The organism is Mesorhizobium muleiense (genome assembly GCF_900099905.1).
Lineage (GTDB): Bacteria > Pseudomonadota > Alphaproteobacteria > Rhizobiales > Rhizobiaceae > Mesorhizobium > Mesorhizobium muleiense.
In genome coordinates this window covers 56,972-112,913 of record NZ_FNEE01000019.1, presented here as the reverse complement: position 1 = coordinate 112,913, position 55,942 = coordinate 56,972, and the positions used below count along the sequence as shown (strand labels likewise).

Sequence of the window (55,942 nt, the reverse complement as noted above, 5' to 3'; positions counted from 1 at the left end):
CGGTGCCGTCATGGAATTTCACACCGCTATGCAGCTTGAAGGTGTAGACCTTGCCGTCGTCGGAAACGGTCCAGCTTTCGGCGAGAGCCGGCAGCACCTCGCCGTTCGGGCCAATGCGGGTCAGCCCCTCGAACACATTGGCGTAAAGCACCTCGTCGATCGCCGCCGCAGCACCTGCGGTCGGATCGAGATGCGGAGGTTCGAGCGTGATGCCGATGACCAGATCGCGCGCGGCAAATGCCGATGTTTCGGCAGACAGCACCAGGGCCGCAGCGGTGAGAATGGTTTTCCACAATTTCATCGTGCAACTCCCGATATGCTCAAAAACATGCTCGAAACCCGGTGGATAGAAGCGTGATTTCACCAAGGAGTAAATTGCGTTTCGTGCTTTCCGGCGGCGCCGGCAGGAATGTTTTTCCGCCCATCACCGGCTACCGAGCGCCCGCGCCCCTCAGCAGCACGTTGAGCCCGATCGCCATCACCTTGGCCGATTCGACCATGTCTGATATCCCCACCCATTCGTCGGGCCTGTGGGCGAGGTCGAGAATGCCCGGGCCATAGGCGATGCAGTCGTAGATGTGGCCGATGCGGGCAATGTGCTTCTGGTCGTAGGTGCCGGGCGAGATCACGTAGTCGGGCTCGCGGTCGAATACCTCCATGATGCCCCGCGCCACCGCCTTGACCACCGGCGCATCGCGCTCGGTCATCAGCGGCAGCACCTCCATGAGATCGCGGATCTCGTAGTCGAATTTCTTGCGCTCGCGCTTCAGCCGGTCGAGGATATCGGTCACCTCGCGCTTGACCGTGCCAAGATCCTCTTCGAGCAGGAAGCGGCGGTCGATGGTCAGCCGGCAGGAATCGGGGACATTGGGCGAGGGCAGGCCAGGCCGGAAATCCTCGGTCTGGCCGCCATGGATCGAGTTGATGTTCATGGTCGAGCGCTTGGCCCCGTCGGGCACGACCGGCATGCGCGTCACCTTGCGGTCGAGCGCCGGGAACAGATCGTCCTCGAAAGCCCTTAGCAGGGCGCCCATATGGCGCACCGCATTGTCGCCGAGGAACGGCATCGAGCCGTGCGCGATCTCACCCTTGGTCTCGATCTCCGCCCACCAGACGCCGCGATGGCCAAGGCAGATGCGATCCTTGTTCAACGGCTCGGGGATGATGACGTGGTCGACCTTCGGCTTGGAGAAATAGCCGAGCTTTGCCAGATGGGCGACGCCGCCGAAGCCGCCGGACTCCTCGTCGACCGTGCCCGAAATCTCGATGGCGCCCGGGAAGTCGGGGAAAACCTCCATGAAGGCCTCGGCGGCGATGATCGAGGAGGCCAGGCCGCCCTTCATGTCGCAGGCGCCGCGGCCATGGACCTTGCCATCCCTGACGATGCCGGCGAAGGGATCGAGGCTCCAGCCGTCGCCGGCTTCGACCACGTCGATATGCGAGTTGAAATGCACGCAGGCGCCGGGCGAGCGGCCATCGAAGCGGGCGACCACGTTGACGCGCGGGTAGCGGTCGGTGTCGCCGGGCGTGCCTTCGGCGCGGATGAATTCGACTTCGAAGCCGCGCTTTTTCAGCCGCGCTCCGACGTATTCGGCGCATGGCCGATAGGCCTCGCCGGGCGGGTTGATGGTCGGAAAGCGGATCAGGTCCGCGGTCAGCGCGACCAGGTCGTCGACCCGATCATCGACCGCTTTCAGCAGGAGTTCGTTCATTCGACGAATTGAGCAGCCAACGGTGCGTTTTGGCAAGCCTGTTGGCGGGTCGCGCCCTAGTTATGTGGTTACATGTCGCCACGGCAACTATCGCGGGAGATCGTTCAAATTCGCTGCTTTGGATTGGTGAATTCGTCAGAGGTGTGTGGTTACCTCATTCACTTGAGATTAAAGGATGAAAAATAGCGTGAAGGCAGGCAGGCAAGGGCAATCAAAGGGGTTTGATCGCATGAAAAAGACCGTTCTCATGGCAGCGGCACTGGCAACGATGCTGTTCGGTTCTTCGGTCGAGGGCTGGGCAGCCAAGCTGGTTGCAAGGATCGACGTGTCATCGCAGACGATGACTGTAAGATACGGCCGGGCGGTCTACCGATGGCGCGTATCCACGGCGCGCAAAGGCTATATCACGCCGCGCGGCAGCTACCGGCCGCAACGAACGGCACGGATGTGGTATTCGCGCAAATACGACATGTCGCCGATGCCTCATTCGGTGTTCTACCGCGGCGGCTATGCCATCCATGGCACAGGCGCAGTAAAATCTCTCGGGCGCCCAGCGTCGCATGGCTGCGTGCGACTGCACCCGTCCAATGCCGCCGCCTTCTATTCGATGGTGCGGCAAGCCGGCTTTCGCAACACACGGATCGTGGTGACCAACTAGAGCGCGGAAAACACGCCGATCGCCCCGACCAGAACTAGACTTAGCGCCCAGATCACATCCAGATCAAACCAGCTTTTCGAAAGAAACCTTAATCCCAGCCACCGATAGACGCCGAAGGCCAAAGCGCCGCCCGCAGTGATCATCGCGCCGGTGTGGACCGCTGCCACGCCGATCGAGAGCGCTGCAGTTCGTGCAATGAGGGCGGTCGCGGCACGGTGCCCGGCATCCGTTTCAACGACGCCGCACAGGCCGAGGTAGATCGGCACCAGCATCAGGCCGGCGCCATGCGCGACGGCGACGAGAAAGGACCAGAGCGCCAGTCGCGACGGCGGCACGCGCGCCAGAAATCTAGGATGCCGCCGGTTGAAGAGCAGCCAGACTCCGAGCGCGACGACAATTAGACCTGCGCCAACGCGGATCTCGGTTTGCCAATCAACCAGCATGGTCATCAGCGCGAAGGGCAAGAGGACCACCGTCATGGCGACAAGATGCCCGAACGCCAGCGCCAGAAGTGCGCCCGGCAGCGCATAGGGTCGCCGTTCCATCAGGGCGGCCGAAACAGCAAGCGGCCAGCCCATACCCGGGTTTACGCCATGGTAAATCCCGCTGGCGACCACAGCAAACCAGAGGCCGGCTGTGGTCGAAAGGAGTTCGGGCAACACCTAGACTGATGGGTAGCAGAAACTGTCGGTAGAGCAGTCGCCGCCTTCAAGCCGGATCTGGTGCGTTCGATAGCCTTTGGGGAACTCGACGAAGAAGTTGGTGTCGAGCGTCAGGCCACCATTGGCGCCAACATCGGCCTTCACCATCGCCCCGCCGCGCTCACCGGGATAGAACTGATCGTCCCAGGTCGAGTAGAGCGAATTGGTCCAATAGACACGCTTGCCGTCGCGGCTAATCTCGACCATCTGTGGCCCATAGCCGAAGACCTTGCCACAGGGGTGCTTGGTCTTCTTGACGATCCCACCCAGTTCGACCTTGCCCGCCAGAACCGGCTTCATCGGGTCGCTGACATCGTATTGATGCATTTCACCCGTACCCCAACAAGCCACATAGAGATACTTGTCGTCGAGGCTGAGGTCGATGTCGGTGACCAGAGGGGGCACCGCCGAGAAACCCTTCAGAAGATCCGGCAGATCGTCGGCATTGGCCGGTTGAGGCGGGATGACCGCCGTCTTCTTGGCCTGGAACTTGCCATCTGCGTCGCGCCACCAAGTCCAGATCGAGCCTTCGAGATTGGTGGTATCGACCACAACGCCGCAGAAGCCGTATTGCTGGACTGGATCATGCGCCGGGCGGATTTCGAGCGCCATTTGGTGATTGGCGCCCAGATCGATCGTCTGAATGTTCTTACGCGCACGCAGATCCCAGAAATGCATGCGGTGGCCGTACTTGTTGGACAGTAGATCCTCAGGGACGATGCCGTTTTCGAACTGCGGCGGCAGGGCCCATTCGGAACTGACCATGTAGTCGCGCGGCAGGTTCCACCAGAAATCGTAGTGCTTGTCCTGGGCGCCACGATCTATCTCATAGCGGCCAATGACATCGAAGGTCTGGCAATCCATGATGAAAATGCCCGGAGGACCGTCGGTACCGTCCTTGCCGCCGCCGCCGAGGGTCGAGACATAGATGCCCTCGGGTCCGCAGTGGATCGTATGCGGGCGGGAATAGCCCGTCTTGGCAAAGACTTCTGCGGGTTCGATGATCTTGTGAATCTTGGCGGCTGTCGGCCCGCCCTTCACATCAATTATGTAGATGCGCGACGAACGAATGCCCGGAATGATCAGATAACGACGCTCCAAAAAGGCGTGGCCAGTCAGTGGTGATAGCGCCGAAGAACACGCATTCCAGCCGAAGTGATGAAACTCATCGCCCTTGTTTGGCATGATCACAGTGTGGACGATCTTGCCGAAATCCGGCGAATTTGGATCGACATTCACCACAGCCAAACCGTCGGGTTGCGAGAAGTCCGGGCTAAGCATCAACGTGTAGGCCAGAGTTTCCGGCGGCCCTTCCATAGCCAGCTTAGGTGACGGATAGAATGTGGGGTCTGGTCGCAGATTCATCGCGGTATCCTCCCTACGCGTTTGTGAAACTTTTTTTGGTGCTCTCCGTGTCGCTCCCTTTTGAAATGCGGCCCAGGTAGGGATCACAATACACCAAGTCTCCTCGTCTGTCTGACACCGCGTCGCGCTAGCACTATTTACGTGGGCAGACTTTGGGCAGAATATACGGGGTGGGAGGGAGCATTCGGAATCCTGAATAAATGCGCCCGAACGGCTTCCGACCGTTGGTTGCAAGGGAGGATAATCATGAAACGTATTTTCTCGCTCGCGGCATGTGCCGCGGCGTTATCGCTCGGCGTATCGAACGCCTACGCACAATCGGGCGGCGTCGACAAGGCGGTCGGCGGCTACAGCTTCGAAGAAGCCGCAAAGGAGGCCCCCGGTACCAAGGACTTCCATTCGGCCGATGGTCACCTCACATTCGCTATCGTGACACACACTGCCGGCAATGGCTTCTTCGATCCGGTCTACGTCGGCGCGACCGTCGCCGGCAACCTGATCGGCGCCAAGGTCCTGCTGCTCGGCTCGGAATCGCCGACTGACGACCCTGCCCGCGAGATCGAAATCCTGAACCAGATCGTGCAGGATCCGACGATCGATGGGCTGATCATGACAACGCCCCAGGTCGGCGCCTACAACGACATCGTCAAGGCTGCCGAGGCGAAGGGGATACCGGTCGCTACGACCAATTCCTTTGACGGCACGCTCCTCAACCGCAGCGGCATCGGCCACACCGGCCAGGACGCCTCCGCTGCCGCAATCGCCGGCGAGGCGCTCGTCAAGTGCCTCGCGGACAAGGGTATCGAGAAGGGTTCGATCGTCCTGCCGTCGTCGACCGCAATGGGCAACATCGAGGTGAACAACCGCGTCACTTCGGCTTTCAACGCCATCGTCAAGGGCTTGAAGGATGCCGGCAAGCTTGATGCCTTCAAGGTCGACGCGGGTCCGGAGAACACCGGTATAGACACCAATCCGAATGACCCGGTGAACGGCATCGTGACGCTGTTTGAATCGCGCGGCGACGTCGTTGGCGCGTTCGCCGGCAACAACGTGTTTACGCCGGCGCTTGCCAAGGCCGTCGCTCAGACCGGACTGACCGGCAAGATCTGCGCCTACGGTTTCGACCTCGGCCCGGCCCAGCAGGACGCGATGAAGAGCGGCGATCTGACCGGCGCGCTCGGGCAGCAGCCCTTCTTGCAGGGCTTCTGGCCGGTCATGCAGCTCTATCTGGAGATCGACCGCGGCATCGCGGCGGCCAACCTCGACACACGCGCCCAGCTGGTGACGAAGGAGACCGTCGAGGATGTCGGCAAGCGCTTCGAGAACTGAGTCCACTCGAAACGTCTGAAATCATTGCGGGAGAGCGCAGGCTCTCCCGCAATGCGGCAGCAGGAAATCAACCAGAAGAGACCATGGCGCTTACCGCGACCACATCGCTCGGCCGTGCGCCGTCCCAGATTGTCGGCGGCTGGGAGGCGGGGCTCGTTGCGTTGCTTTTGCTGCTCTATCTCGGCGGCGCTCTCGTCAATCCCGCGTTCTTCGGCTCAACAGGAGCGTTTCACTCGCTGCTCCGCGACACCTCGCGGGTTGCCATCATCGCGGTCGGAGTGACCTTCGTCATCGTCAACAAGGATCTCGATCTTTCGGTCGGTTCAACTTACGGCCTAGTCGCCGTCGTCTTCGCCAGGCTGTTCGCGCCGAACTTCCTTGACCTCGGCGTCGTCACGTCGGTGATCCTCTGCCTGCTGCTCGGCACGCTTATCGGGCTGATCAACGGCGTGCTCGTCACCATCCTGAAGGTGCCGGCGTTCATCGCCACGCTGACCGTCCTCTTCATCGGCCGCGGCTTCGTGCTGGCGCTCACTCACGGCCAAGCGATCTACTACCCTGCCAAGGCGACCGGCTATCCGGGTTTTTTTCACCTCGGCGAGACCAACCTCCTCGGCTTCAACAACCAGATCGTGATCTTCCTCGTTGTCGCCGTGATCGGCGCCTATGTGCTTGCCAAGACGCGCTGGGGCTACGAGACCTTCGCCACCGGCGGCAACGAGCAGGCGGCGTCCTATGCCGGCATCCCGACCAACTGGGTGCGCATCCGAGCCTTCCTGATCTCCTCGCTCTGCGCGGCGCTGGCCGGCTTGATGTCAGCTGCGCAGGACAAGGGCGTGACGCCGCTCTACGGCGTCAGCGGTGAGCTGACCGTCATTGCCGCCGTGATCATCGGCGGCGCCTCGATCCTCGGCGGCCGCGGCCGGGTCGCCGGATCCTGCCTTGGCGCCCTTCTGGTGGTGCTGCTCGACAAGGTATTGCGCGAGGGCTGGCCGATCACGCGCATCATCAAGATCGGCGACGAGGAGATCACGGTCAACGCCGTTTTCTCGCTACCGGTCGGCGCGGTGCCGGTGTTCCTCGGGCTGCTACTCGTCGTCGCTGTGCTCATCGAGCCCTATCTCATCCGCCGCCAGGTGGCAGGCCGCCTCTGGGCCTGGCTCCGCGGCCGGCCGCCGCCACCGGCCTACGAGATCGGCGGCATCGCGATCGAGGGGGTGCAGACCAAGGGCGCGATGGCGACCGACATGGCGTTGTCGGCCACCGGGTTCGGCAAGTTCCTCGCCCGGCGCGACGCGCTCGCCATCATCCTGACCGCGCTCCTGTGGCTGACCGGCCTCGCGCTCCGGCCGGACTACTGGTGGAACCTGTCCAACAGCTTCGCTATCTTGCTCAACTACACCGAGCTTGCGCTGATCACCATCGGGCTCACCTACGTCATCGCCGCCGGCGATATCGACCTCTCCGTCGGGGCGGTGCTTGCCCTCGCCGGCAGCACAGCCGCCTATTTCCTCAAGGTCCTCGGCGCCGACCCCGTGACCGCCGTGGCGATGGGCCTGCTGGCGGGCATGTGCGCCGGCCTCGTCAACGCGATCGTCACCGTCGGCTTCAAGCTGCCGGCCTTCATCGCCACGCTCGGCATGTTCTACATCGCCCGCGGCCTCGCCGCCTGGTTCGTCGCCGGGCAGCAGCTCACCGGCTGGCCCGAGGGCTACAACCTGCTTGGCCGCAAGGTGAACGACATCCTGCTGCACTACCGCATCTCGCTGCCGGACGGGCTGCTGCGCTCGATCGCCGAGGTGGTGAGCGTCCAGACCATCTGGATGCTGTTGGTCGCCCTCATTGCCGGCGTCGTGCTCGCCTACATGCCGTTCGGGCAGAAGGTCTATGCGACCGGCGGCAACATTCGCGCCGCCGCTTATGCCGGGATCAACACCAACCGGGTGCGGTTCTTCGCGCTCATGCTGGCGGCGCTCTGCGCGACAATGGCCGGGATCATCAACGTCGCCTACTTCCGCAGCTTCAACCCGGTGGCCGGCCAGTTCCGCGAGCTCGACGCCATCGCTTCGGTGATCATCGGCGGCGGTTCGATCTTCGGCGGCTACGGCACCGTGATCGGGGCGCTCGCCGGGGCGGCGGTGATCACCCTGATCCGGGCGCTGCTGCAGCTCAACGTCCAGGGCTTTACCATGCCGCAGCACTGGATCAACGTCTTCATCGGTGGCATCCTGATCGTGGCGGTGCTGATCGACATCTGGGTGCGCCAGGCCAACATCTTCGGCCGCCTGCGGGCGCGCCTCGCGCGGCGCACAAGGACGGCGGAAACGACCCATGCGTGACGCGACCAGGCCTGCACCGATCGTAGAAATGCGGGGCATCGAAAAAGCCTTCGGTGCGGTGCAAGCGCTCCGCAATGTCGACCTCGTGCTCTATCCCGGCGAGATCCTGGGCCTCGTCGGCGACAACTCGGCCGGCAAGTCGACGCTGATGAAGATCCTGACCGGCGCCTACCAGCGCGACGCGGGCGGCGAGATCTTCGTCGCCGGGCAGCCGGTGCACTTCAAGAGCCCGCACGAAAGCCGCGACGCCGGCATCGAGATGATCTACCAGGATTTCGCTCTTTGCGGGAATATGGATGTCGGTCAGAATATCTTTCTTGGCCGTTGGCCGCGCAGGGGCCTTTTCGTCAATCGGCGGAAAATGTACGCGGAAGCCGACAGTGTGCTGAAGCGGCTCAAGGTCGACGTGAACTCCGTCTATCAAAAGGTCGAGAGCCTTTCGGGCGGCCGCCAGCAATCGGTGGCGATTGCCCGCGCTATCTCCTTTCAGCCGCGCGTGGTGATACTCGACGAGCCGACCGCCAATCTCTCGGTGATGGCGACCGAGCGGCTGCTCGAAACCATGCTGGAACTGAAAAAGCAGGGCGTTGCCCAGATCATCATCTCCCACCGCCTCGTTGACATCTTCGCTGTGGGCGACCGCGTGATGGTGCTTAAGCGCGGCGAGAACGTCGGCGATCGCTACATCAAAAACACCGACGAGCATGAGGTCCTGGAGATCATCGTCTCCGGCACGCGAGAGCATGCACTTACGGCCGATGAGGCAATGCTTTGACCGATCAGGATCACTTTTCTCCTGGCGTCGCAGAAATGCGGCTAAAACCACCCGCTCTAAGTCCATCGAGATTGTGGCCCGAGATGGCGAAGGGACCGGTGTTGGCTGCGCTTTCTCGCCGTTGCGCCGCGATCACCACCCGAAGGTCGCATTGATTGCACCCAACGGGCGCCGAACCATTCGATGAGGATGTCAATCAGCGCACGCACCTTTCTGGGCGCAATCCCGCCAGGTGGCCGCACCACATAGATCCCCGCCTCTGGCGAGGGATAATCCGCCATCACTTGTCTCAATGTACCCTCCGCGATCGGCACGTCGGTAAGGAAGTCGGGCAGCGCAGCAATGCCCAGCCCAGCCAAGAATGCGGCGGTTCAGAATAAAAGCGCTCTGTAGTGATCCTTCGCGTCCCCGTCTGTCCTGCCGGACAGAGGGGGGCGCTGTCCGGGCGCTGTCCCTCCGCGATCAAAGGTTCTGCACCGCAGCAGCGCGAGGGCTGGCGGCAGCGGCGAGCAGGGCTGAGCCCGCCAGCAGGGCGGCGGCGAGCAGGAAGGCGCTCCACCAGCCGGCAGTGTCGAACAGCATGCCGCCCGCGGAAGCGCCGCCGGCGATGGCGAACTGGATCAATGCGACCTGCAGCCCGCCTCCAGCTTCAAGATCGTAGGGAATGATCTGAGCCATCCATGTACCCCACGCCGCCGGAATCGGGGTGTTGAACAGCCCCCAAAGAACCAGAAGCGAAGCCGTGGCCCAAAGCACCGGTCCCACTGCGATCAGGAGCAGGGCGAGGAGCGCAAGCGCGCTCGGCAGCCCGATCAGCACGGCGGTGAGGTTTCGCCGGAGAACAAAGCCGGCGATGGACAGTCCCGCCAGGCCTCCTAGGCCGAGGCCCAGCAGCACCAGCGACAGGGCGTTCACGTCGAGGCCGGTGACGCTTTCAAGGAATGGGCGCAGATAGATCGACAGCGAATTCATTCCCATGAAAGCGAGTCCAGTTGCGGCCATGCCGATGGTGAATGTCCGATTGCGCAGCAGACGGAACATGCTGGATACCGAAACGGCCTCCATTGGCGGCATCTTCGGCAGAATGGCCAGTTGCCAGACGAGCGCCGCGACGCCGACCGGGACTGTGACGAAGAAGGTGCCCCGCCACCCGATCAATTCGCCGAGGAAGCTGCCGAGCGGTGCGGCGATGACGATCGCCAATGCAGTTCCGCCCTGCAGCAGGGCGATCGCCTTGGGCAGGTCGGAGCCTGAGGCCAGGCGCGCCAAAATGGCCGTGGAGAGCGACCAGAAGCCGCCGATCGCGATCCCGACCAGGGCCCGTCCGGCCAGAAACACCAGGAAGTTGGGAGCGAGGGCAACAGCCAAACTCGATGCGACCAGCACTGCCGTGTAGAGCAGGACGACCGTTCTCCGGTCGAACCTGGCCAGCAGCGCGTTGCCGAACAGGCTGGTGATCACGGCAAAGAACCCCGACACGGCGATCGCCTGTCCGGCCTGGCCTTCCGAGATGGCCAGATCCTGCGCAATCGGAGTCAACAGGCTCACCGGCATGAACTCCAGGCCGACGAGAAGAAAGGTCAAAAGCGAGAGGCAGGTGACGGCGGCCCATGGCGTTACCGGCCCTTCAGCCGCCAGCGTGTCATCCAGTGTCAGTTCGATAGCCATTTCGTGCGCTCCTGTCCGTCGAAAGACTAGGTAGCCGGGCTGGCCTTGTCAGACTAGCAGCTATAATCTGCATGTCGTAGTGAACGGAGCTCACCAATGCCGCGTGACGAGTTCAGTGAGATGCGAGCCTTCCTTGAGGTCGCCCGGGAGCGAAGTTTTACGCGAGCGGCGACCAAATTGGGTGTTACCCGATCGGCCCTCAGCCATACGATCAGGGCAATGGAGGAACGGCTTGGCGTCCGTCTGCTCTCTCGCACGACCCGCGATGTGGCGCCCACGGCGACCGGAGAACGCCTCGTCGAAAGCATCGAGCCGCATTTCGAAAGCATTGCCGCCGGGATCAGCGCGATCAGCGCCCTGCGCGGCCAGCCCTCGGGCCAGATCCGTATCGTGTGCCCCGATGATGCCGTCAATCTGGTCTTTCGCCCCAGGCTGCCAGCGTTCCTGCGAGACTACCCGGACATCAATGTGGAGCTCATTGTCGACAACGGCTTCACCAACATCGTCGAGCGTCAGTTCGATGCCGGTGTTCGACTTGGCGAGGCAATCGCCCGTGACATGGTGGCCGTTCGCATTGGTCCCGATGTCGGTTATGCCGTCGTCGGCTCACCCGATTATTTCGCTCGTCGGGGTGCGCCGAAAAGCCCTCAGGACTTGACCGACCACAACTGCATCAACCTGCGGCTTCCCAGCTCAGGCGCGCTATATGCCTGGGAATTCAGGAAGAACGGACGCGAGTTCAGCGTCCGTGTGGACGGCCAGCTGACCCTGAACAATATCGCGCCGGCGCTTGACGCGGCCCTCGACGGCATCGGTTTGGCCTATGCACCGAAGGATCTTGTTCAACCCCATGTTGAGGGTGGTCGGCTCGAGGAAGTCCTTGCCGACTGGTGCCCGACCTTTCAAGGCTATCATCTTTACTATCCCAGCCGACGCAATCAATCGCCGGCGTTTGCAGCCTTTGTCGCGGCTTTCCGGTATCAATCTCGATAGACCCTTTCGACCCGCCCCAAGATCGCAGATCACGACGTGGGCTCGATCGGCACCGGAGCCAGGGTGCGCCGCCTGATCCTGGGGGAACATGCCCATCGGACCCGTTAGCGTCGAGGAGCGCGAGGCGAAGGACTCACGCGGCCCGTTCGGCCGTGCCCTCGAAGCTGTCGAGGTTCGTCGAAGTGAAGCCGGGGCAGGCAGCGTCGGCGCCGGCATCCTCAAATTCGATGGCGAAGGCGAGCGTCGTCGCATCGAGGGCAGTCTCCGAGGGGCTGTAAACAGGGCCGAACAACGCGCGCTGTGGACTGGACGGGTCGACGCTGACGATGCGTGCCGCCGGCGCTTCACCAAGCAGCCGCAACATCGCCTGCGTGACGGCGACGACGCCGAACACGTTGGTCTCGAACACCGCGCTTCCCTCGAGGGGCGCCGCATGCGAGATGCCCTGCTTTCCCGCATCGGAAGTGCCTGCATTGTTCACCAGGACGTCGAGGCGACCGAACTCGTTACGGATGCGCTTTGCCGCGGCGGCGATCGAGGCCTGGTTCGTGACATCGAGTTGGACGGCGCGGGCATCCGCGCCGATGCTCTTTGCAGCCGTCTCCGCATGCTCGAGCTTGCGCGACCCTACGAGCACGGTGAGGCCGTGCGTCGCCAGGTCCCTGGCGATCTGGAGGCCGATGCCCTTGTTGGCTGCAGTGACCAGGGCAATAGGTTTGACCCGCATGGTGATCTCCTCTTTTTGCATTGACGTGTAGGCAACGGCGCCATGCTGTGCTAATTTTCCCAATCGGAACTGCATTCCGTTTTATACGGAACATCGTTCCGTTTATCAAGTGGAAAAATCATGGACGACAAATCGGAGGAGCGGGGTGGTGGCTTGGAGCCCGTAAACTCGACGGATCGGCGCGTGCGTGCGGACGCGCAACGCAACTCCAAGGCGCTGCTCGAAGCAGCAATGGCAGTGTTTGCGGCTTCGGGGGTCGATGCTCCGGTGCGAGAGATCGCCGATAAGGCCGGCGTTGGCGTGGGTACGCTTTATCGGCATTTTCCGCAGCGTTCGGACCTGATCGTGGCGGTCTTCCGTAACGAAGTGGATGCCTGCGCAAATGCTGCATCTGCCATTGCCGCCGAATATGAACCCGGCGAAGCGCTCGCCCGATGGATGCAGCGTTACGTGGACTTTATCGCTGCCAAGCGTGGACTCGCCGCGGCCTTCTCCTCCGGCGATCCGGCATATGAGTCTTTGCCGCTGTATTTTCTTGAGAAACTTCGGCCCGCGCTGCAGACCTTGCTGGATGCCGCGACCGAAGCTGGCGACGTTCGCTCGGACGTTGATGCGAAAGAACTATTGTTCGCGATTGCCAGGCTCTGCTCACCAGACCGCTATGGCGGAGGCCCCGACCAGGCACGACGGATGGTTGGCTTGCTGGTGGATGGACTTCGCTATGGCGCCGCTTCGGTTGGCTGATTGGTCTTGCCAGGACAGGCCACCGAGCGATCGGTGACTAAACAAACCCGCGTCGGCAACCGGGCGGGGTCGGTGGCGCAATTAGAACATTGCCAACAATAGCATAATTGCTGTCACTCACTTCTACTCAGGCGGCTTCGCCGCGGTTCCTCGCCCGCTTGTGCTTCCCGCGCGGGCCGCTGATTTCCCATCTTTTGTGGAACCACATCCACTGGCCGGGATCCTCGCGCACCCAGCGCTCGACCACGTCGTTGAGCAGCTGGGTGGTGCCATGGACGTCGACACTGCCGGCGGCGGTGCGCGGCAAGGTCAGTTTGTCCTCGATCTCGAGCCGGAAGCGGTTGCCCGGCAGGCGCACGCAGCGCGCCGGATAGACATCGCAGTCATAGTGCCGCGCCAGGGTGCCCAGGACCCGGTTGCTCTCGCATGGGCGGCCGAAAAAAGTCGTTTCGAGCCCGCTCGAGAATTTCTGGTCGACGAGCACGCCGATATTGCCGCCTTTCTCCAGGATGGCCGCCAGCGCGAACGAAGCGCCGGTCGCGGAGGGCAGGAGCGAGCCCATGGTCGAGCGGCGTGTCGAGAGGATGTAGTCGGCAAGGTAGGGGTTGTTGGGCGGACGAAACAGCGCCGTGATGTTCATGCCGAACGTGGCTGCCGCCACCGGAAGCAGCTCGAAATTGCCGAGATGCCCGGTGAAGATGATATGCGGTTTTTGCTCGCCGGCGATTTGCACGAAGTGCTCGACCCCCTTGACCTCGATGCGGCCCGGTTTTGTCGCGGCGGGATCGTAGTCGAACAGGGCATCGAGAAAGACGTATTCCGCGGCAAGGCGAGCCATGTTGCCCCACATGTCGGAGGCGATGGCCTGGATCTCCTTGTCGCTCTTTTCCGGATAAGCCTTGCGCAGATTGGCGATGGCGACGTTATGGCGCCCCACCCAAGGGCCAATGCGGCGGGCGGCGCGGTCGGCGAAATTGAGCGCGCTGTCGACCGGCAGCCGGCGCAGCAGCCAGATCATCGTCATGGCGACGCGCGCCAGCAGCCAGTAGTTGAACTGGCGCAGCCGCCTGCCGTGGCGGAACGCCAGGTCCCGGCGGAGTTTTTTGAAGGCGGTGCCGACCATTCCTAGACGCGCAGGATGATCTTGCCGAACACGTCGCGGCCTTCCATGCGCTTCAGCGCGGCGTCGATGCCGTCGAAGCCGACTTCGGTGTCGATAACCGGAGAAACCAGCCCCGCCGCCATTTTCTGCATGGCGTCGGCCATGTTTTGCATGCGGCAGCCGAACGAGCCGAGCAGCTTCAGCTGCTGCTGGAACAATTGCATCAGGTTGATCTGCGTCGAAACGCCCGAGGTCGAGCCGCAGGTCACCAGGCGGCCGCCGCGTTTCAGGCACAGCATCGAGGCGGCAAAGGTGTCGGCGCCGACATGCTCGAAGACGACATCGACGCCCTTCTTCTTCGTCAGCTTGCGCACGACGCCTTCGAAACGGTCGTCGCGGTAGTTGATGACGTGATCGGCGCCAAGCGCCTTCGCCTTGTCGATCTTGTCGTTCGAGCCAACCGTGGTGATCACGGTGCAGCCCATTTTCTTCGCCAGCTGGATCGCGGCGGAGCCGATTCCCGAGCCGCCGGCATGGATCAGGATGGTTTCGCCGGCCTGCAGCCTGGCATTGTCGAACAGCATGTGCTCGACCGTGCCGAAGGTGACGGGCGCGACGGCGGCGCCGACGTCGGTCACGCCGGGCGGGGCAGGGACCAGCAGGCGCGCCGGCAGGTTTATCTTCTCTTGCGCAAAGCCGTCGAGATGGAAGCCGTGAACGCCCGAGACATGCTCGCAGAGGTTGTCGCGGCCTTCGCGGCAGGCGCGGCAAAGCCCGCAGGTGCGCGCGCCGTAGATCGATACAAGCTGCCCCGGCACAAGGCTGGAGACGCCGGGGCCGACCGCCTCGACCTCGCCCGAGGCTTCGGCGCCGACGACCAGCGGCAGCTTGCGCTTGGCGAAGGCCATGCCGCGCCAGCCCCAGACGTCGATATGATTGAGCGCCACGGCCTTGATGCGCAGCGTCACTTCGCCCAGCGCAGGCTGCGGCGGAAGCGGCAGGTCCACCGTTTCAAGGCGGCGGTCCTCGATAAGTTGCAATGCGCGCATGGAGCCTGTCGGTTCTGTTGGCGAAGAACGGTCGCTTAGACTGGTTCCCGCGCCATGACAAGGCAGGTGTTCTGGCCGCCGAAGCCGAAGGAGTTCGACAGCACCGTGCCGACCTCGGCGTTGCGCTTCTGGTTCGGCACCACGTCGAGCACGATCGCTGGATCGGGATTGTCGTAATTGATGGTCGGCGGGATGACGCTTTCGCGCATGGTCATCAGCGAAAACGCCGCCTCGACCGCGCCGGCGGCCGACAGCGTGTGGCCGATCATCGATTTGTTCGACGAGATCGGCATCGAGCCGATCCGCTCGCCGAACACGGTCGACAGCGACAAATGCTCCATCTTGTCGTTTTCCGGCGTTGAGGTGCCATGGGCGTTGACATAATCGATCTCGTCCTCGCCCAAGCCGGCATCGCCCAGCGCCGCGCGAACCGCCGCGATCGCCGGCGAGCCATCCGGCTTCGAGCGGGTGCGGTGGAAATCGTCGGCCTTCTCGCCGCAGCCGCGCAGGATGCCGAGAATCGTCGCGCCGCGGGCGAGTGCCGCCTCGAGCGATTCCAGCACAAGCGCGCCAGAACCCTCAGCGAGGACAAAACCGTCGCGATCCCTGGAAAACGGTTTTGACGCCTTTTCGGGGATGTCGTTGTGGGTGGAGAGTGCGGAAAGCAGCGAGAAACGGATCAGCGCCTCGGCGGTCGCCGAGCCGTCGGCGCCGATCGACAGGGCCCGGTCGCATTCGCCGCGGCGGATCGCCTCGACACCGAGCTGGATCGAGGTGGCGCCCGAGGCGCAGGCCGTCGACAGCGTGATCGGCAGGCCGCGCGTGCCAAAACGGTCGGCGAGCCGGTCGGCGATCGAACCGAACTGGGTGGTCTCGAAAACATCGAGCCCCTTCAAGCCGCGCGCCACGCGAAGCAGCCGTTCGGCGCCGACGTCGTGCTTGTCGGAATTGTACAGCGAAAAGCGCTCGCTCCAGTCGAGCTCGACCGGCGGCGAGGCGAGGAAAAGCGGCCCGCCGAAATCGCCCGAATCGAGGCCGGCTTCGGCCACGGCTTCCTGCGCGGCGATCTCGGCGAGGTCGTAGGTAAGAAGGGAAGCGCCCTTGGAGCTCGACGGCAGGAAATCGACCGTGCCGGAGATGCGGGTGTTCAGATGGTCGACCGGAAAGCGGGTGATCGGATGGATGCCGGACGTGCCCGCGGTGAGCGCTGCCCAATTGTCGGCCTTGCCGACGCCCAGCGACGTCACCACGCCGATGCCGGTGACGGCAACGATCGGCCTGCCCATGTGGTCGTTCAGATTGGCCATGTTTTTGTCCCGAAACCCTCTAGGCGGCGTTGACCAACGCCATGCCCTCGAATTGGTGATAGCCGATCGCCGTTGCAAGCACGGTCCTGGGAATGCCGTTGAACGGCTTCTCGGTGGCGGCGTCAAAAGCCGGGTAGGCGGCCTTGCGTTCGACAGCCAATGCAGCCAGCGCCACGGCGAAGGGAAACTGCGCTTCCTTCATGTGGCCGGTCAGCGTCGAAAAACCGCGTGCGGCAATCGCCGGATTGGCGTCGAGCGCCGATTTCTCGGCAGCAGTCGCGGCATGGGCACCCGAAGCGCCTGAAATCGTCAGCAGCTCGCCGTTCGGCAATGCCGCCTGGCTGAGCAGCGCGGCAATCTCGGCATCGAGCTCGCCCTGCCGGCGTATGGCGCGTCCGGATACGACCGGGCCGAGTTCGGCATAGATCTTTCGCCCGCGGCTGATCGCGTGCTCGCGCTGTTCCAGGACGAGAAACGCACCGCCCGATCCAGTCACCACGCCGCCGCCGTCCAGGCCCTGTCTCTGCCAGACCGGTCTCCAGGGGCCGCGATGCAAGTAGCCGGCCAGCTCATAGCCAAGCAGCATGTCGGAATGTTCGGTCTGGAATGCGCCGCCGACCAGGATATGCGTCGATTGGCCGGAGCGGATGCGCGCGGCGGCTGTCTCGACGGCGGCGACGCCGGCACCTTCCTCGCCCATGAAGGTGCGCGACGAGCCGGTCACCTTGTGGACGATCGAGATGTTGCCGGCGAGCAGGTTGGAAAGCTGCGCCAGAAACAGCGTCGGCCGCAATTCGGTGGTCAGTTTCTCGTTGAGCAGCACGTCGCGGTCGTTACGGCTTTCCGAAGCGGCGAGAATGTCGGCGTCGACCGCCTCGTCGCGCTCGCCGCCGCCGGCAGCCACCACCATGTCCATCGTCGTGCAGAGATCGTCATTGCCCTTGATGCCGGCGTCGTCCAGCGCCATGCCGGCGGCGTAGGTGCCAAGCCGCTGCCAGGTTTCCATCTGCCGCTGGTCGCCGCGCTTGGCGATCTGCAGGTTCCAGTCGATCTCCGGCAGCGGGTGGACGGTGTAGGGCGAGAAGCGCGCGGCTTCGAGCACCGGCTCCAGGCCGGGGTGGACGAGCTTGCGCCAATGCGCATCCGGACCTTCTCCCAGCGAAGAGACAAGGCCGATGCCTGATATGACGACGTCGTGGCGGCTCATGGGCGAGGGTTCATGGGGCGGCTGTTGTGGGTCAGGCTGGAAAACAAGCCATTTTCAGGCGTTCTTGGCCGCGACCAGCGCGTCGATCTTGGCGCACAGGTTCTTCATGACGAAGTAATCGTCGGTCGAGGCCTTGCCGTCATTGACCTCCTGCGTCCACTTTTCAAGCGGCACCTTGATGCCGAATTCCTTGTCGATGGCAAAGACGATGTCGAGGAAGTCGAGGCTGTCGATGCCGAGATCGTCGATGGTGTGGCTCTCGGGGGTGATCGTGTCGATATCGATCTCACTGGTGTCGGCGATGATCTTGGCGACTTTGTCGAACGTGGTGGACAAGGGCTTTTCCTTCGGTGGCGGGCGGACTCTGTCCGCATGTTGTTGCGCGCTGTCTAATCGGTTTTTCCGGGCAGGAAAAGGCCTGAACGCCGGGCGCAGATGGGTTACCCACTCCGTAAACGCAAGAAGAGCCGTTGGCGACCCTCCCGGCGATATGCCGCAACCACCCCATCTCTGGTGTACCCGTGGTACAGAAATCTATGACCATAGAACGCGTGCAGACCGGAGTGCGCCTCGAAAAACGATTGGTGACGGAGCTCAAGGCCCTGGCCGAGTATCGCGACATGAGCCTGGGTGACCTCATCGAGGGCATCGTGCGGCATGCCTTCGAAGGCCAGACGCCGTTTTCCGCGGCGACCCTGGAAACAATCGGCCAATTGAAGCGCATCTACGGGTTGGAGCTCAGTGCGGCAGACAGCCACCGTTTGGCGGAAACGAGCGGGGAGGGGGATCACGAACCATCTTGAGCGCAGCACAGCATCGTGCTGTCGGGGCCGGTCGACCGCGTTTTTCCGCTGTTCACGCCGACTGGGGGGACCCGGCTGACGCGGCGTGCTACTCTGCCAACAGAGGGGATCATGCAGATTATCGATCATAACCTTCAGCCGACAGAAGAGTGGCGTCCCGGCGTGTCGACCAGAATGCGCGTTTCTGCGGTCACCGAGGCAGCCACGCTCTGCATATTCGAACAGTGGGTCGCACCAGGAAGTGGCACACGTACTCACACCCATCCCGTCGAGGAAGTCTTGACCGTGCTGGAAGGCCAAGCCGAGCTGTGGTTGGATGATGAACGAGAAACAGTATCGACGGGACAATCAGTCATCGTGCCGGCCGGCCGCTGGCATGGCTTTCGCAATGCCGGAAGCGCGACATTGCACATGCAGGCCATACTGGCCGCGCCAACCTTCGAGGCCTCTTTCGAGGGGCAGCCGGAAGTGACGAGGAATTGGGCTACCGCAAAAGCGTAACACGCGCCATCTTGACGACGGGACCCGCGCCTGGCTCCAATCTGATCCGTGGATCGTGTATTGCGACGAGACGTCGGGATCGGAGATCAGCGGACATGGGCGAGGAGGGCTTGGCAGAGATCTCAACCCGGTATCTTCGCTTCGCCGACACGGAAGCTCGCAGTCGCTCACCGCTCTATGAGGAGTTGGCTCGTGCTGTCGCAGGGGACCGCGAGACACTCGGCTTCCTGTCGACCCTCCCGGACGTGAAGCGGCAACCGAATCTTCTGCTCGCCGTAGTGCGCCACCTGTTCGGCACACCGACAGGGTGGACCGAGTTTCGCCAGGCGCTTCTGGCGCACCCCGAGCTTGTCCGCTCGCTCATGCTCGAGCGCTCGACGCAAACCAACGAGCCGGGAAGGTGCGCCACACTGCTGCCCGTCCTGGCGCGCCTGCCGCAGCCGCTGGCCCTCCTGGAGGTCGGGACTTCCGCAGGGCTCTGCCTTATGCCCGACCTCTACAGCTACGACTACGGGCGCACGGTGCTCCGCACACCCGTCACGGCCTCGGAACCGCCTGTCTTCCGATGCTCAGCCAGCGAGACAACGCCATTGCCGACGGCCCCGCCGCATGTCGTCTGGCGAGCGGGATTGGACCTGAGCCCGATCGATGTTTCAAACCCCTCGCACGTCGCATGGCTTGAGACGCTGGTCTGGCCGGAGCAGACGGCGCGGCTTGCCAATCTGCGGGCGGCCCTAATGATCGCTGCCACAGTCAAGCCTCGGGTGGTGAAGGGCGACCTGCGCGGGAGCGACCTCGTGCGGCTCTGCAGCGAAGCGCCAAAGGACGCTACCCTCGTTGTCTTTCACACAGCCGTCCTCGACTATGTCTCCGATCCGGCAGAAAGAGAGGCCTTCGCAGAACAGGTGATGCGTCTTTCTCCGTATTGGGTATCGAACGAGTTCCCTCGCGTGTTCCCGTCCATCGCCACACGCGCCGGAAAAAGCTGGCCGCCAGGCCGCTTCCTCCTATCTGTGAACGGCTCCCCTGTCGCTTGGACCGACCCGCATGGCGCCTCGCTCGAATGGATCGCGGACGAGGCGTAGGCGGCTGGCAATGACAACGTCTTCAAACCGCTCGCCCAAGGTCAGCTATCGGCGCTAAGCCGACATCTCTGATGGGTGTCGCAAACGTCCGCATTGGGTCATCTGCGTAAATTCGGCCGAGGCCGAACGAACGAGCTTCCGCTAGGGGTCGGAACCGGTATTCCGTTTAGGGACCAAGCGTTAGATTTCACCACTGGCGAACGCTTAAACTAAACCGGCTCCAGCGCTGATCAAAAAGTGACGCGGCCGAGCACGCGCAGGCCGTCGCCTTGCGGCTCGACGATCACGGCTTCGCCTTCGCGCGGCGAGATGCCGGTGAGCGCCATGATGTTCTCCAGATGGGTGACCATGACAACATTGTCGGAGCCGGAATAGGCGCTGATCTCGTTCATGATCGCCTCGAGCTGGGCGGCTTTCTCGCTCGCGTCGGTTTTCAGCAGGTCAAGCGGAGCGAAGGGTTCGGGCTCTTCTCTGAAAGCGGTGCGGGCCGTGTCGAGGGCGCGGCAATAGCGGCTGGACAGCACGCGCTCGACCGGCGCCGCGCGGGCATCGAAAAGCGCGCCGATCTTGCGTGCCTGCTGCTTGCCGCGCACCGAGAGATTGACCTGGGTGGCGCATTTCTCGATGTCGAAATTCGCCGGATCGGTAGTGCCGGTGACCATGGCATGGCGAAGCAGCACGACATGTCCGCCGTCGCGCAACAGCGCCCAGCCGGCTTCGGTCGCGTGGGCCGCGGCGGGAATGACGAGCAGCAATAGAGCCAGCACAGATCGAAGCATCAGGCGTCCTTTTCCGGTCACCGGAGGTTCCGGTGACCACATATAGGGACGGCAAAGACGGCTGAAAAACAAGGCATCACCTATCCCGGCTGTTTGCGAGAACGGACCGCTTTGCAAGGCGGGGCGGTTGCGCTCAAATCCCGGCTCGCCTATCAGGGGAAAAATGTCCCCACTCATCGAAACCGTCCTTTTTGTCTTCGGCCTTGTCGCGCTCGGCTATCTGGCCGGGCTCACCGGCTATCTGAAGGCCGAGGCGGGTGGGGCCATCGCCGAATTCGCCGTCGGGGTGGCGATGCCGCTGCTTCTGTTCCGCACCATGGTCAACGCCGATTTCCATGGCACTGCGCCCTGGTTGTTCTGGGGAGCCTATTTTACGGCTGCCGCAGTGACGTGGGCCGCAGGCCACCTGGTCATCACCCGGGTGTTCGGGCGCGACTCGCGTGCCGGGGTCGTCGGCGGCGTGTCGTCGGCTTTTTCCAACCTCGTCCTGCTCGGCATCCCGTTCTTCCTCGGCACATTCGGGCCAAGTGGATTCGAAGTGCTGTCGCTGCTGATTTCCGTGCATCTGCCGACGATGATCATGGCATCGATCATCCTGTTTGAGATCTTTGGCCGCGGTGACGAGCATGTGCATCCGCTGCGCATCATCCGGCGCTTCTTTCGAAAGTTGCTCTCCAATCCGCTGATCATCGGCATCCTGGCCGGATGGGTGTGGCGTATCACCGGCCTGCCATTGCCGGCGCTGGTGGTCCGGCTGGTCGACGCGCTGGCCAACATCGCCGGACCGGTCGCGTTGTTTGCCATGGGGCTGGGCCTGTGCCGTTTCGGCATCTCCGGCAATGTGCGGCCGGCGCTGGCGCTGTCGGCGCTGAAGCTGATGCTGATGCCGGCCGTCGCGCTCTGCCTGGTCTGGCTGCTTGGCCTGCCGCCGCTGTCGGCGAAAGTCGCGGTCGTGGCGGCCGCGCTGCCATCCGGGGTGAATTCCTACCTGATTGCGACGCAGTTCAACACCGGCCAGGCGCTGGCATCGAACCAGATGACCATCGCCACCGCCTGCGCGGTCGTCACCACGGCGTTTTGGCTGACGGTGGTGGTCCACGTGTTTGGATAGGTATGATCGATATTGATGCCTGCGAAGGGCGGTTTCCTGGTGCTTCCGGTACTCATATACCCAAACGTTACGTTCCGTTCCGGTTCTCGGGAGCCGCCGGTCCGGTCGTTTCCTCACACCCTCAAGCAACAACGGGAGCGCAACGGCCTCGCCATGTGCTGGCCCAAACCCTATATGCCATCTTGCGATTGATTGCGGGGCTTGCCCTAGGTAAAGAGCAGTGGCTCCAGGCGTGCCGGCATCGATGCCAGTGCGCACGCCCGTCCAGGAAATCCAGATAGCGGCCCGTCAGTGCGCCGAACGGAGGCTAGACCATGCTTCAGAAAACCAGCCATTTCATGCGCCAGGCCAATCTCATCAACGGCGAGTGGGTGCAGGCCGACAGCGGCCAGACGGTCGACGTCAACAATCCGGCCACCCGCCTCAAGATCGGCACCGTGCCGAAGTCGGGCAAGGTCGAGACGCGCCGCGCCATCGAAGCTGCCGACGCCGCCTTCCAGACATGGCGCAAGACCACCGCGCTCGAGCGCTCGAAGCTGTTGCGCAAGCTGCATGACGCCATGATGGACAACCAGGATGTGCTGGCCGAGCTGCTGACCATCGAGCAGGGCAAGTCGCTGTTCGAATCGAAGGGCGAGATCGGTTCGGCAGCCTCCTACATATTGTGGTTCGCCGAAGAAGGCCGCCGCACCTATGGCGATGTCGTGCCGTCGCCCTGGGCGGACCGCCGCATCCTGGTGACCAAGGAGCCGGTCGGCGTCATCGCCGCCATCACGCCGTGGAATTTCCCGTCCTCGATGCTGGCCCGCAAGCTCGGTCCAGCACTTGCCGCCGGCTGCACGGCGGTGGTCAAACCGGCGTCGCAGACGCCTTATTCCGGCCTCGCCTGGGGGGCGCTCGCCGAGGAGGTCGGCTTCCCCAAAGGCGTCATCAACATCCTGACCGGCGCTGCCGGCGAGATCGGCGACGAGATCTGCGCCAACCCTCTGGTCAAGAAGATCACCTTCACCGGCTCGACCGAGGTCGGCAAGATACTGATCCAGAAGTCGTCCGTCACCGTCAAGAAGGTGTCGATGGAACTTGGTGGCAACGCGCCGTTCCTGGTCTTCGACGACGCCGATATCGAGCGCGCCGTCGCCGGCGCGATCACCGCCAAATACCGCAATTCCGGCCAGACCTGCGTCTGCACCAACCGCTTCCTGGTCCAGGCTGGTGTCTACGACAAGTTCGTCGAAAAGCTCGCCGCCGCCAGCGACGGGCTGAAGGTCGGTTCCGGCCTCGATGACGGCGTGCAGCAGGGGCCGCTGATCGACGAGAAGGCGGTCGAGAAGGTCGAGGAACTGATCGCCGACGCCACCGCCAAGGGCGGCAAGATCGTCGCCGGCGGCAAGCGCCATGCGCTCGGCGGTTCGTTCTTCCAGCCGACGGTGATTTCCGACGCCACGCCGAAGATGCGTTTTATGAAGGAAGAGATCTTTGGCCCGGTAGCGCCCGTGTTCAAGTTCGAAACCGAAGAGGAGGCGATCGCGCTCGCCAACGACACCGAATTCGGCCTCGCCTGCTATTTCTACTCCGGCGATCTCGGCCGCGCCTTCCGGGTCATGGAAGGGCTGAAATACGGCATGGTCGGCGTCAATGAAGGCCTCATCACCACGCCTGAGGCGCCGTTCGGCGGCGTCAAGGAATCGGGCCTCGGCAAGGAGGGCGGACATCAGGGCATCGAGGATTATCTCGACACCAAATATGTCTGCATCGGCGGCCTCGGCCTCTGATCGGGCAGGGGTCAATTGACTGCCAATGGACCCAAACCGGCCCGAGGGGCCGGGCGGGGATCGATCAACCAACTGGCGTTTCGGGCATGGCGATGAAGGACGGCGAGGTTTTCGGTACGACGCCAGCGGGCGAGGCCATCCGCCGCTTCAGCATCCGCGGCGGCGGCCTCACCGCCAACATCATCGGGCTTGGCGCCATCATCCAGGATCTGCGGCTGGCCGGCCACGATGCGCCGCTGGTGCTCGGCTATGACAGTTTTGAGCCCTATGAAACGGATACGGCCTTCTTCGGCGCCGTCGTCGGACGCTATGCCAACCGTATCCGCGATGGCCGCTTCACCATCGCCGGCCAGCGCTACCAGACCGAGCGCAACTTCCTCGACAAGCACACGCTGCATGGCGGCTCGCAAGGTTTTTCGCACCGGCCATGGGAGGTTTCGCTGCATGGCAGGGATTTTGTCACCCTGACGCTGCATGATCCCGACGGCACGATGGGCTTTCCCGGCGCGCTCGACGTGACCTGCACCTACAGGTTGAAGATCCCAGGCACGCTCAGCGTCGAGCTGACCGCCACCTGCGAGGAGCCGACGCTGTGCAATCTCACCCAGCATTCCTATTTCAACCTGGATGACGGCGGCGCCGGCGATGTCCTCGATCATCGGCTGATGCTGAACGCCGGCGCCTATCTTCCGGTCGATGGCGACCTGATCCCGACCGGCGTCGTGAAGCCGGTCGACGGCACGCCGTTCGATTTCCGTCAGGCGCGGCCGCTGCGCATGGAGGGCGAGGGCAAGCAACTCCCCTACGACCAGAATTTCTGCCTTGCCTCGACGCGCGGGCCGCTCAAGCTGGCGTCATGGGCGCAAGGCGCGAATTCCGGCGTCGAGATGGAGCTGTGGACCACGGAACCGGGCGTCCAGCTCTATACCGGCCAGTATCTGGCGCCAGCTTCGCCGGGGCTCGGAGGAGTTCATTACAAGGCCTATTCGGGCTTCTGCCTGGAGCCGCAGGTCTGGCCGGATGCGCCGAACCGGCCGTATTTCCCGCAGGCCACGCTATGGCCGGGCCAGATCTACCATCATGTGACGGAATACCGGTTCCGACTGCCTGGCGCCTGACGCACGGATACCGGTACCGGCTTTTGCTGTGCTTACCTTCGGTCCGGACAGGACCGTGCGCAATGTTCAAAGAACGTCCTTTGCGGCGCGGGACTGGATGGCCGCGCAGGCCGCGGATCTGCTGCCCGTGGAGTATTTCCACGTGGTTTTCACCCTGCCTGCCGAGATCGCGCAGATCGCATATTGGAACAAGAAGGCTGTCTATGACCTGCTGTTTCGGGCATCGGCCGAGACGCTGACCACGATCGCGGCCGATCCCAAGCGCCTCGGCGCACGCATCGGCATGACCAACGTGCTGCACACCTGGGGATCGGCGCTGACGCATCACCCGCATGTTCACATTATCGTGCCTGGCGGGGGACTGTCGCCGGATAGCACCCGCTGGATCGGCTGCCGCCCCGGGGTGCCGGGTCGCCATCCATGACAACCAGTCCCAAGAGAAGATATGACGCTTCTCTACGTCCCTTCGCGGCCGCCCGACGGCAGGCCGTGACCTGAGGCGGACGTGGCGATCGAAACAGAATGAGAGCCCACCGCATCGGTGCACACAGCACGACGGTTAGGTGATATGGTGCCCGTCTGGTCAGCCTTTCCAGGGATAAGCATGGAACGCCGTTTGGCCGCGATTCTGGCAGTGGATGTAGTCGGTTTTAGCCGCCTGATGGAGGTCGACGAAGCCGGCACGCTGGCTGCCCTCAAGATCCGCCGCAAGGAGGTGCTGAGGCCCCTGGTTGCCAAGCATCGCGGACGCATCTTCAAGGTCGCCGGCGATGGCGTGCTGGTGGAGTTCGCCAGCGCTGTTAACGCCGTGCAATGCGCGGTCGAGCTCCAGGAGGGCATGGCCGCCGCAAACAGCGATCAGCCTGAGGAGCGGCGGATCGTGCTGCGCATCGGCGTCAATCTGGGTGACGTCATTGTCGAAGGCAGTGATCTCTATGGCGACGGCGTCAACATCGCCGCGAGGCTCGAAAGCATCGCCGAACCGGGTTCCATCCTGGTCTCCGGGACCGCGCATGACCACATCAGGAACAAAGTCCAAGTAGGCTTCGACGATCTCGGTACGCAGAACCTGAAGAACATCGCCGAGCCGGTTCGGATCTATCGGGTCGCCGGAACACCGGCTGTTGCGGTCGTGACGCCCAGAGTCACAGCCGAGAAGCCTGCCATCGCCGTCTTGCCGTTTGTGAACATGAGCAGTGATCCCGAGCAGGAGTACTTCGCGGACGGCATGACCGAAGACATCATCACGGAACTCTCGCGCTTCAAGAGCCTCTTGGTTATCGCGCGCAATTCCTCATTTTACTACAAAGGGCGGTCGCCGAGGATCCAGGACGTCGGGCGCGAACTCGGCGTGCGCTGGATCGTCGAAGGCAGCGTGCGCAGGGCCGGGAACTGGGTACGCATAACGGCCCAGCTAATCGACGCAACGACTGGGGCGCACGTGTGGGCGGAACGCTATGACCGCACGCTCGACTCCATTTTCGAGGTCCAGGACGAGGTCGTGCAAGCAATCGTCGGTACAATACCGGGGCATCTTGGTCGAATCGCAGTCGAGCACGCGCGCCGGAGGCCGCCGGCGAACCTCACAGCCTTCGACCATTTGCTGCGGGGACGCTGGGCTCTGTTTCACTCCACTGATGGTCTGCAAAGTGCCTTGGTTCATCTGGAGAAAGCGATCGAGGCCGATCCGAACTATGCGGCCGCGCACGCGCAGATCGCCACCGCCTTTGCCTATGGCATCTATGCGTTGGGCCTTGAACCGGAGATTGCGATCGAACGCGCGTGCCATCATGCGGCGCGCGCAGTGGCGCTCGACGGCGGCGATACCGAAGTCAATGCGGCTGCCGCTTCCGCCTATATCACGAGCGGCATGCATGAGCTTGCCGATCTTCACTCCGCGCGTGCAACGGCGAGCAATCCGAATGATGCATCGGCTCTCTTCAGCCGCGGATTTGTTCTCGCCCATCTGGGTCGACCATCCGAGGCGATCGAAATCTTCTCCCAAATGCAGAGGATCGACCCTTTGGCGCCGGATGATGCCAGATCAGAGGTGCTGTGCGACTGCCACTTCATGTTGGGAGAATACGAGACAGTAATTGGGATCCTCAGGCACAGGCACGATGTGCCGGCCTATATGCACCTGATCGAAGCTGCAGCGTACGCACAGCTGGGTCGCATCGAGGAGTCGAAAGCGGCTGTCGCGGCTTTCCATCGAAGTCCAGCCCCCAAGCCGGACCCAAAGACCATGATTGCTTCGCAGATGCGCATGATCGCTCATCAAGAAGACCGCGAACGCTGGCTTGAGGGCTACCGCAAGGCAGGCCTGCCCGTATGACGCCGTCTCGTAGCCCTGACCCCGACGTGGCCCGACTACCTAGTCTGGAGGCGTGCGTCATCCTGAGCGTGATTGCCTTCCACTGAAGGCTCCTTCTGGCGCGCATCCGAGTGCTTGCCGAACGCGAAGGATTGTCTCCGGTCCGGACCTTTATGTGCCGATTTCCTTCCCCGATAGCTATCATTGGGCGCAACCAACTATGATGACCCATTGCCGTCTTCCCTGCGTTCGCGTTGGATGTCCGCTTCGCGCCGCATGGCAGAGTCTTGTCAGCGCCGGTCGACGGCGCGCTTCGGACCCGTGTGTTCGGCGATCGCCTCGACGATCCGGTCCCAATCGCCGGGGTTCAGCTCGTGCCCGCCGCCCTTGAGCTTCAAGAGCCGCGCGCCCGCGACCGCCTCGGCCAGTACTGCGCCGTGCTCAACCGGAAAGACTGGATCGGCGGTGCCGTGAATGACGAGCAGCGGTGCCTTGATCTCGTGCAGCCTTCCCTGCCAGGCCTTGCCAATCTTGAAGAGGACGCTGTGGTTGGTGGCGCTGAGATAACCGCCGGAGCGGTCGAAGTCCCGCTCGATGAAGGCTCTGGTCTCGGCTTTGTCGAATGGGTGTGTCGTTCCCGCGATTAGGCGCGCGTCCTCGAGACAGTAAGCAACCGCTTCCGCCCGGTCCGACCAGTACACGTCCACAGCCATATGTTCCAACCACGCCTTGTCGCTCTCGGGGAGGCTGGACCGGTCCACCCCAACCGGCGAGGTGCTGATCGCCGTCAGTGAAAGCACCCGCTCTGGATGTTTGAGCGCCGTACCCAGGCCGACCATTCCGCCTTGGGAGAAGCCCGCGACGTGCGCCGCCGTGATCCTGTAGCCGTCGAGCACGCGAAGGGCGTCTTCGACCGCATCGTCAAAGCCATAGCCCGGCCGACCGGGCGGATATTTGGTCGAGAGACCGGAGTCTCGCTGGTCGTAGCGGATGACGAAGCGGCCCCGTGCGGCGAGTCGACGGCAGAATTCCTCCGGCCACCAGAGCATCGAGGCCATCCCGCCCATGATGAGAAGTATCGGCGGCTGGGCCGGATTGCCGAAGCTCTGCGTTGCGAGCTCGACCCCATCGGCACGGATCACCAGCTCGTTCATGCCAGTCCTTCGCGGCGCAGAGCCGCTTGTACGGCAGGCCGCTCTTCGATGCGCGCGATGTAATCGTGAAGCGGCTCGGGCAGTTGAAATCCGAGCTCCGCCGCGCCGCGCGCCAGCTGGAGGAGATAGGGATCCGCGACGGTGAAAGTCTTTCCGAACAAATACCCCCGCTCCAGCCGGCCTGCGGCGAAGCGGAACCATCGCAGTATTTCCTGGGCGATCGGCTCCCTGACGTCTTCAGGAAGCATTAGGTAGGTGGGAAAGCGCTTGTGAATCTCGGTCGCGATGAAGCTCAGCATCTCAAGCAGGCGATAGCGGCCCAGATGACCCTGTGGCGCGAGCTCCGGCGCGCGATCCGCGACCCAAGCCAGGATCGCGACATTCTCGGTCAGCACCTCACCGTTCGTCGAACACGAGAGCGGGCACATAGCCCTTCGGATTGATATCGATATAGCGGCCACCCCATTCGGTCTGCTTGGTCTCGATATCGACCTTGACCACGTCGAACTGAATTCCAGCCTCCAGCATCGCGATATGGTCGGCCAGGCTGGTGAACCCGGGTGCAGAATAAAGCTTCATCGATCCGACTCCTTCTGCTGCTGCTTGGTTTCACAACCAGTTGAATCCTGGGTCATCTGCTCAACAACGTGCCGACAATTGGATACTCCCACCTCGGTTTGACCAAGAAACGAGCGGCGGCGAACGCGGTTCCACGATCCCCTCAGCTGCTCGCTGATTGCTCGCACATGCAGAGGCACAGGACGGGACGCGAGTATCTTCCTCGACTCTGGTTGTCGGGGCGCATGCGACGCTCGCGGAAAAGGACTGTCGGCGCTGACGGGATTGGCGTAAGCTACGGCCTTTGGGGTGCATCCATGCACCGTATCACCACCGTAGCTATTGTCGCGCTCGCGGCCGCCGCGCTTAGCTGTCCTGCGCGGGCGGAGGTGCTGATCGGGGTCGCAGGCCCGATGACCGGAAAGCTCGAATGGACTGGCACGCAATTGAAGCGCGGCGCAGAGGTGGCTGTGGCCGACATCAATACGGCGGGCGGCGTCCTCGGCGAGCCGGTGCGGCTCATCACGGTCGACGACTTCTGCGATCCCAAGCAAGCGGTGGCTGCTGCCCAAAAGCTGGTGGCTGACGGTGTAGTCTTCGTCGTCGGGCACTACTGCTCTGGAGCCTCGATTCCGGCATCGGAGGTGTACGAGGCGGCGGGAATTCTGCAGATTTCGCCGTCCTCGACCAATCCGATGTTGACCGAACAAGGCCGCGCCAACGTTTTCCGCGTCTGCAGTCGCGACGATGCGCAGGGCTTCGAGGCCGGCAACTACTTGGCCGATCATTGGAGCGACAAGAAGATCGCGATCCTTCACGACAACACGACCTACGGAAAAGGTCTCGCCGATGAAACCAGGAAGCAGCTGAACAAGCGCGGCACGACCGAAGCGATTTTCGAAGCCTACGCTCCCGGGAACGACGATTACTCGGCCGAGATCGCGGCGCTGCAGGCTGCGGATATCGCCGTGCTCTATCTGGGCGGGTATCATACCGAGGCTGCGCTTATGGTCCGTGCGGCGCGCGACCGGGGCTACTCGGTTCAGCTGATCTCGGGTGACGATACAGCGACCGAGGCATTTGGGCTGATTGCCGGCCCTGCCGCCGAGGGCACGCTCTTCACCTTTGTCCCCGACCCGCGTCGAAATGCCGAAGCGGCCAAAGTCGTCGAACGATTCCGAGCCGAGAACTTCGAACCCGATTCCTGGACGCTGCACAGTTACGGCGCCGCCCAGACCTGGGCGCAGGCGGTCGAGAAGGCAGGCTCACTAGAACTCCAAGCCGTGATTGCATCACTGCGCGGCAATCAATTTGACACTGTGTTGGGCCGTATGGACTTTGATAATAAGGGCGACCTCACTGTTCAGAGTTGGGTATGGTATGTCTGGAAGGGTGGCGAATACGTGCCGTTGGAGTAATGGACCACCGATCCGGCGAATCGCCTTGAGCCAATCTGTGCAGACCCTATCGGCCGCGCCAGCTGAATCAATGCGTCGCCGCGATGCTTAAGCGTCTCGGCATACGCGGCCGTCTGTTGCTCGCTTTTTTCGGTATCAGCACCTTCGCGGTGCTCGCGACAACAGCCGCTCTTTATGCCTTCCTCGAGGTGGGGGAGGTCGTCGACCGCATCACCAAGGAGCGTGTGCCGTCGGCGCTCGCGTCCCTCCAGCTGTCGCGCCAGGCCGAGCGGGTCGCCGCCACTGCGCCCGCCGCACTTGCTTCGACCAGCAAGGCTCAGCATTACGAGATCTCGACTGCGATCGCGGCAGAGATGACGCGCCTCGAGGAACTGCTTGCCGCTCTCAAAGGCGCCAAGCCTAGCACGGCGGTAGTGGCTGAGATCGAGGCTGCGGTGCTTGGTCTGCGGCGCAATCTCAACGCCCTCGACGACCTTGTCGCCGCCCGCCTCACCGTGGTGGCGCGCAAAGAGGAACTGTTACGTCGCCTGTCGGCTACGACAAATGCAAGCCAGCGCCTTGTGGCGCCCGGCATGCTCGTGATGAATTCCAAACTCCAGCAATGGCGGGCGGTCACGGCCGACACGCCGCTCGCATCCGATCGAGGCGCGGAGGCGACGGCCGACCTGGTCCAGTCGATAGCGGCCTACATCCCGCAGCAGAAGGCGCAGCAGGAGATCTCGGCGGTCAATGACGCGCTGGTCAACACGGCGGACGCGCCGACGCCAGGCGATCTGGCGTTGATCCTGTTTCCGCTGCGCCGGTCACTCGCCGTTCTGGACACGATTTCCAACCAGATCGACGATAGGCTGCGAACCCGTTTCCAGCAGCGGGTCAACGAGTTCAAGGCACTGATCGACGGCGGAAACAGCATCCCGAAGGCGCGGCAGGACGAGTTCGCCGTCCTGGCGCAGGGCGAAGAGCTTCTGGCCCAAAACAATCAGCTGTCGCGCAGTCTTACCGCTGCCGTCGATCGCCTGGTCGCTGCGGCAGACCGCGAGATCACCGCATCCGGTCTCGAAGCCGCGGTCGTCCAGCGCTACGGGACCGGAGTTGTCCTTGGCTCCGCCTTTCTCAGCCTCTTGAGTTCCATTCTGGTTGTTTGGCTCTATGTCGACCGCAGCCTCCTCGCCCGCCTGGGAGGGGTGAGCCAAAGCATGCTCGCAATCGCCGGCGGCAATCTTCGTGCGCCATTGCCTGTCGCGGGCCACGACGAAATCGGCCGCATGGCCGAGGCGCTCAGGCTCTTCCGGGACACTGCAGTCGAGATCGAGGAAAAGAACCTGCGCGAGGTCGCCGAAGCGCGCCAGCGGCTCATCGATGCCATCGAGAGCATCTCTGAGGGATTCGCTCTCTACGACGGCGAGGACCGGCTCATCCTTAGCAATAGTCGCTACCGCGAACTGCTCTACAGCGACCTTGCGATCGAACTGACGCCCGGCACGACATTCGAGCACATCATTCGCCGATCCGCTGAGCGCGGCTACATCAAGGATGCCGAGGGGCGGTTCGAGGAGTGGGTCGCCGAGCGGCTCTCCCGGCACCGCAACCCTGGCGAACCGTGGGTGCAGCGGCGAGGCGACGGGCGGTGGGTCCTGATAAGCGAGCGACGGATCACCGGCGGCGGCACGGTCGCGGTCTACTCGGACATCACCGAGCTGAAGCAACGGGAGGAGAACCTAGCCGAGAAATCCGCGGCCCTCGAGGCGCTTTCCAGCAAGCTGGCGAAGTACCTGGCGCCCCAGGTGTACAACTCGATATTCACCGGCCGCCAGGACGTCAGGATCGCCAGCCAGCGGAAGAAGCTGACGATATGCTTCACGGATATCGCCGGCTTTACCGAGACCACCGACAAGATGGAGTCGGAGGACCTCACCCAGCTCCTCAATCACTATCTGACGGAAATGTCGAAAATTGCTTCGGATCATGGCGCGACGATCGACAAGTATGTCGGCGACGCGATTCTGATGTTTTTCGGCGATCCGGAAACTCGCGGCGTCAAAGAGGACGCGCTCGCCGGCGTGCAGATGGCTCTCGCCATGCAGAAGCGGATGAGCGAACTTGCCGAAGCCTGGCGCGACATTGGAATTGAAACACCACTGCGCTGCCGCATCGGCATCCACACCGACTACTGCACTGTCGGCAACTTCGGCAGCGAGGACCGGATGGACTACACGATAATCGGCGGCGCCGTGAATCTCGCCTCACGTCTTGAGCAGGAGGCGCAGCCAGGGACCGTGCTCATTTCTTATGAGACGTTTGCGCAAGTGAAGGACACGATTGACTGCGACGAACTGGGGCGCATCCACGTCAAAGGGATCGCCTATCCGGTCGCCACGTATCGCGTCATCGATGTGAAGGCCAATCTTGTCGCTGCCCGTCGCGCCGTTCGAACCGAACTGCCGCATCTCAGACTGGAAGCTGAGCCCGAGCTGATGTCTGCTGACGAGCGTGACCAAGCCGCAACTGCGCTTCGAGACGTGCTCGATCGACTTTGTCACAAGCCCGGGTAGGAGGGATCGTCGGCATCGGCTCTGTGGACAAGTCCCCATTCTGAAACACGCAGGACGGCAAAGCCGTCGATCTCTACACGCTCATCAACGACAGAGGCGCGTCCATCAAGTTCATCGCTATGGCGGGTATAATCACGGCGATCAATGTGCCCGACCGCTGGGGCAAGCTCGACAACGTCGTGCTCGGCTTCAAGGAACTCGCCGACTACGAATCCTTGCCCCCCTATTTCGGCGCCTTGATCGGGCGCTACGCCAATCGCAGACCGGTGCGCGGAATGAACTGCGACGAGTTTGGAGACAATGTAGCGGTTTTGATGGCCGGAGGTCCGCTCATGGCAGCGCGATACAGACGTTCCTGTTTCTGATATCCATTGAGGCTGTGAAAAGTGCCCGTGCAATGATGTGGTTGGTGTGTGTTGATACTTCCTGCGCTTGATCAGCTCTGTTAGGCGTCGGAAGGATTTTATCGGAGCGCAACGGCATGCCGACGGCCTTCTTTATCACTCATCCGGAAGTTTCCGTTGATCCCGCCACGCCAGTTCCAGCTTGGCGGCTTTCGGACCGCGGCGTCACCCGGATGAGGGCTTTCGCGGGCTGTGCGGTGCTGTCCGGCCTGACGTCCATCTGGTCGAGTTCCGAGGCCAAGGCTATTGAAGCGGCTGGCCTGCTGGCGGCGGGATTTGGTTTGCCCGTCCAAGTGGATGAGCACCTTGGCGAGAACGACCGCTCCGCGACCGGTTTCCTTCCACCCGTCGATTTCGAACGAGTTGCTGACGCCTTCTTCGCCAATCCACATGAGAGCGTTTGCGGATGGGAGCGCGCGCTCGATGCCCAGGATCGCGTCGCGCGGGCCGTGTTTCGCATTCTTGCGACCCATCACGACGGCGACATTGCTTTCGTCTCGCATGGCGGCGTTGGCACGCTGCTGCTTTGCAAGCTGCTGAATGCGCCGGTTTCGCGCAGTCGGGATCAACCATTCCAAGGTCATTTCTTCGCTTTCTGCTTGCCAGGTTGCAAGATCATCCACGAATGGCAGCCTATCGCCGAGCGTTAACCTCAACTTTTCCCTGCAGAATTGGGCCTTGAGTACAAAGAGCCGGGGAACGAATGGAAGTAGAAACAATGACGGAATTGACTGCGTGAATGGTGACAATAACGATCGGATGCTGTTTGCGACTGCGCTGGCGCGGCGCGGCGGCGAACTCGGCCTGCAATATTTCCGACAACTGGAGACACTCACAATCGAGAGCAAGGGTCATCAGGACCTGGTCTCCGAGGCCGACCGGAATGTCGAGACGTTCATCCGCCGGGAGCTTGCGGCGCAATATCCTGAAGACGGTGTTATCGGAGAGGAACACGCCGCACTCGCCGGCGGATCGGGTTACACATGGGTGATAGATCCAATCGACGGCACTGCCAACTTTCTGCGCGGCATCCCGGCCTGGACCGTCGTCATCGCCTGCGTCAAGGAGGGTGTGGCGGTCGTGGGCGTTATCCATGAACCCTCTACCGGCGAGACATTTTATGGACGCCGCGGCGGTGGCGCTTTCCTCAACGGCCGGCCCATCAAGACAAGCCCGACGAAGAGCCTGACGCAAGGCTCGGTCGGAACCGGCTTCTCCAATCGTCGTGAAGCGCGCACCGTCGCCAAGCTGATCGATCTCCTGCTTCAGGAGGGCGGCGTGTTTTTCCGCAATGCATCCGGTGCGCTTATGCTTGCCTACGTCGCCTCGGGCAGGCTGCTCGCCTATGTCGAGGAGCATATGAATGCTTGGGACTGCCTCGCCGGCATGCTTCTGGTCGAAGAGGCCGGCGGGTCGGTCGTCACGCCCGACCCGAAAACGGTTCTCGAGGAAGGAACACTGGTCATCGCGGGCGGCAAGGGCGTGTTCGACAAGGTCCACGCGCTCTGCAAAGAGGCGTTCAGTCTGTGATCAGCACGGGTCCGCGTTCGGGAAAGCCGATGCTCACCGGCTGCCCCGCTCGAAACGCGGTATCGACATCCGGCGAGACCACGAAGACTTCGCCGAATTGCGTGGCAATTACGAACTCGAGGTGGCTGCCGACATAGGTCACTTTTTCAAGCGTGCCAGGCAAGGCGCCTGGCGCATTCGGCTCGCCAATCTCGAGGCGGCTCGGTCGCGCCGCCAGCTTGGCCGGCCCCGGTTTGCGGCCGCGAGCCGGCAGCTTCAGCACGGCAGGTCCCAGATGCACAGTGGCGCTGTCGCCCTCGACCGACACGACCTCGCATTGAAACATGTTGGCTTCGCCGATGAAGTCGGCCACGAAAGCATTCGCGGGCTGCTCGTAGAGGTCGCGTGGCGTGCCGTCTTGGGCAATCACCGCATTGTTCATGACGATGATGCGATCGGAGACGGCGAGCGCTTCCTCCTGGTCGTGGGTGACGTAGACGACGGTCAGGCCGAGTTTCTGCTGGATCTCGCGGATTTCCTCGCGCACGCGCCGGCGGAGCTTGGCATCCAGGTTCGACAAAGGCTCGTCGAAGAGCAGCACCTGCGGCTCCAGAACCAACGCCCGCGCCACCGCGACACGCTGTTGCTGTCCGCCCGAAAGCTGGCTCGGCAGGCGGTCGCCGAAATTGGAGAGGCCGACCAGTTCAAGCCCGGCTCTGGCCCTCTCGGCCGTCTCCTTCCTGTCGAATCCGGAAAAGCCCAGGCCGTATTCGACGTTCTGGGTCACGGTCATGTGCGGGAAAAGCGCGTAGGATTGAAACACCATGGAGACATCACGATCAGTGGCCGGCAGCCGGGTGACGTCGGCGCCCCCGATCAGGATCTGGCCGCTCGTTACCATTTCCAGTCCGGCTATCATGCGCAAGGTGGTCGTCTTGCCGCAGCCCGACGGTCCAAGCAGGGTGACCAGCTTCCCGGCCTCGATGAACAGCGAGATGTCGTTGACGGCGGGCGCCTTGCTCTTGCCGTAGATCTTGGTGACATTCCTGAATTCTACTGAGGCGGCATTGCCGCGAATTTCGGCCATTCATCCGCCTCCCGAGATCGCCGGCTGTGGACGCGCCACGACCGCCTGGCTGACATTGGTGCGCGACTGCGCCAGATCGCCGTCGAGACCGCGCCGGCCGATCATGCGGCTGCCAACCGCAAGCTGCATCAGGCCGATCACCGCCAGCATGACGCCGATCAGGACGGCGGAATAAGCGATGGCGATGCCATATTCGTTATTCTCGACGCGGCCGACGATGTAGCTGGTCGACATGTCGTACTGTGCGCTGACTAGAAAGATAATGGCGCTGATGGCGGTCATGGCGCGAACGAAGGAATAGACCAGCGCGGCAAGGATGGCCGGCCGCAGCAGCGGCAGCACCACCTTGCGGAACGTCTGCCAGGAGTTGGCTCCCAGCGTGAGGGAGGACTCGTCAAGGCTGCGGTCGATCTGCGACATCGATGCGACACCGGCGCGGACCCCGACCGGCATGTTGCGGAAGATGAAGGAGAGCACCAGGATAATGCCGGTGCCGGTGAGCTCGATCGGCGGCACATTGAACGCAATCACATAGGACACGCCGATCACAGTGCCGGGAATGGCGAAGGACAGCATCGTAGCGAATTCGAAGGTATCCTTGCCGGCAAAGTCCTGGCGGACCAGCAGATAGGCGGTCAAGAGTCCAATGGCCGCGGTCAACGGCGCGGAGATGACGGCTATTTCCATGGTCGTCCAGAACGAACTCCAGGCCGAGCCGCGCCAGTGGATGCCGAACTCGTTCCAGCCGATGGAGAACGCCGTCGCGTAGTGTTCAAAAGTCAGGGAGAAATCGACACCCCACAGCTTGACAAAGCTGCCGTAGAAGATCGTCGCGTAAATCAGCAAGGTAAAAAGCGTCCAGAGCGCGGCCACCGCGAACAGGACGTTGCGCAAAATTGCCGGCAGATGCGGGTGGACGCCGGCGTCGCCTTTGCCGGAGACGGTCGTGTAGGACTTCTTCCCAAGCCAGAATCGCTGGGCGTAGAACGCCCCGAGCGTGAAGAACAGGAGCACGAGCGCGAGGATCGCCGCCTGCGCCTGGTCGTATTGCGCGCCGACGATGGCGAAAAAGATCTCGGTGGACAGCACGTCGAAATTGCCGCCGAGCACCAGCGGATTGCCGAAATCAGCCATGCTCTCGATAAAGCCGAGCAGAAAGGCATTGGCCAGACCCGGCCGCATCAACGGCAGGGAGACGGTGATGAAGGTCTGCCAGCGATTGGCGCGCAGGGTCTGCGCGGCCTCCTCCATGGATGGGCTGACACCCTCGACCACACCGATCATCACCAGAAAAGCGATCGGCGTGAACGCCAGCACCTGGGCGATGAGCAGGCCAGGCAGGCCGTAGACCCATCGCGTCGGTTGGACGCCGATCAGCTCGGCGAAACCCAGATTGATGGCGCCCGAGAGGCCGAACAGAAGGATGATGGCGAGGCCGATGACGAAGGGTGGTGTGATGATCGGCAGCACGGTCAGCGCGCGCAACAGCGCGCCGTAGCGAAAGCCGGTGCGGGTCACCACCAAGGCAAAGACAAGGCCGAGCGCGGTGGTCGTCACGCCGACGAGCACGGCGAGAAGGAGCGAATTCCAGGCGACGCCGCAGCGCGGGCCACTGGTGAGGCAGCCGAGGCTCCAGAGCCGGTCGCTGGAGAGTTTCGCGAGAAAGACGGGAAGCGAATAGTCGCCCTCTTGCGTGAGCAGCGCGCTCCCCAGCATTTGACCGATCGGCATGAAGATGAAGATGGCGACCACGGCGACAACGAAGCCGATCGAGCCGGCGACGAATTCGTCGCCGGCCACCGCGCCGCGCGCCGCAAGCCCGAGGGTGAACAGGAACAAGAACGCGCAGCCTACCAGCAGTGCGCCCCAGCCCATGCCAAACTGGCGGTCGTCAAGCTCGCCAAAGAGCGAGTTCAGCCATTGCCACTGGAAGCCACGCAGGCCAATGCCGAAGCCTTGAAGCAGGAAATAGGCGCCGCCGGTCGCGCCGACGGCGATCAGCAAATAGCCAAAGAAAGGGTCGGACTTGCGCCGCCCCCATAGCATGAGCGGCGCGAGAAGCAGCGGGCCGAGGGGTGCGAGCCAGAGTTTGTCGCCTTGCAGCACAAGGAAAAGCGCCGGCGCGACGTCATCGTCAAGCGGATAGCCGTCCAACAGCCAGGACAGGGTGAAGAGATTGCTGTCCAACCCGTACCAAGGCAGCAGCGCATAGCCGAGCAAGCCGACTGCCGTCCACAGGACGACGGTCGGGTGAAGCGCGCTCGTGGCAGTGCGGACGCGCATGATCACTGCGGCAGGGTCGAGACCTCCGTATCCCACTTCTGCAGCAGGCGCTTGCGCTCGGCGCTCGATCCATACTTCTTGAAATCGTAGTCGATGAGCTTGATGGTCGACAGGTCAGGCGACAGTTCGGACGCCGTGGCGTTCTTGTTCGACGGCAACTGGAACGACTTCACGTCCTTGGCCTTCGACTGCATCTCTGCGGTCAGCGCCCAGTCGTAGAACTGCTTCGCTGCTTCCGGGTTGCGGGCGCCCTTGATCAGCGACATCGAGCCGATCTCATAGCCGGTGCCTTCGCAAGGCGCCACCGTGACGATCGGGAAGCCGGCTGCCGTCTGCGTCACCGCATCATGCATGAAAACGATGCCGATAGTCGTTTCGCCGAGACCCGCGGCCTTAATCGGAGCGGAGCCGGACTTGGTGTACTGGTTGATGTTGGCGTGGAGCGCCTTCAGGTACTCAAAACCCTTGTCCTCGCCCATCAGCTGAACCATCGTCGCGAGCATTGTATAGGCGGTGCCCGATGAGTTCGGGTTGGCCATCTGGACGTGGCCCTTGTATTCCGGCTTGGTCAAATCGGCCCAGCATTTCGGCTCCGGCAGGTTGCCCTTGGCCAACAGATCCTTGTTGTAGCCGAAGCCGAGCGCACCGGAGTAAACGCCGATCGTCTTGTTGTTGGCGGCTTCCGCCTGCTTGACCGCCCAGTCGTGCAGTTCGCCGCGCATCGGGGACATATATTCCTCGGTCAGTCCTTCCTCTGCGGCCTGGAGATGAGGATCGCCGGTGCCGCCCCACCAGACGTCGCCCTTTGGGTTTCCGGCCTCGGCGCGCACCTGGGCGTATGTCTCGCCTGAACTCTTGCGGGTCATATCGACAGTGATGCCGGTCTTTTCCTCGAAGCTGGTCTTGATTTGCTGGCACCAGGCCTCGTCGGCGGCGCAATAGAGGGTGAGGCTGTCGGCGTAAGCCGAACTGGCAGCAGAGACGAGCATTACTGCCGTTGCCGCCAGGCGGACACAGGTCTTTTTCATGTGCGAATTTCCTCCCATTGTTTCGCCGTCTAACAAGTATCAAGCATTGCTGCGGCGGCGACCAGATTGGGAGCTTTTGCGCCGATTTGCAAATCGAGTCGGCGGCGGCTGGAACAGGGCTGTCCATATATTCTCCCGCAACCGACCGTCCAATCCAGAGTGGTTCGAGCTTTTTCACGGGGTGGTAGCGTTCGGTTCTGGTCTGCTGCATTCTTCGGCTGAGATAACGGCATGATGGATCCCAGGGCTGCGCCGCGTCGCCTCGCTCCTTGCGCCGCCCGGGATGACGAAGTGGAGGGGTGTTTCGGCTAGTCCGCAAGGTTTGCGATGCCACCGACCGGAATTGTCGACGTCCGCTGCCGATCAATCTCGTTCGATCCGAAATGATCCTGACACGAACTGACAGCGTTGGCTGATCGCTCAGCTAGTGAGCAAGTTGCTTGTAGAAAAAGAGCCAAAGCCTCGCTCGCTTGTTTTGCGCTTGAAGACGGGCGTCTGTCGATTTGAGTTGTGTTTGACATGGGGGCGCTATGGCAATAGCGTGCTTAACTGGTATCAAAGGTATGCCAAGTGATCGGTGTCCTGATCAAGCAGCGGAAGCTTTCGGACGAGGTCGCAGAACACCTCGAGCGGATGATCCGCAAGGGAGAGCTGGCCGAAGCCGAGCGGCTGCCGTCGGAACGGGAACTCATGCGGCAGTTCGGGGTCGGGCGCCCCTCGATCCGAGAGGCGCTGCTGCATCTGAGCAAGATGGGCCTTGTCGAGGTGAGATCCGGCGAGCGTGCCCGCGTCACCCGCCCCACGCCCCAATTCGTAATCGACGCCCTCTCAGGGCCGGCGCGACACATGATTTCGGCCCCGGGCGGGGTTCAAGACTTCCAGAGCGCACGTTTGTTTTTCGAGGTCGGGCTTGCCCGCAACGCCGCTGTGAATGCCACGCCAGAGGACATTGAAAGCCTCAAGGCGGCGCTAGAGATGAACCGGCAGTCAATCGGCGACCTCACGCGCTTCGAACGCACTGACGTGGACTTCCATTACGTGCTGGCGGTGATCACCCGCAATCGGATCTTCACAGCTATCCATGCGGCGTTGGCCGAATGGCTGCTCGAACAGCGGCGAACGACTTTGGCCGAAGGTGAAGACCGCAAGGCCTACGAGGCCCATCGCCAGATTTTCGAGGCGATCGCGGCGCGCGATCCGGACGAGTCCGAAGCGGCGATGCGCAGGCATCTGGAATATGTGTCGAGGCGCTATCTGGAAATCGCGAGGCCCATGTGATGACCAGTTTCGTCGTCTGGGTCGATTTCCGCCTCAAGCCGGGCGCCCGAGACAGCTTCCGAAAGCTCGTCGACGCCAATGCGACCGCGTCGGTACGCAACGAGGTCGGCTGCCGCCGCTTTGATGTGACGGAGGCGCGCGGCGAACCGGACCGGGTCGTGCTCTACGAGATTTACGACAGCGAGGCCGCCTTCGACGAACACTGCCGGACGGCGCATTTCGATGAATTCAACACGCACAGCGCGCCGCTCGTCGACACCAAGTCGGTGACGACCTGCGACCTCGTTCTCGAGGCTACGCCTTGAAGAAAGCATAGCCGGATTGCGCTCTTTGGGCGAAGGGGAGGAAATGCATGTCAGAGCCTAGTCTCAAGGGGTTGGCTGCGCACCGACGGGTCAAGCTCGGCACCCTCGTCGCCGAATTCGCGACACCGGGAATCGGGCACATTCTGAAATCCGCCGGCTGCGATTTCGTCTTCTTCGATATGGAGCATTCGGGCTTCAGCCTGGAAACGGTGAAGAGCGCGATCCGCTATTTCGAGGCGGCCGACCTGCCGGTTATGGTGCGTGTGCCGTCGCAGGACTATCATTTCCTCGCCCGCGCCATGGACATGGGGGCTGAAGGCCTGATCGCGCCGATGGTGAGTACGGTCGAACAGGCGCAGCACATCATCAATTCGATGAAGTACCATCCTGCTGGCGCTCGCGGCGTAGCGCTACAGATCGCGCATGACCGCTACCGTCCGGGCTCGGTCGCAGATAAATTCGAAACGGCCAACCAGCGCTCGGTGTTCATCTGCCTGATCGAGACCGCCGACGGCGTCAACAACATCGATGGCATCGCGGGACTGGACGGGGTCGACTGTCTGTGGGTCGGACATTTCGATCTTTCGGTCTCACTCGGCGTTCCCGGCGACTTGGCCCATCCCACCTTCACCGCGGCGATGGACAAGATCGTTGCCGCCGCCAAGAAGCACAACAAATCGCTTGGACGCCTGGTACCAACCGTCCAGCAGGGTCACGACTTTTACGCGAAAGGCTTCGATTTCATCTGTTATTCGGGTGACGTCTGGGTCCTGCATGATGCGATGGCCGACGCGGTCTCGAAGATCCGGGCCGGGTGCGAGTGAGGCGGAGGAGACGATGGCCAACACAATGTTCAGGGTGGCGCTCTCTGGTGATTTCCGCAAGCCGGACGGCGCGCCGACCTATCCCGACTTCGACCTGGAGCCGCTGCGCAATGCGCCCGGCATCGAGATGGCGTTCCTGGAGCCGAACAATCCGCTGCGCGGCGATCAGCTTGAGGACTTCGATGCACTGATCCTGCTCAGCCATCGCTTCGATGCGACCAGTGTTCCCAAGAGCGACCGCCTGGCCGTCGTTGCCCGTTTCGGGGTCGGCTACGATACCGTCGACGTCGAGGCCTGCACCGCCGCCGGCATCGCCCTGGTCATCACGCCCGATGGGGTGCGGCGGCCGGTCGCCGTATCCGTCATCACCTTCATGTTGGCACTGACCGGCAAGCTGCTCACCAAGGACGCGCTGACCCGCAAGGGGCCTGCCGGGTTCAATCAGCGTTCGGAACATATGGGCGTTGGTCTCGTCGGGCGTACGTTGGGCTCGCTCGGCATCGGCAATATAGGCGCCGAGGTCTTTCGCTTGGCCAAGCCCTTCGACATGAAATTCGTCGCCCATGATCCATTCGCCGACAGCAAGGTCGCTGCCGAACTGGGCATCGAACTGGTCGGGCTGGAGGATGTGTTCCGCCGCGCCGATGTGCTGTCGGTGAGCTGTCCGCTAACGCCTCAGACCCACCACATCGTCAATGCCGAGCGGCTCGCCCTGATGAAGCCGACGGCTTACCTGATCAACACCGCGCGCGGTCCGATCGTCGACCAGGAGGCGCTGACGAAAGTGCTGCAGGAGCGCCGCATCGCCGGCGCGGGGCTCGACGTGCTGGAGCAGGAGCCGCCGGATGCCGACGACCCGATCCTCAAGCTCGAAAACATTATCCTGACGCCGCACGCGCTCTGCTGGACCGACCAGTGTTTTGCCGGAAACGGTGCTGCGGACGTCAAGGCGGTCATCGAGGTGCAGCACGGCCGCGAGCCGCGCGGCGTGGTCAATCGCGAGGTGCTTTCAAGCGAGGCATGGAAGAATCGGCTGGCCGGTTTCGCCGCCCGCTTCGGGACATAGGAGTAGGAGCATTCGGCGCGCCGCCGCGCCTTCGCGGCGGCTTCACGAGAGGAATGCTCGACCGCCGCGCCCGCGGACGAGTGAAGGCAAACGAAAATGGGAGGACCAAGCACTATGAACGATCATGAAAAACGTGACTTTCAGGCAGGCCTCGAAGCAGAGGTCGACGCCTTTATGCGCGGCGAAACCACCCGCCGAACTTTCATAACCCGCTTCGGCCAGATGACCGGCATGCTGGCGGCGTCCGGACCGATCCTCGCCATGATGACGGATTGGGCGCTGGCGCAGCAGAAGCTCGAACTGGCAGACGCCGCTTCACCGCTCGGCCAGGCGCAGGCGGCGGCCATGAAGGCGTCGATGGAAGGCCCGGCGGATGGTTCCGCCTTCCGCGCCGTCGAGGCGGCCAAGGCGCATTCGGGCGTCACGCTGAACATGACCTACGAGGCAGGCCTGCAGGCTCTCGACCCGCGCAATTTCAGTGGACCGATGTGGGAGCAGCTTACGGGCATGAAGTCGAACGTGGTCGAACTGTCGAACCCGGACCAGTACTCCAAGGCCGTTGCCGAGCACATTGCCGGCTCAGGCGCCTATGACGTCCTCGACATCTCGCCAGCCTGGACGCCGTCGCTGGCCAATGGCGGCGTCATCGCACCTCTCGACGATTACATCGCCAAATACATGAACCCGGCCGACCTCGAGGACTATCATCCGCTCTACAAGGCGCTGCCGACCTACAAGGGCAAGATCTGGGGCTTCTTCGACGACGGCGACATGTTCGCTCTCTACTACCGCAAGGACATCTTCGAGGATCCGAAGATGGTGGAGGCCTATCAGGCCAAGTTCAACGCCAAGCTGGCGCCGCCGAAGACCTGGGAGGAATATGCCCAGATCGCCCAGTTCATCACCGACCAGATGGCGCCGAACGTTTATGGCGCTGGCCATTTCCGCAAGGCGGGCAGTCCCGGCAACCAGTTCGACTTTCTGCAGCAGTACCGCGCCAACGGTGGAAAACTGTTCGGCGACGACATGAAGGCCGGCTTGGTTTCGGATGCCGGCGTGAAGACGCTGCAGAACATGATTGCAGCCAATGCGGCGTCGATTCCCGGCAACAATGAACTCGACGCCGTCTCGCTGTGGGCGGCGTTCCTGACCGGCAAGGTAGCGATGATCTACTCCTGGCCGCCGTCTGGCCGCATGGCCGCGAACTATTCGCAGTCGGCCACCGCAATCAACTTCATCCCGCAATCGCAGATCGCCGGCAAGGTCGGCTACGCGGTCGTGCCCGGCAATCCTGAACATGCGACCGGCTACAATAAGGCGCTGTCGGCGGATTCGGCGAACCCCGAAGCGGCCTACCTGTTCATGCAGTGGGCCTGCTCGCCGCCGGTCTCGCTTGCACGCTGCATGCTGCCCTACGCCCTGCGCGATCCCTACCGCATCTCCCACTTCAAATCCGAGCTTTACGGCGCGCTGTTCCCGAGCGCCAAGGAGTATCTGAGCAATCTTAACAACTCGGCCAATGTCGGCCTTCTCGACCCGATCATGCCCGGCGCGCAGGATTATTTCCTGAGCATCGACCGCATGTGCACAGCTGTGTGGGCCGGTGCGGATCCGAAGGCGTCGCTAGAAACAGCGGCGGCCGAGTGGAATGAGACGACCGACCGGCTCGGCGTGGATTCGCAGAAGGCATTCTACACCGAGTTCCTGAAACTGCCGGGCGCTACTGCCGACAACACGGTGGAGAAGCTCGGCATGGCGGTCACCCTCTGAGTTTGGCCTGCATAAAGGACGCCGGCCGGCATCCTTGACCAAAATCGGTGTTGCGGGCGCTTGGTCCGCAACACCTCGTCGCAACCGCCAGGCAGATTTTGGATGTAATTGATGCAGCATACCGCAACCATCAGTCGCTTGAAGGCAACTGGCGCCCCGCCACGACTGTCGGGCTTCGCACAATGGGCGGACCGCCACTTCAAATGGCTGCTGGTGGCGCCAGCGGTACTGCTGATCCTGGCGCTGTCGGTCTATCCGCTGCTGTTCTCGCTGGTCGTGTCTTTCATCAACTATGATTTCCAGGTGCCGGGCCACGCCTTTGTCGGATTGAAGAATTTCGAGCGCGTCGTGTTCGATCCCGTCGCGCGCTGGTCGCTTTTGCTGACAGCGTGGCTGTCGGGGATTAGCGTCGCTATCGAATTCGTTCTCGGCCTTCTGGTGGCGCTGACCATGGTTCGCAGCTTTCCGGGCCGCGGGGTGATCATGTCGATCCTGATCGTGCCGCTGTTCATCAGCCCGGTCATCGTCGGCCAGGCTTGGACGCTGCTGCTGCAGAGGCCTTTCGGGCCGACCAACTACATTTTGACGCAACTTCTGGGGCAGGAGGTGACGATCGGCTGGATGACCGAATCGCCATGGCTCTATGTTTCGCTGATTATCGCCGATGTTTGGCAGTGGACACCGTTCATGTTCGTCATCCTGCTCGCCGGGCTTACCGCCATTCCCCCGAACCTTTACGAGGCGGCGGAACTCGACGGGGTCAATGCCTGGCAAGCGTTCTGGGCGATAACCCTGCCGCATCTCGCGCCAATGATGCTGCTGGCGCTGACTTTTCGGCTGCTCGATGCAATCCGCATGTTCGATACTATTTTCATCATGACCGGCGGCGGGCCAGGCACGCGGACCTACACCGCCTCCTACTATCTCTACACCGTCGGCTTCACCCAGTTCCACCTGTCGCAGGCGACCGCCGGAAGCTGGTTGTTCCTGATCTTCACCGCGCTCGTGGTGATGCTGCTGGTGCGACGGCTTTTGAAGACGGAGCCGGTCTGATGGCGGCCGTCGCGCCTGTCCGTCGCCCGAAACGCCGGTCGATACCGGTCGGCCGCATCCTGCTGCTCGGCTTCTTCCTGGTCTTCGTGTTGTGGCCGCTCTACTGGATGTTCAACACCTCGATCAAGCCGAGCGACGACTATCTCACCGTGCCGCCGGTCTGGTTCCCAACCGCACCCACCCTTGTCCACTATGAAGCCGCGCTGTTCGCATATCGCGGCCTCGACGGGCTGATCAACAGCCTGATCATCTCGCTGTCGGCAACGGTGCTCTCGGCCCTGTTCGGCACGCTGATGGCCTACAGCCTGGCGCGCTACAACACCGGCGGCCAGCATCTGTCGTTCTGGGTGCTGTCGCAGCGCTTCCTACCGCCCATCGGCATCGTGCTGCCGGTGTTCCTGATCTACCGCGGCGTTGGCCTCTACGACACGCATATCGGCCTGATCGTCGCCTATACGGTGTTCACGCTGCCGGTGTCGGTATGGATGATGTTCGCTTATTTCCGCGGCATGCCGAAATCGATGGAGGAGGCGGCCCTTGTCGACGGCTGCACGCGGTGGGAGGCGTTCTGGCGCGTCGCAGTGCCGCTCGCCGCGCCAGGCATCGTCGCGGCGGCGGTCTTCGCCTTCATCGCCTGCTGGACGGAGTTCTTCTTCGCGCTGATTCTGACCAGCCGCACTGCTTTCACGCTGCCAACGGTGTTTCGCGCCTTCATCGGTTTCCAGGGCGCGCAATATGGCGAGGCGGCAGCCCTGGCCATCGTCTCCCTCGTGCCGTCGATCGCGCTGGGAGTACTTGCCCAACGACATCTCGTGCGCGGGCTCACGCTCGGCGCTGTTCGCGGATAGAAAGGGTCGGCATGGCCGAAGTCAGGATCACCGGCTTGCACAAGCGCTACGGCGCCTTCCATGCCGTGCGTGGCATAGACCTGGACATTCGCGACGGCGAGTTCACCGTGCTGGTCGGCCCGTCCGGCTGTGGCAAGAGTACGCTCTTGAGGACCATTGCAGGGCTGGAGGAGAGTTCGGAAGGCACGATCGAGATCGGCGGCGAAGTGGTCAACGATTTCCGACCGCGCGACCGTGACGTGGCGATGGTGTTCCAGGACTATGCGCTTTATCCCCACATGAACGTGGCGAAAAACATTGGCTTCGGCCTAAAGGCGCGAAAAATGCCGAAATCGGAGGTGGAGACGCGCGTCGCCGAGGCGGCGCGCATGCTTGGCATCACCCCGCTGCTCGGGCGCTTTCCGCGCCAATTGTCCGGCGGGCAGCGCCAGCGGGTCGCCATCGGCCGCGCCATTGTCCGCAGCCCGCGCATTTTCCTGTTCGACGAGCCGCTGTCCAACCTCGACGCGCAGCTTCGCGACGAGATGCGCGGCGAGATCAAGCGCCTTCACCAGGACATTGCGACAACGATGATCTACGTCACCCATGACCAGATCGAAGCGATGACTCTGGCTGACCGCATCGTGCTGATGCGCGACGGAATGATCGAGCAGCAGGGCGCGCCGCTCGAGCTGTTCGAGCGCCCCGCCTCGACCTTCGTCGCTGGCTTTCTCGGTTCGCCGCGGATGAGCTTCCTGCCGGGCACGCTGAAGTTGGACGGCAGCGCTGCCGCCATCCGGCTCTCCGAGGCGCTGCTTCCGGTCGCCCCCGGCCGGAGCCTGAATGGCGCCATTGACGGACAGGCGGTGCTGCTTGGACTGCGGCCAGAACATCTGACGCGCGCGCATGCTGCGACACCTGCGCAGGGCACGTTTCGCTACGACGCAACGATCGACCTGCTGCAGCCGACCGGCTCGCGCAGCTATGCGACCTTCCGCCTGGCCGGCGCGCCGGTGATGGCGGAACTGCAGGCGCACGACGTCAGTCGTCCCGGCGAGAGACTGCCGATCGACATCAACATGAACCGGGCCTCGATTTTCGACGCCAAGACCGAGAGAGCGATTTGACCACGGCAGCACCTCGAGCAATCCGCTTGTGTGGGACCGAACAGGTCGATCCGCAGTTGCGGACACTGCGCGCGGGACCCTTGTCGGTCGAGTTTGACAATGGGGCGATACGCTATGTGCGTATCGGCGGGGTCGAGGTTCTGCGCGGGATCTCATTTCTCGTACGCGACGAGAACTGGGGAACCGAAACGCCCGTTCTCGATGACCTCCAGGTCGATGAAAAGCGGGATGCGTTCAGCGTCGCCTACCGTGGAACATGCGCCGGTGCGTGCGGTCGGCTGGTCTACCAGGCGCGGATCGCAGGCGGGAGCGACGGTGCGCTGTCGTTTGTGGTGGAGGCAGAGCCCGAAACTGACGTATTGACCAACAGAACCGGCTTCGTCGTGCTGCATCCGATCGAGGGTTTGGCCGGCAAGCCGGTAAAGGTGCTGCACGAGGACGGTCGCGAAAAACTCTCGCTTTTTCCGGACACCATCGATCCTAGGTGTCCGTTCACCGACATTCGCGCGCTTTCGCACGAGATCGTGCCTGGAATCTGGGCCACATGCACCATGGAAGGTGACGCCTTTGAGATGGAGGATCAGCGCAATTGGTCCGACGCCTCCTACAAAACCTATGTCCGTCCCCTGCGTCGCCCGTGGCCCTACAGATTGCCGAAAGGCGAGAAATTCACGCAGGCCGTCCGACTTCAGCTGTTGGGAACGCTCCCTGCCGGGTCTTCCAAAAACCCCGATCCATCCATCAACCTGACGATTGGCAGAGCCATCGGTCGAGTGCCCCGCATTGGCATCGGCGTCGCTGCCGACGAGGCGAAGCACGCGTTTGAAGTCGCCGAGCTCATTCGACCATTGGCTCCGCAGTGGGTGGTCTGCCAAGTCGATCTCCGGTTCGGGCACGGCCAGGATGAACTTGAAGGTTACACCGCCCTGGCACAGTTGACCGGCGCTGGCGTCGTACTTGAGATCATCACCAAGGGCACGCTCGATCCTTTCGGCGAATTGGCGCCTCTCGCGGATGCTGTCCAAAGCCTTCGCCTCAATCCAGAAGCTGTCTCCGTCTTTCCGGCGCAGGACATGAAGTCGGTGCAGCCGGGAGCACCGTGGCCGGCGATGCCCACCTTCGAGCAAAACTACGCCGCCGCCCGCCGGGCTTTCCCCGGGGTGGCGCTGGGCGGCGGCATGGCCGCATACTTCACCGAGCTAAACCGCAAGCGTCCGCCAACCGGAGCGCTCGACTACGCAACCTTCACCACCTGTCCAAACGTGCACGCAGCAGATGACGTTTCGGTGATGGAGACGCTTCAGGCTATCCCCCATCTGATCCGCTCTACCCGTGCTTTCATGGGCGACCGCTTGCCCCTGCGTATAGGTCCCAGCCAGCTCGGCTGCCGCGAGAACCCCTACGGCAAGTCCACTGCGCCGAATGAAGCGAACGGTCGCGTCTGTCTGAGCCGCATCGATCCTCGGCAGCGCGGCCTGTTCAATGCGGCTTGGACAGTCGGCTATTTCGCGGCCTGCGCGCGCGAGGGAATCGAGGCCGTCGCATTCGGCGACTTCACCGGCCCGTTCGGACACGTCCACAGGAAGGCCGATTTCGTGCAGCCGTGGTTTGACGAACAGGATGGCCGAATGGTGTATCCCGCTTTCCATGTCATGGCAGGCCTCTCAAAGCTCAGCGGGGCCACCCTGCTGTCCGTGGGAACTTCCGGAGCTGACAACATCGCTGCGATCGCGGCCGAAAAAGATGGGCGCACGACGCTGTGGCTCTCGAATCTCACTGCCAATAAGCAATCAGTGCAGCTTTCGAATACGCCGATCAGCGCCCGCATTGCTCTTCTTGCTGCCGACCAGTTCGAGCGGGCGGCAGCCGATCCGAATTTCATGGAAAGTGCCGGAAGACGGTTGGATGACCAAGTCATCTCTCTTGACGCCTACGCCGTGGCGCGAGTCGATCTCCACCGTTCGTCTTCGGCATAGCCCGGTGGACGGTAGATTGGTGGGTTGATGCGGCCACCCGCCGCGGTTGTTTTGACCGGCGGGAATAGCGTCACACTTGTTACTCCCACTGGTCGTTTTCCGGTGCCAAACTAGTTTAGGCCCAACAACCAGCGATGAGCAGCGAATGAGCCGTGCTTCAGCGACGCGGGAATTCGCCCAGATCAGGAGGAAGCCATGACTTCAGCAGCCAAGAGCGAACGGAAAAGCGGACAGATTGCCATGCGCACACCACCGGTGGTGTCGCCGCAGGAGTGGGAAGCGGCCCACGAGCAGCTGCTCGTGAAGGAAAAGGCCCAGACCCGCGCCCGTGACGCGCTGGCCGCCGAGCGGCGGCGGATGCCGTGGATGGCGGTGGAGAAGAATTATGCGTTCGAGGGGCCCGACGGGAAGGTGAGCCTGCTCGACCTGTTCGACGGTCGGCGTCAGCTGATCGTCTACCGTGCCTTCTTCGAGCCGGGAGTGTTCGGCTGGCCCGACCATGCCTGCCGCGGCTGCTCCATGGTGGCCGACCAGGTCGCCCACCTCGCTCATCTGAACGCCCGTGACACCACTCTCGTCTTTGTCTCGCGTGCGCCGCAGGCGGATATTGCGCGGTTGAAGGCGCGGATGGGCTGGGAGATACCATGGTTCACCCTCACCGACAGCTTCGACGCCGATTTCGGTGTCGACGAGTGGCACGGCCACAACGTGTTCATCCGCGACGGCGACCGCGTGTTCCGCACCTACTTCATCAACAACCGCGGCGACGAGCAGATGGGCGGCACCTGGAACTATCTCGACATCACGCCGCTGGGCCGGCAGGAGGTCTGGGAGGACTCGCCCGAAGGCTATCCCCAGACCCCAGCCTACAAATGGTGGAACTGGCACGACAGCTACGCCGCGGATCCGGCAGCCGACAAGAAGTGGGCCGAGGTGTCGGAGGCCGGAGAGGCGGCGTTCCGGGAGGCGAGCACGAAGCAATGAACCAGACCTGATCCGCTGAGATCGACGGCGGCGGCGTCGAATCGCAGGAATCCTGTTCCCAGCGGCGCTGGCGCGGCGGCTCATGAGCGATCCGTGCGCTGTTGCCGTGTTGTTCCCCCAACCGGACAACCTCGGAGGGCGTCCGGCGGTAGTGCTGGATCAAGTCAATTGATCACGGCCGATTCACGCTGTTCGTCAGCCCATTGACGTACATGACCAGGTTCAGCGGATCGAACCTGAGGCCGTGGAACTTGGCCGCGAAGCGCCCGCCGCGGTCGATCACGTGCGTCACCAAGCCATGCATCTGCTGGCCGCCTTCGAGCGGATCGAAACGGACGTTGTATTGCTCGGACAGCTTGCGCGTCGCATCCTCCGCCTGCCCTTCGCGGGTGGTCAGGAAGGTCCAGTTGCGCGGGTCGAGCCCGTGCGCTTCGCCGTATCCCTTCATGACCTCGGGCGTGTCTGACTTCGGGTCTGTCGTCACCGTCAGGAACTGCACCAGGTCCTTCATGGGCGTTTCGTTGACCATCGCCTGGACGCGGGCGATCAGGTCGGAGTGCAGCGGGCAGACGTCGGTGCAACTCGCGAACACGAAATTGAGTACAACGACCTTGTCGGCGAAGTCCGAGAGGCGGACCGGATTGCCTTCGTCGTCGGCCAGATCGAATCCCGGCGCTGCGGGAGCATCGATCGCCTGGAAATACTTCTCCTCGCTGCCCATAAGCCTGTCGAGATCGGCGCCCGGATGATGGGCAAATGCGGGAAGCGCGAGGACAGACGTGACGGCCATCGCGGCGAGAAGTGTTTTTCTGTTCATCTCCGTTCTCCGGTTTGGTCGAGTTCTCGTACGATGATCCCTTCGAAGAAGGAAACCATCTCGGGGGTGTCCCATTCGGCGGGTCCGGCGAGCCGCGCGAGCTCGTTTCCGTCGGGGCCGATCAGAAGCGTGGCTGGCAGGCCGAACAGTCCCAACGCGCGGATCGCAGTCCCGTCCTGGTCGATGAAGACGGGGAGTTTGACCCCGATCTCGTCGAAGAACTTCCGGACTGCGCCGCCTCCCGCTCGGTCCACCGAAAGGGCGACGACATCGAATCCCTCGCCGCCGAGCCGCCCCTGAAGGCGGTTGAGCGTGGGCATTTCGGCCCGGCAGGGCGCACACCAGGTCGCCCAGACGTTGAGCAGCACCATCTTGCCGCGCCAATCTTCGAGAGATTGCGGCTCTCCCGCCTCGTCGGCGAGGATGAGCTCGGGCAAGGGCTGCGGCTCCTCGTGCAGCGGCATCACTGTCGGTTCCTGCGCGTGCGCGTTGCCCACGGCCACAACGACGGCAAGTATCAGCGCCGACAGGATCGTCTTCACTGCGTCTTCTCCTGCTCGCGGCGGCTCATCTCCGACTGGTAGGCGCGCTCCCGCTCCGGCCATGTGCTCTTGATGAAGGCGAGAACGGCGCGGATCTCCTCGTCGCTCAAAATGTCCTCGAATCCCGGCATGTCGCTAGCGTACCCGTTGCCCACCACGGCGGCTGGACCCTTTTTGGTGATCCGGAACAGCACCCCGTCCGGGTGGTGCCAGGTGTGCCCGGACGCATCGTGCGGCGGAGCGGGCATGCGTCCCGAGGGAAGCTGCCTCTTCCAGTCAGGCTGGCCTTCGAGGCTGGCCCCGTGGCAGGAGGCGCAGTTCGCGGAATAGAGCTGCCGTCCCCGCGCAACTGCCGCGGCCTCGCTTGCTCCGAACGACCAGATCAAGGCGAGGGCGGCAACTCCCAAGAGCGCCGCGAAGCCGAGGATAACAGCCTGCCTGCTCATTTGCGGCCGCTGAAGAACAGGTACTTCACCAAGGTCGCGACCGCGAGAACGAGCGCAACTGCGAGCAGAAGCCAGCCCACACCCATGCCCAGCATCATGCCGCCCATGCCTTCCATCATTCCGCCGTCCATCGTTGTCGGCTCCTTTTCCGCGTCTCGTTGCAGGCCTATTCCCGCGCGTATACGCCGCCCACGCTGCCAGACTTGGTGATCTCCAGCATCTCGAACGGCGCTTCCTTGGTGCCGCTCATTCCCGGCGAGCCCATTGGCATGCCGGGCAGCGTCACGCCCTTAATGTCGGGCCGCTCCGTGAGCAGCTTCTTGACCGTGCCGACGGGGACGTGGCCGCTGACGACGTAGCCATCCACGAATGACAGGTGGCAGCCCTGGAATTCGTCCGCGATGCCTGCCTCGCGGCTCATCTCGGCGAGGTCGTGGGTGGCCTTGCTGGTGACGGTGAAGCCGTTCTCCCGCAGGTACTCGGCATAGCCTTCGCAGCAGCCGCACTGCGGGTTCTTGTAGAGGGTGACGTCCTTCTCGCCCGCGAGCGCCGGGACGGCAGCCCAGACGAAGGAAGCGAGGGCGACGGCATTCAGGATAGTACGCATTTTCGGTTCTCCTTTTGAGGGATTGGTCAGGCGACGCGGAAGACGCCCATCATCCCGGCGGCCTGGTGTTCGAGTATGTGGCAATGGAGCATCCAGTCGCCCGGATTGTCGGCAACGAGGGCGATCTCCACCCGCTCGCGCGGAGACATGAGCACCGTGTCCTGCCACTCGCGGTGCTTGCTCGGCTTGCCGTTCCGGGAGATCACCCGGAAGGAATGGCCGTGCAGGTGGATCGGATGATGCCAGGCCGTCGCGTTGGTCATCGCGATGGCATGGCTCTTGTCCCGCGCAAGCGTCAGCATCGGGTCCATGACGTGCCCTTCCGCCGCGATGCCGTTGATGAACCAGATGCCGCCGGAGTGCATCATGTTCATCATGCCGCCCATGCTGCCCATCATGCCGCCAACCGCGCCGGGGAAATGCTTGCGCGTGTCGCCCATGCTGCCGCCCATCTCCTGCATGACCATGGCTCCCATCATGCCGCCGTTGAAGGTGACCTCGTGCCGGACGGCCGATGCAAGGTCCGGCTCCGGCAGCGGGTTGGGCGGGAGGGCGACAGGCCAGTCGGGAGCCGCCTGCCTGAGCGGATTACCGGCATAGGCTAGGTCGACCAGGCGGTATTCGAGGCCCTCGTAGAAGCGGTCGATCACGGAAACCCGGCTTCCGGCGTCAGCCGTCATGTCGAGGATGAGGTCGGCGCGCATCGCGGGCCCCAGCACGACCAGTCCGCCTTCCGGCACATGCGGCTCCACTGGCTGCCCGTCCAGCGCGATGACGGCAGGCTGATGGTTCCCGAAGTCGAGGCCGAAAATGCGGGCGGTGGCGGCGTTGATCAGCCGCAGCCGGATGCGTTCTCCGTTTCGCACCTGAAAGACATCCGGTACGCGGCCATTGATCGTGACCGTGTTTCCGACCCGGCCGTTGTGCATCATGTCATGGCGGTTGCCGAAGTCTTCCCGCATCTCGGCGGTTTTGGTCAGCCGCCAGTCGGACAGCACCCATGTGACTTCGCGGTCGACCCGGATGGGATCGGCTTCCTCCACGATCAGCGGGCCGTAGAGGCCTCTGCCGACCTGCTCGAAACTGCGATGGTGCGGATGGTACCAGAAGGTGCCTGCGTCGACGGCATCGAACTCGTAGGCAAAGGTCTCGCCGGGCCAGATCGGCGCCTGCGTGAGGTGCGGCACGCCGTCCATCGCGTTCGGGACTCGCAAACCGTGCCAGTGCACCGTCGTCTCTTCGTTGAGTTTGTTCTCGACCGCCACCCGCAGGCGTTCTCCCTGGCGGATGCGAATTTCCGGACCGGGCAGGCTGCCGTCATAGCACCAGATGGGGGTATCGCCATGCGGCTCTGGCGCGATCTGGGCGCGTCCCGGTCCGGCGCGGATCCGGAACTCGCGAAGGCCTGCGGCGTCGGATCGCGGTGGAAGCACCACGCCCGCCGAAACGGCGGCGGCCGATGCGAGGAAGGTTCGACGCGTCAGCGCCGGCACACGTGGATAGGGCATTGGATCAACCATTCCGGAATAGGCTTTTTTGACGCGCGGACGTAGCCGGGCGCGTCGACGGGTCGGTCGCGAGCGGATGCCGCGGCCGTGTCAGCTCAGGAAGGTGGTTCGGGGAGGATAGGGCTCAGGCGGACCGGTGCGGCCGTCGGACGGTTCTCCGGGAGGCAAGGATACGATACCGGCGAAATGCGGCAGCTCGGCCGCGGCAGGCGTGCAGATCGCGACAAGCGAGGTAACGCAGAACTGGTCGCATGCCGACGCCTGGCCGTCATCGCCGGGACAGTTCTGGCAGTCGGGCATGTCGCCGTCCATCTCAGCCATCGACATCTTCAGGGACATGTCCGTCAAAGCCGCGGCATGCGCCGCCGTGCCGAGGGCGAAGGCCGCGAGGAAGACGACTGCGAGGATGCGGACGAACCTGCTCATTGAGTAGACAGTAGTCCTGGCTCTGCGCCGTGTCCAGATTCGGTCGCAGGTGAACCATGACCGCCGCAAACGGATGCCGACGGGAGGCGATTTGTTGCAGGCTGCCTTGGAATGTCTGACTAGGTTCCGGAAATTGTCTGGCGTGAGATTATAACCGCCTTTGGTGCCATTGCGCTGGCTTCTGGACCGCGGCGGCATTAAGCGGTTCCGAGTAGCCTAAGACGCGAAGTCCGCTAGTTATGATTCTAGAGTGGCCGGCCGGCGCGGATCATGGAGCGTGCAATTGCGAGCTGCGCCCCGACCTCGGCGTTTCCTTTTGCGGGAGCCGCGCCGCCTTCACTGAGTTGGAAGCGGCTGTGGAAGGGCCTCCAGCATGCCGGCGAGGCGCCCAAGGAGATGAAGAAGCGGCCGACGATGCAGTGGGTTAAGCCGGGTTCACTAGCGTCACGCACCGTTGTCACCGCAAGAGCAATTCGCACTCCGAGTTCCTCGTGTCGTCAGGCAGTTATCCATCCGGCGCTAGGCTCAAAACTCAACGGAAGATCAGTTGACTTTGAGCCGCAACGGCTCATCCTTGACTTGTTGGCCTACCTTTCCGACCAACTTTTGATAGGGAGGAAGCAATGGAAGCCGTCAATCGTAGATCCACACTTGCACTCGGTCTTACAGTGGCCGCAACGCCACTGATCGCTTGGGCGACCCCAGCCGCCGCACAGACTTACGGCCCCGATGAGGGCAAGGAGGTCGGCCCCGGTGTCAGAGTTGTAGCGCTTGGTGAGCGGGCTTCGGTCATACCGGCTTATAAAACGGTCATGCTACGCGATGTTGTAATCCAACCCGGGGCGAAGACGCCGGACAACGTGATGAAGAATGACATGCTCTGCCACCTGACCGAGGGAGAACTTTCTGTCGTTCAGAACGAGAAAAAGTTCACCGTCAAGAAGGGCGATGTTTGGACCTGCGCCAAAGCAGATACGACCGAAGGCACCCAGAACACGAGCAGTGCCGTCGCAATCATGCGGGTCATCGATTTGATGCCCGCATGAAGTAAGCGATGGGTGGAAGAGTGGCTATGGCTGCCCTAAAAGAGATACCCGAGCGCCTATCTGTCGTGGTGGGGGAACGTCCAGCGACGGGCCGCCTTCCATCCCGGCCATTGTCGATCACCGGCTGATTGAGTTTTGACCCTAGTCCCCCGACAGCTGCTTGATCTGTTTCCCGATTTCCTTGGATC

At 62.8% G+C, this 55,942-nt stretch carries 54 protein-coding genes and 2 pseudogenes (1 of these 56 only partly in view); 30 read left to right on the top strand and 26 right to left on the bottom strand.

Features of this window, described 5'->3' with window-relative positions:
* Together BLT09_RS25645 and BLT09_RS25640 are read right to left on the bottom strand one after the other, a co-directional pair.
* Positions 1-301, bottom strand: the 5' end (the start) of a protein-coding gene (locus BLT09_RS25645) for an ABC transporter substrate-binding protein (protein WP_091598273.1). It extends 1,175 nt beyond the left edge of the window; 301 of the gene's 1,476 nt are visible here — the first part of the coding sequence; the start codon lies at positions 299-301; its stop codon lies off the left edge, out of view.
* Positions 302-431: 130 nt separating this feature from the next.
* Positions 432-1,712 (bottom strand): acetylornithine deacetylase/succinyl-diaminopimelate desuccinylase family protein, encoded by a 1,281-nt coding sequence (locus BLT09_RS25640; protein ID WP_091598270.1) that lies wholly within the window; start codon positions 1,710-1,712, stop codon positions 432-434.
* Between the two features lie 229 nt (positions 1,713-1,941).
* On the opposite strand from BLT09_RS25640, the gene BLT09_RS25635 reads away from it, so the two are divergent.
* Entirely contained in the window at positions 1,942-2,370 is a 429-nt protein-coding gene (locus BLT09_RS25635; RefSeq protein WP_023802989.1) for a L,D-transpeptidase, read from the top strand.
* Here the strand turns inward: BLT09_RS25635 and BLT09_RS25630 are convergent.
* A complete protein-coding gene (locus tag BLT09_RS25630; protein ID WP_208602544.1) occupies positions 2,367-3,029 on the bottom strand; it encodes a hypothetical protein in 663 nt (220 codons plus the stop codon). The two genes, BLT09_RS25635 and BLT09_RS25630, sit on opposite strands and share 4 nt — an antisense overlap.
* 3 nt (positions 3,030-3,032) lie before the next feature.
* Positions 3,033-4,436, bottom strand: a complete 1,404-nt coding sequence (locus tag BLT09_RS25625; RefSeq protein ID WP_091598264.1) for a selenium-binding protein SBP56-related protein — start codon at positions 4,434-4,436, stop codon at positions 3,033-3,035.
* A 246-nt stretch (positions 4,437-4,682) separates the two neighbouring features.
* Here BLT09_RS25625 and BLT09_RS25620 point away from each other — a divergent pair, with 246 nt between their 5' ends.
* From BLT09_RS25620 to BLT09_RS25610, 3 genes are all read left to right on the top strand, one after another.
* Positions 4,683-5,765, top strand: a complete 1,083-nt coding sequence (locus tag BLT09_RS25620; protein ID WP_091598261.1) for a substrate-binding domain-containing protein — start codon at positions 4,683-4,685, stop codon at positions 5,763-5,765.
* 83 nt (positions 5,766-5,848) lie between these two features.
* Positions 5,849-8,104, top strand: coding sequence for an ABC transporter permease (locus tag BLT09_RS25615; RefSeq protein WP_091598258.1), 2,256 nt, complete (start codon positions 5,849-5,851; stop codon positions 8,102-8,104).
* Positions 8,097-8,879 (top strand): ATP-binding cassette domain-containing protein, encoded by a 783-nt coding sequence (locus tag BLT09_RS25610; protein WP_091598255.1) that lies wholly within the window; start codon positions 8,097-8,099, stop codon positions 8,877-8,879. Before BLT09_RS25615 ends, BLT09_RS25610 begins: the two co-directional genes overlap by 8 nt.
* Before the next feature lie 56 nt (positions 8,880-8,935).
* Here the strand turns inward: BLT09_RS25610 and BLT09_RS35905 are convergent, their stop codons facing one another.
* Positions 8,936-9,238: a LysR substrate-binding domain-containing protein gene (locus tag BLT09_RS35905; RefSeq protein WP_091598252.1), complete on the bottom strand. Its 303-nt coding sequence runs from the start codon at positions 9,236-9,238 to the stop codon at positions 8,936-8,938.
* A gap of 103 nt (positions 9,239-9,341) precedes the next feature.
* Positions 9,342-10,547 carry an MFS transporter gene (locus BLT09_RS25600; protein ID WP_091598249.1) on the bottom strand — a complete coding sequence of 402 codons (1,206 nt, stop codon included), beginning with the start codon at positions 10,545-10,547 and terminating at the stop codon, positions 9,342-9,344.
* A gap of 96 nt (positions 10,548-10,643) precedes the next feature.
* Here BLT09_RS25600 and BLT09_RS25595 point away from each other — a divergent pair, with 96 nt between their 5' ends.
* A complete protein-coding gene (locus BLT09_RS25595) occupies positions 10,644-11,540 on the top strand; it encodes a LysR family transcriptional regulator (protein ID WP_091598246.1) in 897 nt (298 codons plus the stop codon).
* 133 nt (positions 11,541-11,673) lie between these two features.
* Here the strand turns inward: BLT09_RS25595 and BLT09_RS25590 are convergent, their stop codons facing one another.
* On the bottom strand, positions 11,674-12,267 hold the full coding sequence (locus tag BLT09_RS25590; RefSeq protein ID WP_091598315.1) for an SDR family NAD(P)-dependent oxidoreductase: 594 nt from the start codon (positions 12,265-12,267) through the stop codon (positions 11,674-11,676).
* Between the two features lie 120 nt (positions 12,268-12,387).
* On the opposite strand from BLT09_RS25590, the gene BLT09_RS25585 reads away from it, so the two are divergent.
* The gene (locus tag BLT09_RS25585; protein WP_023802979.1) at positions 12,388-13,011 is read left to right on the top strand and encodes a TetR/AcrR family transcriptional regulator; all 624 of its coding nucleotides are present in this window, start codon (positions 12,388-12,390) and stop codon (positions 13,009-13,011) included.
* Positions 13,012-13,138: 127 nt separating this feature from the next.
* Here the strand turns inward: BLT09_RS25585 and BLT09_RS25580 are convergent, their stop codons facing one another.
* Genes BLT09_RS25580 through BLT09_RS25560 form a run of 5 tightly spaced genes read right to left on the bottom strand, consistent with a single transcriptional unit; the run spans position 13,139 to position 18,012 of the window.
* Positions 13,139-14,134, bottom strand: coding sequence for a lipid A biosynthesis lauroyl acyltransferase (locus tag BLT09_RS25580; RefSeq protein WP_091598243.1), 996 nt, complete (start codon positions 14,132-14,134; stop codon positions 13,139-13,141).
* A 2-nt stretch (positions 14,135-14,136) separates the two neighbouring features.
* Positions 14,137-15,162 (bottom strand): zinc-binding dehydrogenase, encoded by a 1,026-nt coding sequence (locus BLT09_RS25575; RefSeq protein WP_091598239.1) that lies wholly within the window; start codon positions 15,160-15,162, stop codon positions 14,137-14,139.
* A 35-nt stretch (positions 15,163-15,197) separates the two neighbouring features.
* Positions 15,198-16,469: a beta-ketoacyl-ACP synthase gene (locus BLT09_RS25570; protein WP_091598236.1), complete on the bottom strand. Its 1,272-nt coding sequence runs from the start codon at positions 16,467-16,469 to the stop codon at positions 15,198-15,200.
* A 19-nt stretch (positions 16,470-16,488) separates the two neighbouring features.
* On the bottom strand, positions 16,489-17,676 hold the full coding sequence (locus BLT09_RS25565; protein WP_091598233.1) for a beta-ketoacyl-ACP synthase: 1,188 nt from the start codon (positions 17,674-17,676) through the stop codon (positions 16,489-16,491).
* Positions 17,677-17,730: 54 nt separating this feature from the next.
* A complete protein-coding gene (locus BLT09_RS25560) occupies positions 17,731-18,012 on the bottom strand; it encodes an acyl carrier protein (protein WP_006335407.1) in 282 nt (93 codons plus the stop codon).
* 200 nt (positions 18,013-18,212) lie between these two features.
* Between BLT09_RS25560 and BLT09_RS25555 the strand changes: the two genes are divergently transcribed.
* The 3 genes from BLT09_RS25555 to BLT09_RS25545 all read left to right on the top strand — a co-directional run bounded on the left by BLT09_RS25555 (position 18,213) and on the right by BLT09_RS25545 (position 20,065).
* Positions 18,213-18,479: a ribbon-helix-helix domain-containing protein gene (locus tag BLT09_RS25555; protein WP_091598231.1), complete on the top strand. Its 267-nt coding sequence runs from the start codon at positions 18,213-18,215 to the stop codon at positions 18,477-18,479.
* A 111-nt stretch (positions 18,480-18,590) separates the two neighbouring features.
* Complete coding sequence (locus BLT09_RS25550) at positions 18,591-18,980, top strand: cupin domain-containing protein (RefSeq protein WP_091598312.1); 390 nt, start codon at positions 18,591-18,593, stop codon at positions 18,978-18,980.
* Positions 18,981-19,075: 95 nt separating this feature from the next.
* Entirely contained in the window at positions 19,076-20,065 is a 990-nt protein-coding gene (locus BLT09_RS25545; protein WP_091598228.1) for a DUF2332 domain-containing protein, read from the top strand.
* Positions 20,066-20,295: 230 nt separating this feature from the next.
* Here BLT09_RS25545 and BLT09_RS25540 read toward each other — a convergent pair whose 3' ends face one another.
* A complete protein-coding gene (locus BLT09_RS25540; protein WP_023802971.1) occupies positions 20,296-20,844 on the bottom strand; it encodes a histidine phosphatase family protein in 549 nt (182 codons plus the stop codon).
* A gap of 163 nt (positions 20,845-21,007) precedes the next feature.
* On the opposite strand from BLT09_RS25540, the gene BLT09_RS25535 reads away from it, so the two are divergent.
* The 5 genes and pseudogenes from BLT09_RS25535 (at position 21,008) to BLT09_RS25515 (ending at position 27,180) form a co-directional block, all read left to right on the top strand.
* Entirely contained in the window at positions 21,008-21,955 is a 948-nt protein-coding gene (locus tag BLT09_RS25535; protein WP_091598225.1) for an AEC family transporter, read from the top strand.
* A 314-nt stretch (positions 21,956-22,269) separates the two neighbouring features.
* Positions 22,270-23,727, top strand: a complete 1,458-nt coding sequence (locus tag BLT09_RS25530; protein ID WP_091598222.1) for an NAD-dependent succinate-semialdehyde dehydrogenase — start codon at positions 22,270-22,272, stop codon at positions 23,725-23,727.
* An 86-nt stretch (positions 23,728-23,813) separates the two neighbouring features.
* Entirely contained in the window at positions 23,814-24,845 is a 1,032-nt protein-coding gene (locus tag BLT09_RS25525; RefSeq protein ID WP_091598220.1) for an aldose epimerase family protein, read from the top strand.
* A gap of 82 nt (positions 24,846-24,927) precedes the next feature.
* Positions 24,928-25,248 (top strand): annotated as a pseudogene (locus BLT09_RS25520) (IS91 family transposase); the annotation flags it as partial.
* A gap of 201 nt (positions 25,249-25,449) precedes the next feature.
* On the top strand, positions 25,450-27,180 hold the full coding sequence (locus BLT09_RS25515; protein ID WP_167366535.1) for an adenylate/guanylate cyclase domain-containing protein: 1,731 nt from the start codon (positions 25,450-25,452) through the stop codon (positions 27,178-27,180).
* A gap of 269 nt (positions 27,181-27,449) precedes the next feature.
* Here the strand turns inward: BLT09_RS25515 and BLT09_RS25510 are convergent, their stop codons facing one another.
* Genes BLT09_RS25510 through BLT09_RS35140 form a run of 3 tightly spaced genes read right to left on the bottom strand, consistent with a single transcriptional unit; the run spans position 27,450 to position 28,892 of the window.
* Positions 27,450-28,313 (bottom strand): alpha/beta fold hydrolase, encoded by an 864-nt coding sequence (locus tag BLT09_RS25510; RefSeq protein WP_091598214.1) that lies wholly within the window; start codon positions 28,311-28,313, stop codon positions 27,450-27,452.
* The gene (locus BLT09_RS25505; RefSeq protein ID WP_236473779.1) at positions 28,310-28,708 is read right to left on the bottom strand and encodes a glutathione binding-like protein; all 399 of its coding nucleotides are present in this window, start codon (positions 28,706-28,708) and stop codon (positions 28,310-28,312) included. Before BLT09_RS25505 ends, BLT09_RS25510 begins: the two co-directional genes overlap by 4 nt.
* A 1-nt stretch (position 28,709) precedes the next feature.
* Positions 28,710-28,892, bottom strand: coding sequence for a glutathione S-transferase family protein (locus BLT09_RS35140; protein ID WP_236473780.1), 183 nt, complete (start codon positions 28,890-28,892; stop codon positions 28,710-28,712).
* 296 nt (positions 28,893-29,188) lie between these two features.
* Between BLT09_RS35140 and BLT09_RS25500 the strand changes: the two genes are divergently transcribed.
* The 5 genes and pseudogenes from BLT09_RS25500 (at position 29,189) to BLT09_RS25480 (ending at position 34,775) form a co-directional block, all read left to right on the top strand.
* Positions 29,189-30,289 (top strand): branched-chain amino acid ABC transporter substrate-binding protein, encoded by a 1,101-nt coding sequence (locus BLT09_RS25500; RefSeq protein ID WP_091598211.1) that lies wholly within the window; start codon positions 29,189-29,191, stop codon positions 30,287-30,289.
* Between the two features lie 83 nt (positions 30,290-30,372).
* Positions 30,373-32,841 (top strand): adenylate/guanylate cyclase domain-containing protein, encoded by a 2,469-nt coding sequence (locus BLT09_RS25495; protein ID WP_091598208.1) that lies wholly within the window; start codon positions 30,373-30,375, stop codon positions 32,839-32,841.
* Between the two features lie 80 nt (positions 32,842-32,921).
* A pseudogene (locus tag BLT09_RS25490) lies at positions 32,922-33,206 on the top strand (aldose epimerase family protein); the annotation flags it as partial.
* A 116-nt stretch (positions 33,207-33,322) separates the two neighbouring features.
* Entirely contained in the window at positions 33,323-33,895 is a 573-nt protein-coding gene (locus BLT09_RS25485) for a histidine phosphatase family protein (RefSeq protein ID WP_091598202.1), read from the top strand.
* A gap of 109 nt (positions 33,896-34,004) precedes the next feature.
* Positions 34,005-34,775: an inositol monophosphatase family protein gene (locus BLT09_RS25480; RefSeq protein WP_091598200.1), complete on the top strand. Its 771-nt coding sequence runs from the start codon at positions 34,005-34,007 to the stop codon at positions 34,773-34,775.
* Here the strand turns inward: BLT09_RS25480 and BLT09_RS25475 are convergent.
* From BLT09_RS25475 to BLT09_RS25465, 3 genes are read right to left on the bottom strand one after another with little or no spacing between them, the layout of a single operon-like run.
* Positions 34,765-35,841 (bottom strand): ABC transporter ATP-binding protein, encoded by a 1,077-nt coding sequence (locus BLT09_RS25475; RefSeq protein ID WP_091598197.1) that lies wholly within the window; start codon positions 35,839-35,841, stop codon positions 34,765-34,767. The genes BLT09_RS25480 and BLT09_RS25475 overlap by 11 nt on opposite strands.
* Positions 35,842-38,124, bottom strand: coding sequence for an ABC transporter permease (locus tag BLT09_RS25470; protein WP_091598194.1), 2,283 nt, complete (start codon positions 38,122-38,124; stop codon positions 35,842-35,844). It lies immediately after the preceding gene.
* A gap of 2 nt (positions 38,125-38,126) precedes the next feature.
* Positions 38,127-39,152: an ABC transporter substrate-binding protein gene (locus BLT09_RS25465; protein WP_091598191.1), complete on the bottom strand. Its 1,026-nt coding sequence runs from the start codon at positions 39,150-39,152 to the stop codon at positions 38,127-38,129.
* A 570-nt stretch (positions 39,153-39,722) separates the two neighbouring features.
* On the opposite strand from BLT09_RS25465, the gene nanR reads away from it, so the two are divergent.
* The 10 genes from nanR to BLT09_RS25415 all read left to right on the top strand — a co-directional run bounded on the left by nanR (position 39,723) and on the right by BLT09_RS25415 (position 50,362).
* The gene (nanR, locus tag BLT09_RS25460; protein WP_091598188.1) at positions 39,723-40,430 is read left to right on the top strand and encodes a transcriptional regulator NanR; all 708 of its coding nucleotides are present in this window, start codon (positions 39,723-39,725) and stop codon (positions 40,428-40,430) included.
* Positions 40,430-40,735, top strand: a complete 306-nt coding sequence (locus BLT09_RS25455) for a putative quinol monooxygenase (RefSeq protein ID WP_091598185.1) — start codon at positions 40,430-40,432, stop codon at positions 40,733-40,735. The genes nanR and BLT09_RS25455 overlap by 1 nt, the downstream gene beginning before the upstream one ends.
* Positions 40,736-40,782: 47 nt before the next feature.
* Positions 40,783-41,559 carry an HpcH/HpaI aldolase family protein gene (locus tag BLT09_RS25450; RefSeq protein WP_091598182.1) on the top strand — a complete coding sequence of 259 codons (777 nt, stop codon included), beginning with the start codon at positions 40,783-40,785 and terminating at the stop codon, positions 41,557-41,559.
* Positions 41,560-41,572: 13 nt separating this feature from the next.
* Complete coding sequence (locus tag BLT09_RS25445) at positions 41,573-42,625, top strand: NAD(P)-dependent oxidoreductase (RefSeq protein ID WP_091598179.1); 1,053 nt, start codon at positions 41,573-41,575, stop codon at positions 42,623-42,625.
* 114 nt (positions 42,626-42,739) lie between these two features.
* Positions 42,740-44,395 carry an extracellular solute-binding protein gene (locus BLT09_RS25440; protein ID WP_091598176.1) on the top strand — a complete coding sequence of 552 codons (1,656 nt, stop codon included), beginning with the start codon at positions 42,740-42,742 and terminating at the stop codon, positions 44,393-44,395.
* A gap of 111 nt (positions 44,396-44,506) precedes the next feature.
* The gene (locus tag BLT09_RS25435; protein ID WP_091598173.1) at positions 44,507-45,448 is read left to right on the top strand and encodes a carbohydrate ABC transporter permease; all 942 of its coding nucleotides are present in this window, start codon (positions 44,507-44,509) and stop codon (positions 45,446-45,448) included.
* Positions 45,448-46,296, top strand: coding sequence for a carbohydrate ABC transporter permease (locus BLT09_RS25430; protein WP_091598170.1), 849 nt, complete (start codon positions 45,448-45,450; stop codon positions 46,294-46,296). Before BLT09_RS25435 ends, BLT09_RS25430 begins: the two co-directional genes overlap by 1 nt.
* Positions 46,297-46,307: 11 nt before the next feature.
* Positions 46,308-47,402 carry an ABC transporter ATP-binding protein gene (locus BLT09_RS25425; protein WP_091598167.1) on the top strand — a complete coding sequence of 365 codons (1,095 nt, stop codon included), beginning with the start codon at positions 46,308-46,310 and terminating at the stop codon, positions 47,400-47,402.
* Positions 47,399-49,378, top strand: coding sequence for a D-apionate lactonase family protein (locus BLT09_RS25420; protein ID WP_091598164.1), 1,980 nt, complete (start codon positions 47,399-47,401; stop codon positions 49,376-49,378). The genes BLT09_RS25425 and BLT09_RS25420 overlap by 4 nt, the downstream gene beginning before the upstream one ends.
* A gap of 195 nt (positions 49,379-49,573) precedes the next feature.
* On the top strand, positions 49,574-50,362 hold the full coding sequence (locus BLT09_RS25415) for a DUF899 domain-containing protein (RefSeq protein ID WP_167366534.1): 789 nt from the start codon (positions 49,574-49,576) through the stop codon (positions 50,360-50,362).
* 172 nt (positions 50,363-50,534) lie between these two features.
* On the opposite strand, the gene BLT09_RS25410 is transcribed toward BLT09_RS25415, so the two are convergent.
* The 7 genes from BLT09_RS25410 to BLT09_RS25385 form a co-directional block, all read right to left on the bottom strand.
* Positions 50,535-51,179, bottom strand: coding sequence for an SCO family protein (locus BLT09_RS25410; protein WP_091598162.1), 645 nt, complete (start codon positions 51,177-51,179; stop codon positions 50,535-50,537).
* Positions 51,176-51,721 carry a TlpA family protein disulfide reductase gene (locus tag BLT09_RS25405; protein ID WP_236473783.1) on the bottom strand — a complete coding sequence of 182 codons (546 nt, stop codon included), beginning with the start codon at positions 51,719-51,721 and terminating at the stop codon, positions 51,176-51,178. Before BLT09_RS25405 ends, BLT09_RS25410 begins: the two co-directional genes overlap by 4 nt.
* Positions 51,718-52,167: a c-type cytochrome gene (locus BLT09_RS25400; protein WP_091598159.1), complete on the bottom strand. Its 450-nt coding sequence runs from the start codon at positions 52,165-52,167 to the stop codon at positions 51,718-51,720. Before BLT09_RS25400 ends, BLT09_RS25405 begins: the two co-directional genes overlap by 4 nt.
* A complete protein-coding gene (locus tag BLT09_RS35560) occupies positions 52,164-52,298 on the bottom strand; it encodes a hypothetical protein (RefSeq protein WP_023803571.1) in 135 nt (44 codons plus the stop codon). The genes BLT09_RS25400 and BLT09_RS35560 overlap by 4 nt, the downstream gene beginning before the upstream one ends.
* A 35-nt stretch (positions 52,299-52,333) precedes the next feature.
* Positions 52,334-52,774, bottom strand: a complete 441-nt coding sequence (locus BLT09_RS25395) for a DUF411 domain-containing protein (protein WP_023803572.1) — start codon at positions 52,772-52,774, stop codon at positions 52,334-52,336.
* Positions 52,775-52,800: 26 nt separating this feature from the next.
* Complete coding sequence (locus BLT09_RS25390) at positions 52,801-54,282, bottom strand: multicopper oxidase family protein (protein ID WP_091598156.1); 1,482 nt, start codon at positions 54,280-54,282, stop codon at positions 52,801-52,803.
* A 90-nt stretch (positions 54,283-54,372) separates the two neighbouring features.
* Complete coding sequence (locus tag BLT09_RS25385) at positions 54,373-54,708, bottom strand: hypothetical protein (RefSeq protein WP_091598153.1); 336 nt, start codon at positions 54,706-54,708, stop codon at positions 54,373-54,375.
* A 623-nt stretch (positions 54,709-55,331) separates the two neighbouring features.
* On the opposite strand from BLT09_RS25385, the gene BLT09_RS25380 reads away from it, so the two are divergent.
* A complete protein-coding gene (locus BLT09_RS25380; protein ID WP_091598150.1) occupies positions 55,332-55,754 on the top strand; it encodes a hypothetical protein in 423 nt (140 codons plus the stop codon).
* The last annotated feature ends 188 nt before the right edge of the window (positions 55,755-55,942 follow it).

What these genes read in the sequence shown, in the direction of transcription:
- BLT09_RS25600 (WP_091598249.1), bottom strand. Translation starts at nt 10,547, where the DNA reads ATGGCTATCGAACTGACACTGGATGACACGCTGGCGGCTGAAGGGCCG.
- BLT09_RS25500 (WP_091598211.1), top strand. Translation starts at nt 29,189, where the DNA reads ATGCACCGTATCACCACCGTAGCTATTGTCGCGCTCGCGGCCGCCGCG.
- BLT09_RS35560 (WP_023803571.1), bottom strand. Translation starts at nt 52,298, where the DNA reads ATGGACGGCGGAATGATGGAAGGCATGGGCGGCATGATGCTGGGCATG.
- BLT09_RS25410 (WP_091598162.1), bottom strand. Translation starts at nt 51,179, where the DNA reads ATGAACAGAAAAACACTTCTCGCCGCGATGGCCGTCACGTCTGTCCTC.
- BLT09_RS25425 (WP_091598167.1), top strand. Translation starts at nt 46,308, where the DNA reads ATGGCCGAAGTCAGGATCACCGGCTTGCACAAGCGCTACGGCGCCTTC.
- BLT09_RS25465 (WP_091598191.1), bottom strand. Translation starts at nt 39,152, where the DNA reads ATGAAAAAGACCTGTGTCCGCCTGGCGGCAACGGCAGTAATGCTCGTC.
- BLT09_RS25610 (WP_091598255.1), top strand. Translation starts at nt 8,097, where the DNA reads ATGCGTGACGCGACCAGGCCTGCACCGATCGTAGAAATGCGGGGCATC.
- BLT09_RS25445 (WP_091598179.1), top strand. Translation starts at nt 41,573, where the DNA reads ATGGCCAACACAATGTTCAGGGTGGCGCTCTCTGGTGATTTCCGCAAG.
- BLT09_RS25475 (WP_091598197.1), bottom strand. Translation starts at nt 35,841, where the DNA reads ATGGCCGAAATTCGCGGCAATGCCGCCTCAGTAGAATTCAGGAATGTC.
- BLT09_RS25440 (WP_091598176.1), top strand. Translation starts at nt 42,740, where the DNA reads ATGAACGATCATGAAAAACGTGACTTTCAGGCAGGCCTCGAAGCAGAG.
- BLT09_RS25580 (WP_091598243.1), bottom strand. Translation starts at nt 14,134, where the DNA reads ATGGTCGGCACCGCCTTCAAAAAACTCCGCCGGGACCTGGCGTTCCGC.
- BLT09_RS25555 (WP_091598231.1), top strand. Translation starts at nt 18,213, where the DNA reads ATGACCATAGAACGCGTGCAGACCGGAGTGCGCCTCGAAAAACGATTG.
- BLT09_RS25480 (WP_091598200.1), top strand. Translation starts at nt 34,005, where the DNA reads ATGCTGTTTGCGACTGCGCTGGCGCGGCGCGGCGGCGAACTCGGCCTG.
- BLT09_RS25535 (WP_091598225.1), top strand. Translation starts at nt 21,008, where the DNA reads ATGTCCCCACTCATCGAAACCGTCCTTTTTGTCTTCGGCCTTGTCGCG.
- BLT09_RS25400 (WP_091598159.1), bottom strand. Translation starts at nt 52,167, where the DNA reads ATGAGCAGGCAGGCTGTTATCCTCGGCTTCGCGGCGCTCTTGGGAGTT.
- BLT09_RS25635 (WP_023802989.1), top strand. Translation starts at nt 1,942, where the DNA reads ATGAAAAAGACCGTTCTCATGGCAGCGGCACTGGCAACGATGCTGTTC.
- BLT09_RS25525 (WP_091598220.1), top strand. Translation starts at nt 23,814, where the DNA reads ATGGCGATGAAGGACGGCGAGGTTTTCGGTACGACGCCAGCGGGCGAG.
- BLT09_RS25620 (WP_091598261.1), top strand. Translation starts at nt 4,683, where the DNA reads ATGAAACGTATTTTCTCGCTCGCGGCATGTGCCGCGGCGTTATCGCTC.
- BLT09_RS25390 (WP_091598156.1), bottom strand. Translation starts at nt 54,282, where the DNA reads ATGCCCTATCCACGTGTGCCGGCGCTGACGCGTCGAACCTTCCTCGCA.
- BLT09_RS25435 (WP_091598173.1), top strand. Translation starts at nt 44,507, where the DNA reads ATGCAGCATACCGCAACCATCAGTCGCTTGAAGGCAACTGGCGCCCCG.
- BLT09_RS25385 (WP_091598153.1), bottom strand. Translation starts at nt 54,708, where the DNA reads ATGAGCAGGTTCGTCCGCATCCTCGCAGTCGTCTTCCTCGCGGCCTTC.
- BLT09_RS25380 (WP_091598150.1), top strand. Translation starts at nt 55,332, where the DNA reads ATGGAAGCCGTCAATCGTAGATCCACACTTGCACTCGGTCTTACAGTG.
- BLT09_RS25540 (WP_023802971.1), bottom strand. Translation starts at nt 20,844, where the DNA reads ATGCTTCGATCTGTGCTGGCTCTATTGCTGCTCGTCATTCCCGCCGCG.
- BLT09_RS25550 (WP_091598312.1), top strand. Translation starts at nt 18,591, where the DNA reads ATGCAGATTATCGATCATAACCTTCAGCCGACAGAAGAGTGGCGTCCC.
- BLT09_RS25565 (WP_091598233.1), bottom strand. Translation starts at nt 17,676, where the DNA reads ATGAGCCGCCACGACGTCGTCATATCAGGCATCGGCCTTGTCTCTTCG.
- BLT09_RS25530 (WP_091598222.1), top strand. Translation starts at nt 22,270, where the DNA reads ATGCTTCAGAAAACCAGCCATTTCATGCGCCAGGCCAATCTCATCAAC.
- BLT09_RS25495 (WP_091598208.1), top strand. Translation starts at nt 30,373, where the DNA reads ATGCTTAAGCGTCTCGGCATACGCGGCCGTCTGTTGCTCGCTTTTTTC.
- BLT09_RS35140 (WP_236473780.1), bottom strand. Translation starts at nt 28,892, where the DNA reads ATGAAGCTTTATTCTGCACCCGGGTTCACCAGCCTGGCCGACCATATC.
- BLT09_RS25575 (WP_091598239.1), bottom strand. Translation starts at nt 15,162, where the DNA reads ATGCGCGCATTGCAACTTATCGAGGACCGCCGCCTTGAAACGGTGGAC.
- BLT09_RS25415 (WP_167366534.1), top strand. Translation starts at nt 49,574, where the DNA reads ATGACTTCAGCAGCCAAGAGCGAACGGAAAAGCGGACAGATTGCCATG.
- BLT09_RS25545 (WP_091598228.1), top strand. Translation starts at nt 19,076, where the DNA reads ATGGGCGAGGAGGGCTTGGCAGAGATCTCAACCCGGTATCTTCGCTTC.
- BLT09_RS25430 (WP_091598170.1), top strand. Translation starts at nt 45,448, where the DNA reads ATGGCGGCCGTCGCGCCTGTCCGTCGCCCGAAACGCCGGTCGATACCG.
- BLT09_RS25450 (WP_091598182.1), top strand. Translation starts at nt 40,783, where the DNA reads ATGTCAGAGCCTAGTCTCAAGGGGTTGGCTGCGCACCGACGGGTCAAG.
- BLT09_RS25625 (WP_091598264.1), bottom strand. Translation starts at nt 4,436, where the DNA reads ATGAATCTGCGACCAGACCCCACATTCTATCCGTCACCTAAGCTGGCT.
- BLT09_RS25510 (WP_091598214.1), bottom strand. Translation starts at nt 28,313, where the DNA reads ATGAACGAGCTGGTGATCCGTGCCGATGGGGTCGAGCTCGCAACGCAG.
- BLT09_RS25485 (WP_091598202.1), top strand. Translation starts at nt 33,323, where the DNA reads ATGCCGACGGCCTTCTTTATCACTCATCCGGAAGTTTCCGTTGATCCC.
- BLT09_RS25585 (WP_023802979.1), top strand. Translation starts at nt 12,388, where the DNA reads ATGGACGACAAATCGGAGGAGCGGGGTGGTGGCTTGGAGCCCGTAAAC.
- BLT09_RS25595 (WP_091598246.1), top strand. Translation starts at nt 10,644, where the DNA reads ATGCCGCGTGACGAGTTCAGTGAGATGCGAGCCTTCCTTGAGGTCGCC.
- BLT09_RS25470 (WP_091598194.1), bottom strand. Translation starts at nt 38,124, where the DNA reads ATGCGCGTCCGCACTGCCACGAGCGCGCTTCACCCGACCGTCGTCCTG.
- BLT09_RS25640 (WP_091598270.1), bottom strand. Translation starts at nt 1,712, where the DNA reads ATGAACGAACTCCTGCTGAAAGCGGTCGATGATCGGGTCGACGACCTG.
- BLT09_RS25615 (WP_091598258.1), top strand. Translation starts at nt 5,849, where the DNA reads ATGGCGCTTACCGCGACCACATCGCTCGGCCGTGCGCCGTCCCAGATT.
- BLT09_RS25455 (WP_091598185.1), top strand. Translation starts at nt 40,430, where the DNA reads ATGACCAGTTTCGTCGTCTGGGTCGATTTCCGCCTCAAGCCGGGCGCC.
- BLT09_RS25570 (WP_091598236.1), bottom strand. Translation starts at nt 16,469, where the DNA reads ATGGCCAATCTGAACGACCACATGGGCAGGCCGATCGTTGCCGTCACC.
- BLT09_RS25515 (WP_167366535.1), top strand. Translation starts at nt 25,450, where the DNA reads ATGGAACGCCGTTTGGCCGCGATTCTGGCAGTGGATGTAGTCGGTTTT.
- BLT09_RS25395 (WP_023803572.1), bottom strand. Translation starts at nt 52,774, where the DNA reads ATGCGTACTATCCTGAATGCCGTCGCCCTCGCTTCCTTCGTCTGGGCT.
- BLT09_RS25590 (WP_091598315.1), bottom strand. Translation starts at nt 12,267, where the DNA reads ATGCGGGTCAAACCTATTGCCCTGGTCACTGCAGCCAACAAGGGCATC.